The organism is Serratia sp. 22264, assembly GCF_052045345.1.
GTDB classification, from domain to species: domain Bacteria; phylum Pseudomonadota; class Gammaproteobacteria; order Enterobacterales; family Enterobacteriaceae; genus Serratia; species Serratia plymuthica.
The window spans coordinates 57672-108723 of record NZ_JBQEOY010000011.1; the positions used below are offsets into that span (position 1 = coordinate 57672).

General features: G+C 56.8%; 45 protein-coding genes, 1 tRNA gene and 2 pseudogenes (1 of these 48 running past the window's edge). 24 read left to right on the forward strand and 24 right to left on the reverse strand.

Going from position 1 to position 51052, the window contains the following annotated elements; translation table 11 throughout:
• The 3 genes from aceF to pdhR form a co-directional block, all read right to left on the reverse strand.
• On the reverse strand, positions 1 to 1201 hold the 5' portion of the coding sequence (gene aceF / locus ACTJJ1_RS24495) for a pyruvate dehydrogenase complex dihydrolipoyllysine-residue acetyltransferase (protein WP_110605913.1). 689 nt of this gene lie to the left of the window's left edge; only the first 1201 of its 1890 coding nucleotides appear in the window; its start codon is at positions 1199 to 1201; its stop codon lies off the left edge, out of view.
• A 13-nt stretch (positions 1202 to 1214) separates the two neighbouring features.
• On the reverse strand, positions 1215 to 3878 hold the full coding sequence (aceE, locus tag ACTJJ1_RS24500) for a pyruvate dehydrogenase (acetyl-transferring), homodimeric type (RefSeq protein WP_004947944.1): 2664 nt from the start codon (positions 3876 to 3878) through the stop codon (positions 1215 to 1217).
• 165 nt (positions 3879 to 4043) lie between these two features.
• Positions 4044 to 4808, reverse strand: coding sequence for a pyruvate dehydrogenase complex transcriptional repressor PdhR (gene pdhR, locus ACTJJ1_RS24505; RefSeq protein ID WP_004947949.1), 765 nt, complete (start codon positions 4806 to 4808; stop codon positions 4044 to 4046).
• Positions 4809 to 5463: 655 nt separating this feature from the next.
• Between pdhR and ACTJJ1_RS24510 the strand changes: the two genes are divergently transcribed.
• From ACTJJ1_RS24510 to ACTJJ1_RS24520, 3 genes are all read left to right on the forward strand, one after another.
• Entirely contained in the window at positions 5464 to 6840 is a 1377-nt protein-coding gene (locus ACTJJ1_RS24510; protein ID WP_004947952.1) for an amino acid permease, read from the forward strand.
• A gap of 196 nt (positions 6841 to 7036) precedes the next feature.
• Positions 7037 to 8437, forward strand: coding sequence for a glycoside-pentoside-hexuronide (GPH):cation symporter (locus ACTJJ1_RS24515; RefSeq protein ID WP_004947956.1), 1401 nt, complete (start codon positions 7037 to 7039; stop codon positions 8435 to 8437).
• Positions 8438 to 8447: 10 nt separating this feature from the next.
• Positions 8448 to 9398 carry a glycoside hydrolase family 43 protein gene (locus tag ACTJJ1_RS24520; RefSeq protein WP_440835676.1) on the forward strand — a complete coding sequence of 317 codons (951 nt, stop codon included), beginning with the start codon at positions 8448 to 8450 and terminating at the stop codon, positions 9396 to 9398.
• A 39-nt stretch (positions 9399 to 9437) separates the two neighbouring features.
• On the opposite strand, the gene ACTJJ1_RS24525 is transcribed toward ACTJJ1_RS24520, so the two are convergent.
• From ACTJJ1_RS24525 to ACTJJ1_RS24535, 3 genes are read right to left on the reverse strand one after another with little or no spacing between them, the layout of a single operon-like run.
• The gene (locus ACTJJ1_RS24525) at positions 9438 to 10679 is read right to left on the reverse strand and encodes a c-type cytochrome (protein WP_440835678.1); all 1242 of its coding nucleotides are present in this window, start codon (positions 10677 to 10679) and stop codon (positions 9438 to 9440) included.
• Entirely contained in the window at positions 10676 to 11230 is a 555-nt protein-coding gene (locus ACTJJ1_RS24530) for a (2Fe-2S)-binding protein (RefSeq protein ID WP_440835680.1), read from the reverse strand. Before ACTJJ1_RS24530 ends, ACTJJ1_RS24525 begins: the two co-directional genes overlap by 4 nt.
• Positions 11227 to 14016, reverse strand: coding sequence for a xanthine dehydrogenase family protein molybdopterin-binding subunit (locus ACTJJ1_RS24535; RefSeq protein ID WP_122289069.1), 2790 nt, complete (start codon positions 14014 to 14016; stop codon positions 11227 to 11229). The genes ACTJJ1_RS24530 and ACTJJ1_RS24535 overlap by 4 nt, the downstream gene beginning before the upstream one ends.
• A gap of 205 nt (positions 14017 to 14221) precedes the next feature.
• Between ACTJJ1_RS24535 and ACTJJ1_RS24540 the strand changes: the two genes are divergently transcribed.
• Positions 14222 to 14806: a nucleotidyltransferase family protein gene (locus ACTJJ1_RS24540; protein WP_440835682.1), complete on the forward strand. Its 585-nt coding sequence runs from the start codon at positions 14222 to 14224 to the stop codon at positions 14804 to 14806.
• A gap of 8 nt (positions 14807 to 14814) precedes the next feature.
• Positions 14815 to 15852, forward strand: coding sequence for an XdhC family protein (locus ACTJJ1_RS24545; protein ID WP_440835684.1), 1038 nt, complete (start codon positions 14815 to 14817; stop codon positions 15850 to 15852).
• Here the strand turns inward: ACTJJ1_RS24545 and ACTJJ1_RS24550 are convergent.
• Positions 15788 to 16654: a helix-turn-helix domain-containing protein gene (locus tag ACTJJ1_RS24550; RefSeq protein WP_440835686.1), complete on the reverse strand. Its 867-nt coding sequence runs from the start codon at positions 16652 to 16654 to the stop codon at positions 15788 to 15790. The genes ACTJJ1_RS24545 and ACTJJ1_RS24550 overlap by 65 nt on opposite strands.
• 169 nt (positions 16655 to 16823) lie before the next feature.
• Positions 16824 to 18470, reverse strand: coding sequence for a class I fumarate hydratase FumA (fumA, locus tag ACTJJ1_RS24555; RefSeq protein ID WP_004947983.1), 1647 nt, complete (start codon positions 18468 to 18470; stop codon positions 16824 to 16826).
• A 363-nt stretch (positions 18471 to 18833) separates the two neighbouring features.
• Here fumA and ACTJJ1_RS24560 point away from each other — a divergent pair, with 363 nt between their 5' ends.
• The 6 genes from ACTJJ1_RS24560 to ruvX all read left to right on the forward strand — a co-directional run bounded on the left by ACTJJ1_RS24560 (position 18834) and on the right by ruvX (position 23277).
• Complete coding sequence (locus ACTJJ1_RS24560; RefSeq protein ID WP_004947987.1) at positions 18834 to 19346, forward strand: SprT family zinc-dependent metalloprotease; 513 nt, start codon at positions 18834 to 18836, stop codon at positions 19344 to 19346.
• Positions 19347 to 19447: 101 nt separating this feature from the next.
• Complete coding sequence (gene endA / locus ACTJJ1_RS24565) at positions 19448 to 20143, forward strand: deoxyribonuclease I (protein ID WP_004947990.1); 696 nt, start codon at positions 19448 to 19450, stop codon at positions 20141 to 20143.
• Positions 20144 to 20327: 184 nt separating this feature from the next.
• Positions 20328 to 21059, forward strand: a complete 732-nt coding sequence (rsmE, locus tag ACTJJ1_RS24570) for a 16S rRNA (uracil(1498)-N(3))-methyltransferase (RefSeq protein WP_020453960.1) — start codon at positions 20328 to 20330, stop codon at positions 21057 to 21059.
• A 10-nt stretch (positions 21060 to 21069) separates the two neighbouring features.
• Positions 21070 to 22020 carry a glutathione synthase gene (gene gshB, locus ACTJJ1_RS24575; protein ID WP_004947997.1) on the forward strand — a complete coding sequence of 317 codons (951 nt, stop codon included), beginning with the start codon at positions 21070 to 21072 and terminating at the stop codon, positions 22018 to 22020.
• 271 nt (positions 22021 to 22291) lie between these two features.
• Positions 22292 to 22855, forward strand: coding sequence for a YqgE/AlgH family protein (locus ACTJJ1_RS24580; protein WP_004948000.1), 564 nt, complete (start codon positions 22292 to 22294; stop codon positions 22853 to 22855).
• Positions 22855 to 23277, forward strand: coding sequence for a Holliday junction resolvase RuvX (gene ruvX, locus ACTJJ1_RS24585; protein ID WP_004948002.1), 423 nt, complete (start codon positions 22855 to 22857; stop codon positions 23275 to 23277). Before ACTJJ1_RS24580 ends, ruvX begins: the two co-directional genes overlap by 1 nt.
• Before the next feature lie 141 nt (positions 23278 to 23418).
• Here ruvX and ACTJJ1_RS24590 read toward each other — a convergent pair whose 3' ends face one another.
• The gene (locus ACTJJ1_RS24590; protein ID WP_440835690.1) at positions 23419 to 24423 is read right to left on the reverse strand and encodes a type IV pilus twitching motility protein PilT; all 1005 of its coding nucleotides are present in this window, start codon (positions 24421 to 24423) and stop codon (positions 23419 to 23421) included.
• Between the two features lie 20 nt (positions 24424 to 24443).
• Between ACTJJ1_RS24590 and ACTJJ1_RS24595 the strand changes: the two genes are divergently transcribed.
• The 6 genes from ACTJJ1_RS24595 to hemW are packed head-to-tail and all read left to right on the forward strand — an operon-like array spanning position 24444 to position 28605.
• Positions 24444 to 25151 carry a YggS family pyridoxal phosphate-dependent enzyme gene (locus ACTJJ1_RS24595; RefSeq protein WP_004948006.1) on the forward strand — a complete coding sequence of 236 codons (708 nt, stop codon included), beginning with the start codon at positions 24444 to 24446 and terminating at the stop codon, positions 25149 to 25151.
• Positions 25152 to 25170: 19 nt separating this feature from the next.
• Positions 25171 to 25989 carry a pyrroline-5-carboxylate reductase gene (proC, locus tag ACTJJ1_RS24600; protein ID WP_440835692.1) on the forward strand — a complete coding sequence of 273 codons (819 nt, stop codon included), beginning with the start codon at positions 25171 to 25173 and terminating at the stop codon, positions 25987 to 25989.
• A gap of 31 nt (positions 25990 to 26020) precedes the next feature.
• Positions 26021 to 26575 carry a YggT family protein gene (locus ACTJJ1_RS24605; protein ID WP_004948012.1) on the forward strand — a complete coding sequence of 185 codons (555 nt, stop codon included), beginning with the start codon at positions 26021 to 26023 and terminating at the stop codon, positions 26573 to 26575.
• On the forward strand, positions 26572 to 26862 hold the full coding sequence (yggU, locus tag ACTJJ1_RS24610; protein WP_440835694.1) for a DUF167 family protein YggU: 291 nt from the start codon (positions 26572 to 26574) through the stop codon (positions 26860 to 26862). Before ACTJJ1_RS24605 ends, yggU begins: the two co-directional genes overlap by 4 nt.
• 17 nt (positions 26863 to 26879) lie before the next feature.
• Entirely contained in the window at positions 26880 to 27473 is a 594-nt protein-coding gene (locus tag ACTJJ1_RS24615; RefSeq protein ID WP_004948017.1) for an XTP/dITP diphosphatase, read from the forward strand.
• Positions 27466 to 28605: a radical SAM family heme chaperone HemW gene (gene hemW / locus ACTJJ1_RS24620; protein WP_004948019.1), complete on the forward strand. Its 1140-nt coding sequence runs from the start codon at positions 27466 to 27468 to the stop codon at positions 28603 to 28605. The genes ACTJJ1_RS24615 and hemW overlap by 8 nt, the downstream gene beginning before the upstream one ends.
• A gap of 53 nt (positions 28606 to 28658) precedes the next feature.
• On the opposite strand, the gene ACTJJ1_RS24625 is transcribed toward hemW, so the two are convergent.
• The 6 genes from ACTJJ1_RS24625 to trmB all read right to left on the reverse strand — a co-directional run bounded on the left by ACTJJ1_RS24625 (position 28659) and on the right by trmB (position 32189).
• Complete coding sequence (locus tag ACTJJ1_RS24625) at positions 28659 to 28907, reverse strand: DUF2442 domain-containing protein (protein ID WP_004948022.1); 249 nt, start codon at positions 28905 to 28907, stop codon at positions 28659 to 28661.
• The gene (locus tag ACTJJ1_RS24630) at positions 28891 to 29133 is read right to left on the reverse strand and encodes a DUF4160 domain-containing protein (protein ID WP_006327907.1); all 243 of its coding nucleotides are present in this window, start codon (positions 29131 to 29133) and stop codon (positions 28891 to 28893) included. The genes ACTJJ1_RS24625 and ACTJJ1_RS24630 overlap by 17 nt, the downstream gene beginning before the upstream one ends.
• Positions 29134 to 29230: 97 nt before the next feature.
• Entirely contained in the window at positions 29231 to 29947 is a 717-nt protein-coding gene (locus ACTJJ1_RS24635; RefSeq protein ID WP_004948025.1) for a DUF2884 domain-containing protein, read from the reverse strand.
• 30 nt (positions 29948 to 29977) lie between these two features.
• The gene (glsB, locus tag ACTJJ1_RS24640; RefSeq protein WP_004948028.1) at positions 29978 to 30901 is read right to left on the reverse strand and encodes a glutaminase B; all 924 of its coding nucleotides are present in this window, start codon (positions 30899 to 30901) and stop codon (positions 29978 to 29980) included.
• 242 nt (positions 30902 to 31143) lie between these two features.
• Positions 31144 to 31470 (reverse strand): YggL family protein, encoded by a 327-nt coding sequence (locus ACTJJ1_RS24645; RefSeq protein WP_004948032.1) that lies wholly within the window; start codon positions 31468 to 31470, stop codon positions 31144 to 31146.
• Complete coding sequence (gene trmB / locus ACTJJ1_RS24650) at positions 31470 to 32189, reverse strand: tRNA (guanosine(46)-N7)-methyltransferase TrmB (RefSeq protein WP_004948035.1); 720 nt, start codon at positions 32187 to 32189, stop codon at positions 31470 to 31472. The genes ACTJJ1_RS24645 and trmB overlap by 1 nt, the downstream gene beginning before the upstream one ends.
• Before the next feature lie 176 nt (positions 32190 to 32365).
• Here trmB and mutY point away from each other — a divergent pair, with 176 nt between their 5' ends.
• Genes mutY through mltC form a run of 3 tightly spaced genes read left to right on the forward strand, consistent with a single transcriptional unit; the run spans position 32366 to position 34866 of the window.
• Positions 32366 to 33466, forward strand: coding sequence for an A/G-specific adenine glycosylase (gene mutY, locus ACTJJ1_RS24655; protein WP_375232558.1), 1101 nt, complete (start codon positions 32366 to 32368; stop codon positions 33464 to 33466).
• Positions 33463 to 33735, forward strand: a complete 273-nt coding sequence (locus ACTJJ1_RS24660; RefSeq protein ID WP_004948040.1) for an oxidative damage protection protein — start codon at positions 33463 to 33465, stop codon at positions 33733 to 33735. The genes mutY and ACTJJ1_RS24660 overlap by 4 nt, the downstream gene beginning before the upstream one ends.
• Positions 33736 to 33789: 54 nt before the next feature.
• Positions 33790 to 34866, forward strand: a complete 1077-nt coding sequence (gene mltC, locus ACTJJ1_RS24665; protein WP_440835699.1) for a membrane-bound lytic murein transglycosylase MltC — start codon at positions 33790 to 33792, stop codon at positions 34864 to 34866.
• A 55-nt stretch (positions 34867 to 34921) separates the two neighbouring features.
• Here the strand turns inward: mltC and speF are convergent, their stop codons facing one another.
• Complete coding sequence (gene speF, locus ACTJJ1_RS24670) at positions 34922 to 37084, reverse strand: ornithine decarboxylase SpeF (protein WP_440835701.1); 2163 nt, start codon at positions 37082 to 37084, stop codon at positions 34922 to 34924.
• A gap of 706 nt (positions 37085 to 37790) precedes the next feature.
• On the opposite strand from speF, the gene ACTJJ1_RS24675 reads away from it, so the two are divergent.
• Together ACTJJ1_RS24675 and ACTJJ1_RS24680 are read left to right on the forward strand one after the other, a co-directional pair.
• Positions 37791 to 37866: transfer RNA gene (locus ACTJJ1_RS24675), tRNA-Phe, on the forward strand.
• A 19-nt stretch (positions 37867 to 37885) separates the two neighbouring features.
• On the forward strand, positions 37886 to 38245 hold the full coding sequence (locus ACTJJ1_RS24680; RefSeq protein WP_440835703.1) for a hypothetical protein: 360 nt from the start codon (positions 37886 to 37888) through the stop codon (positions 38243 to 38245).
• Between the two features lie 6 nt (positions 38246 to 38251).
• Here the strand turns inward: ACTJJ1_RS24680 and ACTJJ1_RS24685 are convergent, their stop codons facing one another.
• The 6 genes and pseudogenes from ACTJJ1_RS24685 to ACTJJ1_RS24710 all read right to left on the reverse strand — a co-directional run.
• Complete coding sequence (locus tag ACTJJ1_RS24685; protein ID WP_440835704.1) at positions 38252 to 39496, reverse strand: cation:proton antiporter; 1245 nt, start codon at positions 39494 to 39496, stop codon at positions 38252 to 38254.
• A gap of 166 nt (positions 39497 to 39662) precedes the next feature.
• The gene (locus ACTJJ1_RS24690) at positions 39663 to 40757 is read right to left on the reverse strand and encodes a Rieske 2Fe-2S domain-containing protein (RefSeq protein WP_440835706.1); all 1095 of its coding nucleotides are present in this window, start codon (positions 40755 to 40757) and stop codon (positions 39663 to 39665) included.
• Positions 40758 to 40778: 21 nt separating this feature from the next.
• On the reverse strand, positions 40779 to 42482 hold the full coding sequence (locus ACTJJ1_RS24695) for an NAD(P)/FAD-dependent oxidoreductase (protein ID WP_440835708.1): 1704 nt from the start codon (positions 42480 to 42482) through the stop codon (positions 40779 to 40781).
• A gap of 44 nt (positions 42483 to 42526) precedes the next feature.
• Positions 42527 to 43612 carry a monodechloroaminopyrrolnitrin synthase PrnB family protein gene (locus ACTJJ1_RS24700; RefSeq protein WP_440835710.1) on the reverse strand — a complete coding sequence of 362 codons (1086 nt, stop codon included), beginning with the start codon at positions 43610 to 43612 and terminating at the stop codon, positions 42527 to 42529.
• Positions 43612 to 45213, reverse strand: a complete 1602-nt coding sequence (locus ACTJJ1_RS24705) for a tryptophan halogenase family protein (protein WP_421413990.1) — start codon at positions 45211 to 45213, stop codon at positions 43612 to 43614. Before ACTJJ1_RS24705 ends, ACTJJ1_RS24700 begins: the two co-directional genes overlap by 1 nt.
• A 669-nt stretch (positions 45214 to 45882) precedes the next feature.
• Positions 45883 to 46089 (reverse strand): annotated as a pseudogene (locus ACTJJ1_RS24710) (sigma 54-interacting transcriptional regulator); the annotation flags it as partial.
• Between the two features lie 1214 nt (positions 46090 to 47303).
• Here ACTJJ1_RS24710 and ACTJJ1_RS24715 point away from each other — a divergent pair.
• Complete coding sequence (locus tag ACTJJ1_RS24715; protein ID WP_230554807.1) at positions 47304 to 48239, forward strand: alpha/beta hydrolase family protein; 936 nt, start codon at positions 47304 to 47306, stop codon at positions 48237 to 48239.
• A 630-nt stretch (positions 48240 to 48869) separates the two neighbouring features.
• The gene (locus tag ACTJJ1_RS24720; RefSeq protein ID WP_440835713.1) at positions 48870 to 49406 is read left to right on the forward strand and encodes a hypothetical protein; all 537 of its coding nucleotides are present in this window, start codon (positions 48870 to 48872) and stop codon (positions 49404 to 49406) included.
• Positions 49407 to 49466: 60 nt separating this feature from the next.
• Here ACTJJ1_RS24720 and ACTJJ1_RS24725 read toward each other — a convergent pair whose 3' ends face one another.
• Together ACTJJ1_RS24725 and ACTJJ1_RS24730 are read right to left on the reverse strand one after the other, a co-directional pair.
• The gene (locus ACTJJ1_RS24725; RefSeq protein WP_004948083.1) at positions 49467 to 50831 is read right to left on the reverse strand and encodes a TolC family outer membrane protein; all 1365 of its coding nucleotides are present in this window, start codon (positions 50829 to 50831) and stop codon (positions 49467 to 49469) included.
• Positions 50832 to 50836: 5 nt separating this feature from the next.
• A pseudogene (locus ACTJJ1_RS24730) lies at positions 50837 to 51052 on the reverse strand (hemolysin D); the annotation flags it as partial.

Below are 51052 nucleotides of genomic sequence, written 5' to 3' on the forward strand. Positions count from 1 at the left end.
CTTCGATCTCACCGAACTTGCTGAAGTCCACTTTCGGCCATGGCAGCATGCCTGGCAGACCGCCACCGGCAGCAGCGGTTGGAGCCGCTTCCGCACGTTTGACCGCGTCTTTCACGTAAGTCTGGACGTCTTCGCGCAGGATGCGGCCTTTACGACCGGTGCCTTTCACTTTCGCCAGGTTTACGCCGAATTCACGCGCCAGACGACGGATGACCGGGGTTGCATGCACGTAAGCGTCGTTCTCTGCAAACTCGCCTTTGCTTTCCGCTTTGGCAGTTGGAGCGGCCGCAGCGGCTTCCTGCTTGGCCGGAGCCGGTGCAGCTTCTGCTTTCTGGGCCGGAGCGGCGGCGGGTGCCGCGCCTTCAACTTCGAACACCATGATCAGAGAGCCGGTTTTCACTTTGTCGCCGGCGCTGATTTTGATTTCTTTCACGGTACCTGCGAACGGTGCCGGCACTTCCATAGAAGCCTTGTCACCTTCAACGGTGATCAGCGACTGCTCAGCGGCAACTTTGTCGCCCACTTTCACCATCACTTCGGTCACTTCTACTTCGTCGCCGCCGATGTCCGGCACGGCAACGTCTTTGGCAGCGGCGGCAGCCGGTGCGGCTGGGGCCGCAGGGGCTTCAACCGCAGCCGGAGCGGCAGCAGAAGCTGCGCCGGCCACTTCGAAGACCATGATCAGGGAACCGGTTTTCACTTTGTCGCCGGCGCCGATTTTGATCTCTTTCACGATGCCCGCAAAGGGTGCAGGGACTTCCATGGAAGCCTTGTCGCCTTCCACGGTGATCAGGGACTGCTCGGCTTCCACCTTGTCGCCCACTTTCACCAGGATCTCGGTCACTTCAACTTCGTCGGCACCGATGTCCGGTACCGCAACGTCTTTGGCAGCAGCGGCAGCCGGTGCAGCAGCAGGTGCTGCAGCCGGTTTTTCTTCCGCTTTGGCGGCTGGTGCGGCAGTTGCCGCACCTTCTGCTTCAAAGATCATCAGCAGTTTGCCGGTTTCGGTTTTATCGCCGACGGAAACCTTGATCTCTTTCACCACGCCCGCTTGCGGGGACGGGACTTCCATGGAAGCTTTATCACCTTCAACGGTGATCAGCGATTGTTCAGCTTCGACTTTATCGCCCACTTTCACCAGAATTTCGGTGATTTCCACTTCGTCTGCACCGATGTCCGGTACCTTGATTTCGATAGACATTCTTCTGTACCTCTTATGCCAGACGCGGGTTAACTTTTTCTGGGTTGATGTCGAATTTCTTAATCGCATCAGCTACCACAGAAGCTTCGATTTCACCGCGTTTAGCCAGTTCACCCAGAGCAGCAACCACAACGTAAGAAGCATCGACTTCAAAGTGGTGACGCAGATTTTCGCGGCTGTCTGAACGACCGAAGCCGTCAGTACCCAGAACGCGATAATCGCTGGCTGGAACGTAAGTACGAACCTGTTCTGCGAACAGCTTCATGTAGTCGGTAGACGCAACCGCAGGCGCATCGTTCATCACCTGAGCGATGTAAGGCACACGTGGGGTTTCGGTTGGGTGCAGCATGTTCCAACGCTCACAGTCCTGGCCATCGCGCGCCAGTTCGGTGAAGGAAGTCACGCTGTAGATGTCAGAGCCAACACCGTAGTCTTTCGCCAGGATCTGCGCAGCTTCACGCACGTGACGCAGAATGGAACCTGAACCCAGCAACTGCACTTTACCTTTGCTGCCTGCCAGAGTTTCCAGCTTGTAGATACCTTTACGGATACCTTCTTCTGCACCCTGCGGCATGGCCGGCATGTGGTAGTTTTCGTTCAGCGTGGTGATGTAGTAGTAGACGTTTTCTTGCGCGTCGCCGTACATGCGGACCAGGCCGTCGTGCATGATTACAGCCACTTCGTATGCGTAAGCCGGATCGTAAGAGATACAGTTAGGGATAGTCAGAGACTGAATGTGGCTGTGGCCGTCTTCGTGCTGCAGACCTTCACCGTTCAGGGTGGTACGGCCTGAAGTCCCGCCGATCAGGAAGCCGCGCGCCTGTTGGTCGCCCGCTGCCCAGCACAGGTCACCGATACGCTGGAAACCGAACATCGAATAGTAGATGTAGAACGGAATCATCGGCAGATCGTTGGTACTGTAGGAGGTCGCTGCGGCCAGCCATGAAGAAGCTGCGCCCAGTTCGTTGATGCCTTCCTGCAGAATCTGACCTTTCTCGTCTTCTTTGTAGTAAGCAACCTGCTCACGGTCTTGCGGGGTATATTGCTGACCGTTCGGGCTGTAGATACCGATCTGACGGAACAGACCTTCCATACCGAAGGTACGGGCTTCGTCGGCGATGATTGGCACCAGGCGATCTTTGATCGACTTGTTCTTCAGCATCACGTTCAGGGCACGTACGAAAGCGATAGTGGTGGAGATTTCTTTGTTCTGCTCTTCCAGCAGCGAGCTGAAGTCTTCCAGAGCCGGCATTTCCAGCTTCTGGGTGAAGGCCGGCAGACGAGTCGGCACATAACCTTTCAGCGCCTGACGGCGTTCGTGCAGGTATTTGTACTCTTCAGACTCTTTCTCGAAGGTGATGTACGGCAGTTTTTCGATGTCAGCATCGGCAACCGGCACGTTGAAACGATCGCGGAAGTGGTGAACCCCTTCCATGTTCATTTTCTTCACCTGGTGAGCAATGTTTTTACCTTCCGCGGTTTCACCCATGCCGTAACCTTTGATGGTATGGGCCAGGATAACGGTTGGTTTGCCTTGGGTGTCCTGCGCTTTTTTCAGTGCAGCAAAGACTTTCTTCGGATCGTGACCACCACGGTTCAGCGCCCAGATTTCGTCGTCGGTCATGTCTTTGACCAGAGCGGCAGTTTCCGGGAAGCGGCCGAAGAAGTGCTCGCGTACGTAAGCGCCGTCTTTGGATTTGAAGGTCTGGTAGTCGCCGTCCAGGGTTTCGTTCATCAGTTGGATCAGTTTGCCGCTGGTGTCTTTACGCAGCAGTTCATCCCAACGTCCGCCCCAAATCACTTTCAGAACCTGCCAGCCTGCACCGGCGAAGATGCCTTCCAGCTCGTTGATGATCTTGCCGTTACCGGTTACCGGGCCGTCCAGACGCTGCAGGTTACAGTTGATGACGAAGACCAGGTTGTCCAGTTTTTCGCGGGTAGCGATGGTGATCGCGCCCTTGGATTCAGGTTCGTCCATCTCGCCGTCGCCCAGGAAGGCGTAAACGGTTTGAGCGGAGGTGTTCTTCAGGCCACGGTGCTCCAGATACTTCAGGAACTTCGCTTGGTAAATGGCGCTGATTGGGCCCAGGCCCATGGAAACGGTCGGGAACTGCCAGAATTCCGGCATCAGTTTCGGATGCGGGTAAGAAGACAGGCCTTTGCCGTGAACTTCCTGACGGAAGTTGTTCATTTGGTCTTCGGTCAGGCGGCCTTCAAGGAAGGCTCGTGCGTAAACGCCTGGAGAGATGTGGCCCTGGAAATAAACCAGATCGCCGCCGTCTTGCTCGTTGCGCGCACGGAAGAAGTGGTTGAAGCAGACTTCATAGAAGGTCGCGGAAGACTGGAAGGAAGCCATGTGGCCGCCCAGGTCCAGATCTTTCTTGGATGCACGCAGAACGGTCATTACCGCGTTCCAGCGGATGGCTGAACGGATACGACGTTCCAGATCCAGGTTGCCTGGGTAAGCAGGTTCGTCTTCCACCGCGATGGTGTTGACGTAGTTGTTGGCGGCAGCACCGGCTGCAACGCTAACACCGCCTTTACGGGCTTCACCCAATACCTGATCAATCAGAAACTGAGCTCGCTCAACACCCTCTTCACGGATGACCGATTCGATCGCCTGCAGCCAGTCGCGGGTTTCGATCGGATCCACGTCATTGTTTAAACGTTCTGACATGGTGGTATTCCTTATCTGTCTAATGGTTTGTTTGGAGCCTGTCTTCCTGTGTTCTGAAGCAAAACACACGAAGACAGGCCCATCAGTTTAGTTGCCGCGTAAATGCTTAAATAAGCATTCCGAACGTAAACCCCGCAGGCTGGTGTACCCTGAAGAGAAACGTTCTTAATCCTTGCGTTGCTGGAGACGCCGCAGCGATCTCTCGCGCCGGGTATGTTCCCGACTGAGATCCAGCAATATTTCCTCGATAAACGCCAAATGGCGGTGCGAAGCTTCGCGGGCCCTTTCCGGCTCGCGTGCCACAATCGCCTCAAAAATCCCGGCGCGGTGGCTGCTCACTTTTGCCAACATCTCACGGCGCGAGTAGAGCAATTCAAAGTTCTGACGCACGTTCTGTTCCAGCATCGGCCCCATACAGCGTAACAGGTGCAGTAACACAACGTTGTGGGCAGCTTCGGTCACGGCGATTTGGTATTGCATGACCGCGTCGGCTTCTGCATCGAGATCGCCGCTGTCCTGGGCCTGCTGAATCACAATATGGCAATCGCGGATGCGCGCCAGATCTTCGTCGGTACCGCGCAGCGCCGCATAATAGGCAGCGATACCTTCGAGGGCATGACGAGTTTCCAACAGATCGAATTGTGATTCAGGATGGTCGGCCAGCAGTTCAGCCAGCGGATCGCTGAAGCTCTGCCACAGATTAGTTTGTACAAAGGTGCCGCCGCCCTGACGGCGCAGGAGCAGCCCTTTAGCTTCCAGGCGCTGGATGGCCTCTCTCAGAGAAGGACGGGAAACATCAAATTGTTTCGCCAGTTCGCGCTCCGGTGGCAACTTTTCGCCTGGACGCAACGTTCCCTCGAGGATCAGGTGTTCGAGCTGCTGCTCGATAACGTCTGACAACTTGGGTTGGCGGATTTTGCTGTAGGCCATGGGTGAATTCTTCTCTGCGAATGGCGCGGAGTCAATTGGTAATACCAATTTCAAAAACGTGACCGTAAAGTAACAAAGTATTCACCTCCTGTCCATATGAGCCTCGTTCGAAATCATGATTCCCCGCACATTTTAACACCTCGATATCCGGTTAACACTTCGCTATCCGGCCTGCTGCAAACCGGTAACTCACCGTTGGTAATACCATTTACGAGGTAGGTTTCTGATTTAACGTTTTAGAGGCTGCGCCTCGTCAGGAAGACTGAAGCATCAAAAGCAGAATTTTATTGCATGTTTATTAAGCTTTAACGAATAGCTATTTGCGGCGTATATCCGGCATATAATTGATTGCTATTTCACCACCGCCAAGGATTCATATCTAAGTTATTTCTGCGCATTATGTGATTTGCTGCTTATTTCGTGCATCGGATCCCCTCTGTCGTCACACAACCCGCATTTTGTTTCCTAAACTGCTGAAATCTTAATCACTCACAGAATAAAGCAGGTGCAAACTGACGCGCATAACATTATTCTTTGCCAAACGGTAGCGGCGCCGTGGAATTAATAGCTATAACGCCGTAAATAAAACAAAACACACATCGTAACCACTGCTTTACAGCATGTGAGTATTCTGCAACGACAGAGGGTTTCATTGATGGATGGTCAACAGCAAGGCGACCAGCTGAAACGCGGCCTGAAAAACCGCCATATTCAGCTTATAGCCCTAGGTGGCGCAATTGGTACCGGGCTGTTTCTCGGTATCGCTCAAACAATAAAAATGGCCGGCCCGTCGGTCATTCTCGGCTATGCCATTGGCGGCTTCATCGCGTTTCTGATTATGCGCCAACTGGGTGAAATGGTGGTGGAAGAGCCGGTTGCCGGTTCCTTCAGCCACTTCGCCTATAAATACTGGGGCAACTTCGCCGGCTTCGCTTCCGGCTGGAACTACTGGGTGCTGTACGTGCTGGTGGCGATGGCGGAACTGACCGCGGTCGGCATCTATGTTCAGTACTGGTGGCCGGAAATCCCGACCTGGGTGTCCGCCGCGGTGTTCTTCCTGGCGATCAACGCCATCAACCTGGCCAACGTGAAAGTGTATGGCGAGATGGAGTTCTGGTTCGCCATTATCAAAGTGGTGGCGATTATCGGCATGATCGTGTTCGGCGCCTACCTGCTGTTCAGCGGCATGGGCGGCCCGGAAGCCACCGTAACCAATCTGTGGGCGCAGGGCGGGTTCTTCCCGAACGGCATCATGGGGCTGGTGATGGCGATGGCGGTAATCATGTTCTCGTTCGGCGGTCTGGAACTGGTGGGCATCACCGCCGCCGAAGCCGATAACCCGCAGAAAAGCATCCCTAAAGCCACCAATCAGGTGATCTACCGCATTCTGATTTTCTATATCGGTTCATTGACCATTCTGCTGTCGCTGTACCCGTGGGGCAAAGTGGTTGAAGGCGGCAGCCCGTTCGTGCTGATCTTCCACGCGCTGAACAGCGACGTGGTGGCAACGGTGCTGAATATCGTGGTGTTGACCGCAGCGCTGTCGGTCTATAACAGCTGCGTATACTGCAACAGCCGCATGCTGTACGGCCTGGCGCAACAGGGCAACGGCCCGAAAAGCCTGCTGAAAGTCGACGGCCGCGGCGTGCCGGTGATCGCCATCGGCGTGTCCGCCATTGCCACCGCCTTCTGCGTGCTGATCAACTACCTGATCCCGGGGCGTGCCTTCGAGCTGCTGATGGCGCTGGTGGTATCGGCGCTGGTGATCAACTGGGCGATGATCAGCCTGGCGCACCTGAAGTTCCGCGCGGCCAAGAACCGTGAAGGTGTAGAACCGAAGTTCAAGGCATTCTGGTATCCGTTCAGCAACTACCTGTGCCTGGCGTTTATGGCCGGTATTCTGGTGATCATGTACCTGACGCCAGGTATCCAAATCTCGGTGCTGCTGATCCCGGTATGGGTGGCGATTCTGGCCATCGGCTACGTCATCAAACAGCGCAGCCAGCGTACGGCGAGCACCGCCAGCCGCTGATAAACCGCGTTAAAATCAACATGGCCCGCAAATGCGGGCCATTTTATTGCCCTGCAATTTTGCAAACTGGCTCACAGTTTCTTCGCCACGCCCGGTTTGTCCATCTCTACAACCAATAGTTTCTGATAACTCGCCGCCTGCCGGGACAATAATCGTTGCCACTCAGTCAGATCCTGCCGCCACGGAGAAAATGTCCATGAAGAGCAATGCCCTATCGATAAAAGAAAAGATTGGCTATGGCATGGGAGATGCCGGCTGCAACATGATCGGTGGCGCGATTATGTTGTTTCTCAATTATTTCTATACCGACATCTTTGGATTGACTCCGGCGCTGGTCGGCATTCTACTGCTCTCGGTTCGGGTGCTGGATGCGGTTACCGATCCTATTATGGGTGCCATCGCCGATCGCACCCAAAGCCGCTGGGGGCGCTTTCGTCCCTGGTTGCTGTGGGTATCCCTGCCCTATGTATTATTCAGCGTGTTGATGTTCACCACGCCGGAATGGAGCTACAACAGCAAAGTCGTCTATGCCTTCGCCACTTACTTCTTGATGTCGCTGACCTACACCGCCATTAACATTCCCTACTGTTCATTAGGCGGCGTAATCACCTCAGATCCGCAAGAGCGGGTATCTTGCCAGTCATACCGTTTTATTCTGGTCGGCATTGCGACGCTCATCCTCTCGCTAACCCTGCTGCCGATGGCCGACTGGTTTGGCGGCGCCGACAAGGCGCGCGGCTATCAGATGGCGATGGGCGTACTGGCGCTGATCGCCCTGTTCATGTTTCTGTTCTGCTTTGCCACGGTCAAAGAGCGCATACGCCCGGCCGTGCCGACCCACGACGCGCTCAAGTCCGATCTGAAAGACGTGTGGAAAAATGACCAATGGGTACGCATTCTGCTGCTGACCTTTTGCAACGTCTGCCCCGGGTTTATCCGCATGGCGGCCACCATGTATTACGTGACCTACGTCATGCAGCAGTCAACCTCATTCGCCAGCCTGTTTATCGCGCTGGGCGTAGTCGGCATGATGATCGGCAGCGCATTGGCGAAGCCGCTGACCGACCGCTTCTGCAAACTGAAAGTGTTCTTTTGGACCAATATCGTGCTGGCGGCGTTTTCCTGCGGTTTTTATTTCCTCAATCCTCAGTTGACCTCATTAATCGTGGTCGCCTATTTCCTGCTGAATATCTTGCACCAAATCCCTTCACCGCTGCACTGGTCGTTAATGGCCGACGTGGACGACTATGGCGAGTGGAAAACCGGCAAGCGCATCACCGGCATCAGCTTTTCCGGCAATCTGTTCTTCCTGAAGGTCGGGCTGGCGGTAGCCGGCGCCATGGTCGGCTTCCTGATGTCGTATTCCGGTTATCAGGCAGATGCGGCCAGCCAAAGCGCCAGTGCACTGAATAGCATCGTATTGTTGTTCACCGTGATCCCGGGCATTGGCTATCTGATCACCGCCGGCGTAGTACGCCTGTTGAAGGTCGATCGCCAGCTGATGCAGCAGATTCAGATCGATCTGGAAAAGCGCCGGGTCAATTACCAGGAACTGGCCGACTATCGTGAACAGCAGCTAGAAACCAAACACCCGTAAGGAGCCCGTAATGCGAGACTACCCTAATCCCTTTATCGAACAGCGGGCCGATCCCTTTATTTTGCGCCACAGCGATGGCTATTACTATTTCACCGCCTCGGTGCCGGAATACGATCGCCTGGAGCTTCGCCGGGCGCGCAGCCTCGACGAACTGCCGCAGGCCACAGCAAGGGTCGTATGGCGAAAGCCGCAGCAAGGGCCAATGAGCGCGCTGATCTGGGCGCCGGAACTGCACTTTATCGACGGCAAGTGGTATTTGTATTTTGCCGCCGCCCACAGCCCCGACATTGCAGATGGCCTGTTCCAGCATCGCATGTTTGCGCTGGAATGCAGCGCAGCCAACCCGTTAACCGGGGAATGGGTAGAAAAAGGCAGGGTATACAGCCACATCGACAGCTTCTCCCTCGACGCCACCCATTTTGAGCATCGCGGCAAACATTATTACTTATGGGCGCAAAAGGATCCGGCCATCAGCGGCAACTCCAATCTTTACCTGGCGGAGATGGAAAACCCGTGGACGCTAAAGGGCAAACCGGTGCTGCTCAGCAAGCCGGAGCTCCCCTGGGAAGTCGTGGGTTTCGAGGTGAATGAAGGACCTGCGGTGATTACTCATGGCCAACGGATATTTATCAGCTACTCCGCCAGCGCCACCGATGAAAATTACTGCATCGGGCTGCTCTGGGCCGATATCGATAGCGACATCACCGACGCAGCCCAATGGCACAAGGCCAGCCAACCGATATTCCGCACCAGCGCCAAAAACCGCCAATTCGGCCCCGGACACAACAGCTTTACCCTCGACGAGCAGGGCCGGGATCTGTTGGTTTACCATGCACGCAATTACACGGAAATCGAGGGCGATCCGCTCTATGACCCCAATCGTCATGCGCGGATTAAGCCGATAACGTGGGATGAAGAAGGCATGCCGGTATTGGGTGAACCCCCGGCGGACAATCGCTAGTAACGTAAAAGGGGCTCAGCACGCTGAGCCCCTTCTTGATCAAGGCTGATTTCGCAGTTTCTTCACCTGCTCGGCTGTCACATCCGCCGGCAACCCACCCCAGGTGACCCGCAGATAATTCACTAATTCCGCCACTTGCGCATCGTCCAGACGTTCGCCAAAGGCCGGCATGCTCTGCATGCTTTCGCCGTTGGGGAACTGCTGCGCCGGCAAACCGTCCAGCACCGAGACAATCAGGTTTTTAGCGTCCGGCTGGCGCAGCGTAGCGTTATCGCGCATCGCGACCGCCACATGCGGTTTACCCTCGCCTTCACGTGCATGGCAACCGGAACACTGATCCAGATAGCTGATGTGCCCGGCATCGCTGCCCTGCCCCACTTTTACCGGCAGCGCGGCCGGCGGTTGCTCACCCATCAGATAGGTAGCCAACGCCTGATGGTCTTCCGGCGTCAAATGACGCGTGCTGAGATCCACCACCATATGCATTTCGCTGAAGGCGCTGCCCTGCGGCGCAATGCCGGTTGCCAGGAAGCGGTTCAGGTCGTCCGGCGTCCAGCCGCGTTGCGCCAACCCGTGCGGAGTGATGTCCGGCGCCATAAAGCGCCCCAGTTCGCCGCCCTGCATCGGTTTCCCGAGATCCATCTGGCCCAGCATGCCGCGTGGCGTATGACACTCCCCGCAGTGGCCCAGCGTATCCGCCAGATAGCGGCCACGTTGCCACTGCGCCGAAGTCCCCTGCGAGCTGGCCGGCAGCGGATCCTGGTTGCGGAACAACAGGTTCCAGCCAATCAGCGCCATGCGCTGGTTGAACGGGAACGGCATGGCATTTTCCGGGATGGCGACATCCACCGCCGGGCGCGTCATCAAATAGGCATAAATGTCATCGGCATCCTGGCGCGAAATCCCTTTATACGAGGTATAAGGCATCGCCGGGTAGAGATGGCGCCCGCCCGGTGCCACGCCCTGGGTCAGCGCCAGGAAGAAGTCGTCTTTGGTCCAGCGGCCAATGCCGTGGTCGGCCGAAGGCGTCAGGTTACTGCCATAAATAGTGCCGAACGGCGTATCCAACGGATAGCCGCCCGCCAAAGGCGCGCCGCCGCTGGCGGTATGGCAGGCTGCGCAGTCGGCGGCCTGGGCCAGATAGCGCCCCCGGACGATTTGTTCGGCGCTGGCGGTCACCTGCTGCACCGGACCGTCGTAGCGGCGGTTTTCCCGCCACCACAGCAGGGCGATAACGATAATCGCCACCAGCAGAATCAACAGTGCGAGACGTTTTTTCATCGCGCCGTCTCCTTCACCAGACCCGGCGTATTCAGCACCACGTCGCGCACCGCTTCGTAGTAGCGCACATAACCGGTACAGCGGCAGATATGGTTGTCCAGCGCTTGCTCGATGGCGCTTTCCAGTTGATCGCGCGCAATGGGCTCACGCTTGAGCTTTTCCACAAAAAGGGTGGCGGCGTTGACGAAGCCCGGCGTGCAGTAGCCGCACTGGAAGCTGTAATGTTCGAGAAAGGCCTGCTGAATCGGTGAAAGCTCGACCACCTCGCCGTGTTCATCCACCCTGGCGTGCCCTTCGACGGTGCGCACTTTCTTGCCGCTGAAAAAATGCGCGCCGGTGATGCAGGTGCGCACTTCCTCACTGGTGCCGCTCGGATGATCGACAATCGCCACGCAGGCGTGACAAATGCCCTGCCCGCAGCCCAGGCGCGAACCGGTCAGATCGAGATATTCATGCAGGAAGTCGATCATCATCAGCCCTTCCGGCACCTCGATCGGGCCATACTGTTTATCGTTGACGGTCAGGGAGATCGGCTGGGTTTTAATGCTCATTGTAATACCTCACGAATATTTTCTGCACGAACGGGCAAATCACGGAAACGGTGGCCAGTGGCATGGGCAATAGCGTTAACCAACGCGGCGACCACCGGGATCATCACCACTTCGGCCATGCCTTTTGGCGGATCGGTTTCCGACAGCGCGGGCAGGATGTCGCCGGTCTGCTTCCAGACCGCCACATCGCTGGCTCGCGGCAGGTGGTAACGGTTAAAGTTCCAGGTGCCGTTACCCGGCCCGTCTTCGTACAAGGGTAAATATTCGTGCAACGCATGGCCGATGCCCATCGCCAGCCCGCCCTGCAGCTGGCCGGAAACCAGCTCAGGCACAATCAGGTTGCCGCACTCCATGATCGAATGATGGTTAAGCAGCTCCACCTGGCCGGTGGCGATATCCACCGCCACTTCCGCCAAGGTGCCGACGGCGCTGTAATAGGTCACCGCCGCGTTATTGCGCTGGGTCGGTGGATAATAGACCTGGGTGCGCGACAGCGTTTTGAACTCGCCATTGGCATTGCGTACCGCCAACCCGTCGATCGGCAGGCGCTCACCGTTACCGCTCAGCGTGAAATCCGCCTCCGCCCACTGCCAGCGGTTAAACACGTGCACCGCCGCACCGGTGATACCGCCCATCTGGTAGGCTTTTTTCGCCAACATCTCCAGGCTCAACACCGCCATGCCGGCGGCGGTCAGCCCGCCTTCTACCCAACGCGCGTCTTCTCTGCGCACCACCAGCGGCGCCGCCTGGCCACCGCCGATACCCGCCTGCCACAGCGCCATCGCCGCCGGCCACAAACCGTGATTGAAGATCAGCCGGGCCGCTTCGCGCGTGCTGTGGGAAAAGTAATATGCCGAGTTGCTGGCGCTGGACGGCGAACAGTAGCTCGGCGTCCAGGCTGGGTTGGTTTGCAACTGATCCTGCTCGGCCTGCGACATGATGTAAGGATCGCCGCTGGCGATCATCGGCAGCACTGACCAGTCGGTCACCGAAAAGTGCGCCTCATCCGCCGGTTTGCCCAGCCACTGCGCGCACAGCACCGACTGTGAAGTCGACATGCCGGTCCCCATCTCTGCGCCACTGTGATACAGCATGATGCGCCCGTCTTCCCCCAGCTCGACGCGAGCAAAGGAGGTTTCCGCCCCGGTACCGAAGTCTTTTTGCACGCAACCGAAGCCGACGCCATAACGTTTGCCCGGATGCCGGCTCTCAAACTCGGCCTTACGCTGGGCGCGTTGCAGCCACATCTCGTGCTTCGCCGCCTTCTCCAGCACTTCATCGGCACGAATAGCGCCGGCAGGAATAGCGCCCTGGGTGTTTTTCATCCCGGACTTCAATACGTTGCGCAAACGGAATTCGATCGGGTCAATCTTGAGTTCGGCAGCCAGTTCGTCCACCATCATCTCGGTGGCGGCCATGCTTTGCAGCGTGCCGTAGCCGCGTGCCGAACCGGCGTCGATAGCACGCGAAGCCAATCCCACCGCCGACAAATCGCTTTTCGGGAAGTAGTAAATCGATTGTGCCGCCGTCGCCGCCACCATCACCACCGACGGCGTAAAGTTGCTGCGGCCACCACCGTCTGCCGTCATCTCAGCGTGGAATGATTGCAGTACGCCGGTTTGGCGATTGACCGCAATACGGTAGTTCATGTCGAAAGCGTGGCGTTTCAGCGCCGTCTGGAACTGCTCGAAGCGGTCATTGGCCAGGCGAACCGGGTGTCCGTCGCCATACATCGCCGCCACCGCGCCGTAGTACGGGAAGTTAAAGTGATCTTTCGAACCGTAACCGACGGTATAGCACGGGTGCAAAATCAGCTGCTTCACCGGCGGGTTGCGTTTGGCCAGCATCCGCGGCATTTCGTCGGCCACTTCCTGCGGGGACTGGGTCGGCACCACCAGATGCAGAGTCTGCGTCGCCTCATCGAACCAGCCATTGGCGTTGTCCGGCTCCAGCGCCGAAGTATCGACAGACTGCGTGGTATAACGGCGCGACAGTACCAGCCAATCATCCGGCGGCGTTTGCAGCTCAGCGGCAATCAGCCCGGCATAATGCATGCCTTCCTGATCCAGCTTGCCGCCTTCACGGCCTTCCGGCCAGACCGGCAGGTGTTTCCTCATCGACACCGGGAAAATCGGCGTGTCTTTCAGGCTGGAGAAACGATCGTCATCGAACGGCTGGTCGCCGCCCACCCGCACATAGCGGAAGGTGCCCCAGGGATCGCGTTCCAGCGGGCCGGTCTCGGCACCGTATTTAAGAGTATCTTCGCGGAATTTCAGCTTGTCCTTGGCAAAGCGGAAACGGGCGAAATCGTGATAAATCAGGATCGCCACTGCCTGCCCCAGATAGGCCGGCGTCTTGCCTGCGGGCAGCAGCATGTCGTCGCCATAAAACGCCGGGAAAGCCAGACCGTCGCGCGCCAAATCTTCCGCCGTCACCAGACGATCCGGCTGCAGGTCGTCTCCCAACAACGAGAGGTCGAGACCCGCAAACAGCCTGTCGGCCTTGGTTACGCGCAGAATAAAGGCGTGCGCCTGCTTTTGTGGCCAGTGCGGCATATCGACTGCGCGGATATCGCGGGCGAACACCTTCTGCCCCATAACCTTGGCACGGCCGTCAATACGGAAACGCACGCGTTTCTCATGGGGGTCCCAGTTAGGCGACTGAAGAATCTTTTGTTCAAACAGCGCGGCGTAGGCGCGGCTGTAGAGGGGGGCGAGGTAGACGGACACCCCCGCTATCACGGCGCTTTTGATAAAGCGACGCCGTGACGAGTTGAAATTGCTCATAAAAAGTCCTTCACTTCTTTATTGTTGTTTTTTGTGTTCGCGGTGTTGTTGCGCAAACGCTGACGACCTTGCCGTAGACGTCATAAGCATATGCTTATACCCAAAATTATGTGATGATTAACATCCTGTTTTCAACAAAAACACATATTAAAAACACACATTGGCGGTAAGGTAATCAACAGTTGCGCAAATTCGGGCAGAGCAGATGACAACAGGCATAGTGATCGCCGCCGCCGGGCGTGGGGAACGCTTCTCGCAGGCCGGTGGCGCAGGCAACAAATTAGACGCTGAGTTTGCGGATGAGACGGGTCGCCGGCGCCCGTTGTTCGAACATACCTTGCGCCAGGCGCTGGCCTCCGGCCTGCCGGTGTGGGTCGTCACCCGGCCCGATAACCGGTGGATACAGCAGATTTGCAGCGCGTATCAGGTACCGGTCACGCTGCTCGCCAGCGCAGGTCTCGGGGATTCCATCGCCGCCGGCGTTGACGCCACGCCGCACTGGCAAGGCTGGTTGATCCATCTGGCGGATATGCCGTTCGTCACGCCGGACATCTTCCGGTTGGTCGCCGACGCGCTGCAGCATCATACGATAGCTCGCCCCTGCTTCGACCAACGGCCTGGCCACCCGGTCGGCTTTGCCGCGCCATTGCGCAAAAGGCTGTGCCAGTTGCGCGGTGATAATGGCGCACGTGAACTGCTGCAAGGGGAAGCGGTTTATCTGTTGCCTCTTGATCGGGCAAACGTCGTGCAGGATATTGATCTTCCGTCACAGCTACCGGCCAGCGAGTAAAATCATCTATGCAGCATCTTGATATCACCGTGGTCAGCCAGGCGATAAGCTGGCTGAAACAGCAGCCGGTGTGGCTGTGTACAGTACTGAATACTTACGGCTCCTCGCCGCGATCGCCAGGCGCGCTGCTGGCGGCAACCCAGAGCGGGCATTACTGCGGCTCGCTGTCCGGCGGCTGCGTGGAAGAGGATTTTCTGCGGCGCGTGGCGGCCGGGGAGTATCTGGCGGCCAGCCAGGTGATCCGCTACGGTGAAGGCGGCCTGGAGCCGAACGTGGCGTTGCCCTGCGGCGGTGTGCTGGACGTGCTGATTGAATACCTGCCGGCCGGTGACGACAGCATCGGCTACCTGACAAAAATCGCCGGCGCGCTGGACGGACACCACGCGTTGATCAAACGCCTGACCCTGCCCAATGCCTGCCGCAACCTGGAACTGACCGACTTCGCCAGCGCCACCCAGGTGGAGCGCAATGGGCAGCAAATCACGCTGAATATCGCCGCGGCACCGCGCCTGCTGATTGCCGGGTTATCGAGCGTGGCACTCTATTGCGCCGATTTCGCCGGTTCATTGGGGTTCGAAGTGCTGGTGTGTGAAAACCGCCCGGAGGCACTGGATAACTTCGCCCCCCAGCTCCGGCCCGGCGTGACGCTGCTGCGCCAGTTCCCGGCCAAATTTATTGAGGACGGCGGGTGCCACGCCAATACCGCCATCGTGGCGCTGACTCACGACCCGCGGATGGACGACCTGACGCTGATGGAGGCCATACACACCCCGGCGTTTTATATCGGCGCCATGGGCTCGCTGCGCAACAGCGCGCGCCGCCGCCAGCGCCTGCAGCAGATTGCCGAGTTCAGCCCACAAGAGCTGGAACGTATTCACGCGCCGATCGGGCTGCCGCTCGGCAGTAAAACCCCGGCGGAAATCGCCCTGGCGGTGATGGCCGATATCGTGCAACAGAAAAATCGCGCGGCGGCCCGGCTTTTCAGTCCAGAGGAATTACGGGCACCAGGTGCTGAAGCTCCAGATGCAGCTCCTCCCGCTCATTGAGCGAATAGCTGAACATCGTCAGGTCAGGCCCTTCCCGGCGGGCCAGGCCTAGCTCCGGCAATATCTGAGTGTATATCTGCACCACGTGGTCGTTCAGCGCCACCGGCTTGCCGGAATAACAAAAGCGGCAAAAATCGCCGTGGATGTCCGGCAACGCTTCCAGCTCGGGAGCGTCGTTAACCGAAGCGTCCGCCTCGACACCGAGAGAATAATCCACCCTGACCCGTTCCCCATCCGGCCTAAAATGAGTCAGCGCGTAGATCAACGGCGGACGGTCGCCGAGCAGCTTGTAGAAATTCTCTTTGATCCCGCTGCGCAGGTGCAGATGCGACTTATCCAGATGCTCAATGTCCAGGTGATAGGCGTAATTTTTCCCTCGAAGGAGATACTGGCCTTTATCAACGGTGACGCGATCGACCTTAATATCGCCAGGCTGACCGGCGGACAGCGAACGCACCAGATGGCTGAAATCCTGCTTGCGGGCATGGCGGTAGACGCTGGGGGATTCGGCAAAGTGCTTTTTGAAACAGCGGGAAAAGGTTTGTTGGTTATCAAATTGATATTCTACGGAAATATCAAGAATGCTCTTTCGCGTGAAACGCAATGCGAAAGCAGCCAGATACAAACGTCGTGCGCGAATATACGATGCCAGCGACAGCCCGGTCTGCTTCTTGAACAGGCGCTGCAGATACCATTTCGAGTAGCCTGATTTGGCGGACACAATATCCAACGACAGCGGATTGGTCAGATTGTCTTCAATCCAGACCAGCAGATCCTTGATGTGATTTTCCTGCGTTCCCATTTTCTTGCCGAACCTTCCGTTACAAATATGCCTTTGTGCACGTTTTACTGCTTTGTGCGTAGGGTATACAGGTTAAAACGAGGCGTCCAGCGGGCAACAGGACTTTACACAGGAGGGAATTCAGTGTGAAAGTTGCCGCCCCTATCAGGCGGCAACTGTTTTTGAAGGGTTATTTCACGCAGCGCGAGCACTGGCCGGCCTGGATCTTCTGGAAGAAGTCATTGCCTTTGTCGTCCACCAGAATAAACGCCGGGAAATCTTCCACTTCGATTTTCCAGATCGCTTCCATCCCCAGTTCAGGATATTCCACACAGGTCAGGCTCTTGATGCTTTGCTGCGCCAGAACCGCAGCCGGGCCGCCGATGCTGCCAAGGTAGAAACCGCCGTGTTTGTTGCAGGCATCCGTCACCTGCTGGCTGCGGTTGCCCTTCGCCAGCATGATCATGCTGCCACCGTGAGATTGCAGCAGATCGACGTAAGAGTCCATGCGCCCGGCGGTGGTCGGCCCCAACGAACCCGAGGCGTAACCGTCCGGCGTTTTGGCCGGGCCGGCGTAGTAAATCGGGTGATCCTTAATGTATTGCGGCAAACCTTCACCGCGATCCAGACGCTCTTTCAGCTTGGCGTGCGCGATGTCGCGCCCCACGATGATAGTGCCGCTCAGCGACAGGCGGGTCGATACCGGATACTGCGACAGCTGCTTGAGGATATCGGCCATCGGGCGGTTGAGGTCGACCTTGATCGCCTCGCCCTCTCCGGCCTGGCGCAGTTCCTGCGGGATAAATTTGCCCGGATTGTGCTCCAGCTTCTCCAGCCAAATGCCGTCGCGGTTGATTTTTCCCTTGATGTTGCGGTCAGCGGAACAGGAAACGCCCATGCCGACCGGGCAGGATGCGCCGTGGCGCGGCAAACGCACCACGCGGATATCGTGCGCAAAGTATTTACCGCCAAATTGCGCGCCCAGCCCCAGGTTCTGCGCTTCTTTCAGCAACTCTTCTTCCAGCGCCACATCACGGAACGCCTGGCCGTGTTCGTTGCCTTCGGTCGGCAGGCCGTCGTAGTACTTGGTCGACGCCAGCTTGACGGTTTTCAGCGTAGCTTCAGCCGAAGTGCCCCCGATGACAAACGCCACGTGGTACGGCGGACAGGCCGCAGTGCCCAGCGTGCGCATTTTATCGACCAGGTAATCTCTCAGCTTGCCCGGCGACAGCAGCGCCTTGGTTTCCTGATACAGATAAGTTTTGTTGGCCGAGCCGCCGCCTTTGGCGACGCACAGGAACTTGTACTCTTCACCGTCCACACTGTAGAGATCGATCTGCGCCGGCAGGTTGCTGCCGGTGTTGACCTCTTTGTACATGTCCAGCGCGGCGTTTTGCGAATAACGCAGGTTGTCTTCTATAAAGGTGTTGTACACCCCACGCGACAGCGCTTCTTCATCGCCGCCGCCGGTCCAGACGCGCTGGCCCTTTTTCCCCATGATGATCGCGGTGCCGGTGTCCTGGCAGGTTGGCAAAATACCCTTGGCGGCGATTTCTGAGTTACGCAGAAATTGCAGCGCAACGTACTTATCGTTTTCGCTGGCGTCCGGATCCTCAAGGATATCGGCAACCTGCTGTTGGTGCGCCGGGCGCAGCATAAACGAAGCGTCATGGAAAGCATGCTGGGCGAGCAGGGTTAACGCTTCGGGGGCAACTTTCAGGATTTCCTGGCCTTCAAACTCACTCACAGAAACGTGATCGCGGCTCAGCAGATAGTATTCGGTATCGTCTTTCTTCAGCGGGAACGGATCTTGATAATGGAACGGTTTATTCGACATTGATCTCTCACTTGCAACATCAGCTGCGTTAAATTCACACTTACTCAGCATGCCCGGGGCAGGCTGCGGCAAAAAACTTCCCACACCTTACGTATTTTTAATCAGTCGGTTATTGCGCTAAATCGCATAATAACCCCTATATTAGCAAGGTATTACTTCAGGGAGTTTTTTCCAACCTCATACGGCGAGCGCTGCGGGTACAGACTCAGCATGCACGCTTTATTATCCCGCAGTTAACACATTGATTACAATCCATCAGAGACGATCGGGTTATCAATGCGGTGAAAAACCTGCCGGGAGTGAGCAAAGAATTAGTTTTCCGTCTTGTTGCCAGCCGGGGCGCCTTTGCTTAAGCTAGCGGCAATGAACAAAGTAAGAATCCCCATTGCGCTGCAACAGGCGGTAATGCGCTGTCTGCGGGAAAAGCTTCAGCTGGCCCGCCAGCATTTTTCCGTCGAGTTTCCTGAACCCAAAGTCGTTTACCAGCAGCGCGGCACCACTGCGGGCACCGCCTGGCTGCAAGCCTGGGAAATCAGGCTGAATCCGGTGTTGCTAATGGAAAATCAGCAGCCGTTTATCGATGAAGTGGTGCCGCATGAGCTGGCGCACCTGTTGGTGTTTCGCCAGTTTGGCCGTGTGCCGCCGCATGGCCGCGAATGGCGCCAGATGATGGAGAGCGTCTTGCGGGTACCCGCCAGCCGCACCCACCAGTTCGAAATCGCCTCGGTGCAGAGCAAAACCTTCCCCTACCTGTGCCGCTGTCAGCAGCACCAGCTCACCGTGCGCCGTCACAATCGGGTGCTGCGCGGTGAAAGCGAATACCGCTGTCGCCAATGCGGCGAAAAGCTGAGATTTATCGCTATCGAAAACCTTTAATGAAACGATTTATACGTTAAAACAAGTAAATATCACCATTTGCCACTGCCATAAACTTCCGTTACCCTGCCTGCTTTTCCAATTTCGAGCTGTTTTGGAATATGCTTCGCAAAATTCTGTTTATGGTGGTTTTCATTGCAGGTGCCGCGCACGCCCACGGCATCAATAATTTCTCTCAGGCCAAGACAGCGGCGGCCAAAATCAATCAGGATGCGCCCGGCTCTTTTTACTGCGGATGCCGGATCGACTGGCAGGGTAAAAAAGGCATTCCTGACCTCAAGAGCTGCGGCTATCAGGTGCGTAAAAACGCCCAGCGTGCGCAGCGTATTGAATGGGAACACGTGGTGCCGGCCTGGCAGTTCGGCCATCAGTTGCAATGCTGGCAGCAAGGCGGCCGCAAAAACTGCAATAAAGACGCGACCTACCGCCAGATCGAAACCGATCTGCACAACCTGCAGCCGGCGATCGGGGAAGTGAACGGCGATCGCAATAACTTTATGTACAGCCAGTGGAAAGGGGGCGAAGGCCAGTACGGCCAATGCCCGATGAAAGTGGACTTCAAAAATAAGCAGGCAGAGCCGCCGGCGCGGGCCCGTGGCGCTATAGCACGCACCTATTTCTATATGCGCGACCGTTATCAACTGCGGCTTTCACGCCAGCAAACCCAATTGTTCGAAGTGTGGAACCGCCAATATCCGGTCAGCCAATGGGAATGTCTGCGTGAAGCACGCATCGCTAAGGTTCAGGGCAATCATAACGCCTATATTCAACAGGCTTGCCAGCAACGAAAAGGCTAACCTACTATATACCCGTCGCCTTTCAAGCCGCAGCGTTGTTACCTGCACTCGCTCACCCCAGTCACTTACTTAAGTAAGCTCCTGGGGATGAACGAGCTGGGCGCCTAGCTGCAACTCGAAATTCATAGGGTATAGCCTCTATCTATCAAGCTGCCTACCCCTTTAGTCAGGATCGAATATTCACATGCGTATACCCCGCATTTATCACCCGCAACCCTTGATCGACAATGCGGAAATCGCGCTGAGCGAAGACGCCGCCAACCACGTCGGACGCGTGCTGCGCATGAGCGCCGGCCAGACGTTGCAGCTATTCGACGGCAGCAACCGGGTGTTTAACGCCGAGATAGTTCGGGTCGATAAGAAAAGCGTGCAGGTGCAACTCGGCGCCGGCCAGTTGGAAGACCGTGAATCACCGCTCAATCTGCACTTGGGCCAGGTGATTTCCCGTGGGGAGAAGATGGAGTTCACCATTCAGAAATCCATCGAGCTGGGCGTTAACGTCATTACACCGTTGTTTTCCGAACGCTGCGGCGTCAAGTTGGACGGCGAACGTCTGGCGAAAAAAATTCAGCAATGGCAGAAAATCGCCGTCGCCGCCTGCGAACAATGCGGCCGCAACCGCATTCCGGAAATTCGCGAGGCCATGCAGTTGGAAGCCTGGTGCGCCGAGCAGGACGGCAGTCTGAAGCTTAACCTGCACCCGCGCGCCAGCCACAGCATCAATACCCTGCCGCTGCCGGTGGACCATGTCCGCCTGCTGATTGGGCCGGAAGGCGGGTTATCCGCCGACGAAATTGCGATGACCACCGGCTACGGATTTACTGATATCCTGCTGGGGCCACGCGTTCTGCGTACAGAAACTACAGCGCTCACCGCAATTACCGCTTTGCAGGTACGTTTCGGCGATCTGGGTTAAAGGAGAGAAAATGATTAAGCTCGGCATCGTGATGGACCCTATCGCCTCCATCAATATCAAGAAAGACACCAGCTTCGCCATGCTGCTCGAAGCGCAGCGCCGTGGCTGGGAACTGCATTACATGGAGATGAACGATCTCTATCTGCACGCCGGCGATGGGCGCGCACGCACCCGCTTGCTGAGCGTGAAAGAAGATAAAGAGAGCTGGTTCAGCTTCGGAGCCGAGCAGGATCTGGCGCTGCAGGATCTGGACGTGATCCTGATGCGCAAGGATCCGCCATTCGATACCGAATACATCTACGCGACCTACATTCTGGAGCGCGCAGAGGTGAAAGGCACGCTGGTGGTCAACAAGCCTCAGAGCCTGCGTGACTGCAACGAGAAGCTGTTCACCGCCTGGTTCCCGGAACTGACGCCGGACACCCTGGTCAGCCGTAGCGCAGCCCACATCCGCAAATTCCACCAGCAGCACGGCGATATCATCCTCAAACCGCTGGACGGCATGGGCGGTGCGTCCATCTTCCGCGTGAAGCAAGACGATCCTAACCTGTCGGTGATTATCGAAACCCTGACCGAACATGGTAGCCGTTTCTGCATGGCGCAGAACTTCCTGCCGGCGATCAAGGAAGGCGATAAGCGCATTCTGGTGGTTGACGGCGAACCGGTGCCCTACTGCCTGGCGCGCATCCCGGCGCAGGGTGAAACCCGTGGTAATCTGGCCGCCGGTGGCCGTGGCGAACCGCGCCCTCTGAGCGAAAGCGACTGGAAAATTGCCCGCGCAGTGGCTCCGACGCTGAAAGAGAAAGGCCTGATCTTCGTCGGCCTGGACGTGATCGGCGATCGTCTGACCGAGATCAACGTCACCAGCCCAACCTGTGCGCGCGAAATCGAAGCGGCCTTCCCGGTCTCCATCACCGGCATGCTGATGGACGCGATCGAAAAGCGTCTGGCAGCGAAGTAATCCGCCATGCGGGCGGCGCTGTCGCCCGCAATCCTGACCTTCCAAAGCGCGTGCAGCCAACAACGCTGCGGCTTGAAAGGCTACGGGTATATACCCTATGGATTTCGAGTTGCAGCTAGGCGGCCAGCTCGCTCATCCTCAGGCGCTTACTCAAGTAAGTAACTGAGGTGAGCGCGTGCAGCCAACAACGCTGCGGCTTGAAAGCCGACGGGTATAGCCGCATACTGGCGGCTGTTTAACTTCTCACCACTCAATTACCTTAAATAACGCCATGAATTTACAGCACCATTTTCTTATCGCCATGCCATCTCTTCAGGATCCTCGCTTCAAACGCTCGGTGATTTACGTCTGCGAGCACAATGAAGAGGGGGCCATGGGCCTGGTGATCAACAAGCCGGTGGAACAGTTCACGGTGGAAACGGTGCTGAGCAAGCTGAAGATCATGCCGCCCGCTCGCAATCCGGCCATCAGCCTGGATAGGCCGGTATTCGCCGGTGGCCCATTGGCGGACGATCGCGGTTTTATCCTGCATACGCCGCGCAGTGGCTTCGGCTCCAGCATCCAGATCTCGCCGGATACCATGATCACCACGTCAAAAGACGTGTTGGAAACGCTGGGTACTCCGGAGCAACCGGATGACGTGCTGGTGGCGCTTGGCTATGCCGGCTGGGAAAAAGGCCAGTTGGAACAGGAAGTGCTGGAAAACGCCTGGCTGACCATCGAAGCCGATACCGACATTCTGTTCCATACGCCGATCGCCAGCCGCTGGCGCGAGGCCGCCAACCTTCTTGGTATTGATATCCGCAGCATTGCCAACCACGCAGGACACGCCTGATGACCAACCGCACCATTATCGCCTTCGACTTCGGCACCAAAAGCATCGGCGCGGCCATAGGTCAGGAACTCACCGGCAGCGCCCGCGCGTTGGCGGCGTTCAAAGCGCAGGACGGCTCACCGGACTGGCAAAAGATCGAAAAGCTGCTGAAAGAGTGGCAGCCGGATCTGGTGGTGGTCGGCCTGCCGTTGAATATGGATGGCACCGAGCAGTTGGTGACCGACCAGGCACGCAAATTCGCCAACCGCCTGCATGGCCGCTTTGGCGTGCAGATCGCGCTGCATGACGAACGCCTCAGCACCGTCGAAGCGCGCGCCAATCTGTTCGATCGCGGAGGTTTCCGCGCTCTGGACAAAGGCAGCGTAGACTCCGCCTCCGCAGTCGTGATTCTGGAAAGCTGGTTCGAACGGCAACGGGGCTAACCCGTCATACTTGAAGCTGCATCTGTGTTGGCTGCGTGCGCTCCCCCCAGTCACTTACTTGAGTAAGCTCCTGGGGATTCACGCTCTTGCCGCCTTGATACAACTCCAATTATTTAAGGTATAAACGCTCTCTCTCTATCTTCACACGCTATCACCCAGCAAACCGGCGTCGATCCGCTGCTGCAACCCCTGTTCAAAAGTCTGCATGCCGGACTGCGCGCCGGTTTGCAGCACGCTGGCGAGCTGATGGGTTTTGCCTTCGCGGATCATGCTGCTGACCGCCGCCGTCGCCGTCAGCACCTCAAAGATTGCCACCCGCCCGCCACCAGGCCTGCTTAGCAGCTTTTGCGCAATCACCGCCTGCAGGCTGGCAGCCAGCTGTGCGCGCACATAAGGCTTTTCTTCTGCCGGGAAAACGTCTACCAAACGATCCACCGCCTGCGGCGCGCTGCGGGTATGCAGCGTCGCCAGCACCAAATGGCCGGTTTCCGCCGCGGTGAGCGCCAGACGGATGGTGGTGGTGTCACGCAGTTCTCCCAACAGGATCACATCCGGATCTTCACGCAGCGCGGCGCGTAGCGCTTCGTCAAAACTGTGGCTATCGCGGCCCAGTTCGCGCTGTTGAATCAACGACTTCCGGCTATAGTGCATAAATTCGATCGGGTCTTCCAGCGTGATGACATGCCGGCGTTGATGCTGATTGATGTCGTCAATCATCGCCGCCAGCGTGGTGGATTTACCGCTGCCGGTCGCGCCGGTGACCAATATCAGACCATCCTCACGCCGCAGCAGCGCGGGGACAATGGCCGGTGCCGCTAACGCCGCCAGCGTCGGGCAGTGGCCGGCGATCAACCGCAGCGCGATGGATATCCCCAGGCTTTGCAAAAAGAAATTGGCGCGCAGCCGGATATCGCCCGCCAGCGTCAACGCCAGATCGAGCTGCCCATGCTGCTGTAAAAGCTGTCGCTGCGGCGGTTGCAGCAGCGTGCCGCACAGCTGGTGCATTCGCTCCTGAGTCAGTATTTCCGCCCCTTCCAGCGGTTGCAGTTCACCATCAATGCGCAACATGGGTTGATGGCCCGCACAAAGGTGCAGATCGGAAGCATTATGCTTTACACTAAGGGCCACGAATTCGTCGATATCCATATCAATCTCCTGGGTCAATAATGAGCACTATCCAACAGAATCTGCAGGATGTCAGAAGCCGCATCGCGACAGCCGCTCAAGGTTGCGCACGCGCTCCAGAAGAAATCACTCTGCTTGCAGTCAGCAAAACCAAACCTGTGGCGGCGATCGCAGAAGCCATCGCGGCCGGCCAGCGCGCCTTTGGCGAGAATTACGTGCAGGAAGGCGTGGATAAAGTTCAGCATTTCGCCACGCAGCCGGAAGGCGCAACGCTGGATTGGCACTTTATCGGCCCGTTGCAATCCAATAAAAGCCGGCTGGTGGCGGAGCACTTCGCCTGGTGCCACACGGTGGATCGGCTGCGCATCGCCCAACGCCTCAGCGATCAACGCCCGGCTGGCATGCCGCCGCTTAACGTTCTGATCCAAATTAATATCAGCGATGAACAGAGTAAATCTGGCATTGTACTGGCTGAATTACCGGCGCTGGCGGAGGCGGTAGCCGCGCTGCCGAACCTTAGGTTGCGCGGGCTGATGGCGATTCCCGCTCCGGAAGAAGACTACCAACGCCAGTTGGCGGTCTTCGGCCAGATGAGCGACGCCTTCCTGGCCCTGCAACAGCATTATCCGCAGGTGGATACCCTGTCGATGGGCATGACGGATGATATGGCGGCGGCGATTGCCGCAGGCAGCACCCTGGTGCGTATCGGCACCGCAATTTTTGGCGCTCGTGATTATTCACCGGCCTGACATATAACGAGGGATTTTGATGCAACATCGTAAGATTACCTTTATTGGCGCCGGCAACATGGCGCGCGCGATCATCGCCGGCCTGGTGGCGGGCGGATACCCGGCTAAACTCATCAGCGTCTGTGCGCCTTCGGCTAAAAACCGCGATGCGTTGGCGGCGGACTACGGCATCGTCAGCAGCGGCGACAACCTGGCCTGCGCACGAGAGGCCGAGGTCGTGGTGCTGGCGGTAAAACCGCAGATGATGGCCGACGTCTGTCAGCCGCTGCAACAGGTCGATTTCTCCGGCAAGCTGGTGCTGTCGATCGCCGCCGGCATTCAGGTCAGCCGTTTTTACCAACTGTTGAGCAACAAGCTGAGCATCGTGCGCATTATGCCCAATACCCCGTCTCTGGTTGGCAAAGGCATGAGCGGCCTGTACGCGCCGCAACAGGTCAGCCAGCAGGATCGCGACTACACCGGCGATTTGATGGCCTCCGTCGGCAAGGTTTGCTGGGTGGATGACGAAAACGGCATCAACGGCGTCATCGCCGCCGCAGGCAGCGCACCGGCCTACTTCTTCCTGTTTATGGAAGCCATGCAGCAAGAAGCCGAGCGCATGGGCTTCGACAGCCAAACCGCGCGCGAGCTGGTGCAACAGGCCGCTTCCGGCGCAGCCGCGTTGGTGGAAGCCAATCCGGACACGCCATTATCGACTCTGCGCGAGCAGGTCACCTCCAAAGGCGGCACCACCGCCGAAGCGCTGCGGGTATTCAACGAGCAGCAACTGCCGGAGACCGTGGCCAAAGCCATGCGCGCGGCGGTTTCCCGTGCGCAGGAAATGGAAAAATCATTTTAAATAACCGAGAGTTAAGGAGAAGGACCCTTTCATGCTAACGCTGACTTTTTTGGTCAAAACCGTTATTGATCTTTACGTTATGGTGCTGCTGCTACGCATTTGGATGCAGTGGACGCGTACCGACTTTTATAACCCGTTCGCCCAGTTCGTGGTGAAAATCACCCAACCGGTGGTCGGCCCGCTGCGTCGCATCATTCCGTCACTGGGGCCTGTCGACAGCGCTTCGCTGTTGCTGGCGTTCCTGCTGATGACCATCAAGTACCCGCTGTTGCTGCTGATCCAGGGCGGCGCGATGTCGCTCAGCCCGTATAACCTGCTGTTTGGCCTGATTTCGCTGGTCAAGTCGGCGGGTTATCTGATCTTCTGGGTGATGATTATCCGCGCCCTGATGAGCTGGATCAGCCAGGGCCGCAGCCCGATTGACTATGTGATGTATCAGCTGACCGAACCCCTGATGGCCCCGATCCGCCGCATTCTTCCCGCCATGGGCGGCATCGATTTTTCAGCGATGGTGGTGATCCTGATTCTGTATCTGATCAACTACCTGGGTATGGATTTGTTCGGTGAGATCTGGTTCCTGCTGTGAGTGCAGTTACCCCCGTGCTGGACGGGCTGGCGATCAGGCTATATATTCAGCCGAAAGCCAGCCGCGACCAGATTATCGGTTTGCATGGCGACGAACTTAAAGTCGCCATTACCGCCCCGCCGGTTGACGGCCAGGCCAACGCCCATCTGATCAAGTTTATCGCCAAGCAGTTTAAAGTGGCGAAAAGCAACGTCACTATCGAGAAAGGCGAATTGGGGCGGCATAAACAGTTACGCATCGTCAATCCGCAACAAATCCCCGCCGTGGTCACGGCGCTTATCGAATAATGTTCAAGGTAGTCATCATGCAAAAAGTCGTTCTTGCCACCGGTAACCCGGGAAAAGTGCGTGAACTCGCCGACCTGCTGGCCGATTTCGGTCTGAACGTGGTCGCACAAACCGAGCTGGGCGTGGATTCCGCCGATGAAACCGGCCTGACGTTTATCGAAAACGCCATCCTGAAAGCCCGTCACGCGGCGCAAATCACCGGCCTGCCGGCGATCGCCGATGATTCCGGCCTGGCAGTGGACGCCCTGGGCGGCGCGCCTGGCATCTACTCTGCGCGCTACGCCGGCGTAGACGCTTCTGACCAGCAAAACCTCGACAAGCTGCTGGTGGCGCTGAAAGACGTGCCGCAAGGCAGCCGCGGCGCGCAGTTCCACTGCGTGCTGGTGTACATGCGCCATGCAGAAGACCCTACGCCGCTGGTGTTCCACGGTAGCTGGGCGGGTGAAATCACCTTCGAATCCGCCGGTGCCGGTGGTTTCGGTTACGATCCTGTCTTCTACGTCCCGGAGTTGGGCCGCACCGCCGCCGAACTGAGCCGCGACGAGAAGAGCGCGGTATCACACCGCGGTAAGGCGCTGAAGCTGATGCTGGAAGCCATGCGCAATGCTTAAGTTGCCCCCGCTGAGTTTGTACATTCACATCCCGTGGTGCGTGCAGAAGTGTCCGTACTGCGACTTCAACTCGCATGCGTTGAAGGGTGAAGTGCCGCATCAGGAATACGTCGATCACCTGCTGGCCGATCTGGATGCCGATCTGCCGCTGGCAGGCGGCCGGGAAATCAGCACCATTTTTATCGGCGGCGGTACCCCCAGCCTGCTGAGCGCCGAGGCGATGCAATCGCTGCTCGACGGCGTGCGGGCGCGTATTCGCGTCGCCGATGACGCAGAGATCACCATGGAGGCCAACCCCGGCACAGTGGAAGCCGATCGCTTCAGCGGCTACCAGCGCGCCGGTGTGAACCGCATTTCGATCGGCGTGCAGAGCTTCAGCGCGGAGAAATTAACCCGTCTGGGGCGCATTCACGGCCCGGAAGAGGCCAAGCGTGCGGCACACCTGGCCACCGGTCTCGGCTTGCGCAGTTTTAACCTCGATCTGATGCACGGTTTACCGGACCAGTCGCTGGAAGAGGCGCTGGACGATCTGCGCCAGGCGATCGCTCTGAACCCGCCGCACCTGTCGTGGTATCAGCTGACCATCGAGCCAAACACCCTGTTCAGCTCGCGGCCGCCGGTGCTGCCGGACGACGATGCGCTGTGGGACATCTTCGAACGCGGCCACCAGTTGCTGAGCGCCGCCGGCTACCGGCAGTATGAAACCTCGGCCTACGCCAAGCCGGGCTACCAGTGCCAGCACAACCTCAACTATTGGCGCTTCGGCGACTATCTTGGGATTGGCTGCGGCGCGCACGGCAAGCTGACCTTCAGCGACGGCCGCATTCTACGCACCGCGAAAACCAAGCATCCGCGCGGTTTTATGCAGGGCAAGTACATGGACAAGCAGCATGAGGTGACGACGGCAGATCGGCCGTTCGAGTTCTTTATGAACCGCTTCCGCCTGCTGGAAGCCGCACCGCGTGCCGATTTCGCCCACTACACCGGGCTGGACGAAAGCGTGATTCGCCCACAGCTGGATGAAGCGCTGGAGAAAGGTTATCTGGAAGAAACCGCGGAATACTGGCAGATCACCGAAAAAGGCAAGCTGTTCCTTAACTCGCTGCTGGAGCTGTTCCTGGCGGATGAATAAACAAAAAGCGCTGAATTATCAGCGCTTTTTTATTAAATCAACGGACCTGTGTCTCAGGCCGCCTGATGGGGGCGATGCGTCACATCGCCACGCCCCTTTAGCAAACCTTCAACGGAAATATCTTCATCCAACGCATCCCAATGGATCCCACAAGCACTCAGCTCATAGCAAGCACGTTGTTCATCCGTTGCATTCAGCAGCCGGGGGAACCAGGTTAATGGCACACCAATAATTCTGGCATCGCTCAGTTCCACCCACATTGTCACCTCATCAAAGCGAACAGCTTTAGCTGAAATACTCATTCCAGGCCTCCAAAAACAGCGACTGGTGATCTTCAATAATTCCAGTTAACTCTTTTAATACTCTGGAATTAAACCCATCATTGCGTGCCAGTTGCACAACCGGCGTCAACCAGAACTTGGCTTCCGTCCCCGCGTCTCTGACATGAATATGAGCTGGCTCTAACGGATCGCCTTCATTTGAGTAAAAGAAAAACTTATACCCTTTAAAACGAAATATCACTGGCATCAATGCAAAATCCTTTTGGCAATTGATTATAGTTTAGCCAGTTTGTCAGATAGTCGTCAGCAGGTCAAAAAACGCTCCGATAGTGATAAAGCTAATGTTACTTCAACGCGTTAAGCAGGTCTTTACGCTGGGTTTCCAGGCCGGTAACGCGGTTGCAGACGTCGTGACCAAAGTTCTGGAAATCCTGCTCCTGGTTGTTCCATTCGTTCTGAATCGCCTTCTGCAGGCCACCCAGGTTGCCCATAATCGCCTGCAACGGGTTACCGCCGCTGCTGGCGGCCTGCTTGACGCCCATCTCGTTCAGGCTGTCTTGCAACACGCCGCCCATGCTTTGCTGCACGAGGTTGCGGCCATCCTGCTCAACCTGGTCGATCGCCTTGTGGTGGAAGGCCAGGCCGTCGCTGCGGTGTTCGATAATGCGGTTCATCTGCTGCTTAAGCTGGTCGTTCAGCGTGGTCAGGCGATTGCGCACATTGCTGTCGCTACCCAGTTCCTTCACGATCACCTTGTCCAGCGCCACCCGCGCTTTTTCCAGATGCTGCTGCGCGCCCTTGTCGATCCACGGCAGTTCTTTGCGTAGCGCACTCTGGTAACTGAACGCTTTCTGACGCTGGCTGTCGTTGAGGCTCAGCGCCTGGCCGTTACGGGTGACATCGCCATCCGCCGAAATCTGCAGATTGCCGCTGGCGCCAGTCACCTGCACGTTTTGCGGGCTGATAACCACATCGTCCTGAGGTTTAACGCTGCACTGATATTCGGCATGCGCCTGTGAAGCGGTCAACAGCAGTAAGGCTAACCCGGTTTTCTTTAACATATTTTCTCCTGACTCCCTTCCGTGGTGGGATTAAAAAATCGAACGGCTAATCCGTTGAGACAACAGTTCCAGCGCCGCAGTTCCCGCCAGAGAGTTACCGGATGCATCCAGCTCCGGCGACCAGACGGCGATCGACAGTTCATCGGGCACGATAGCGACAATGCCGCCGCCTACGCCGGATTTGCCCGGCATGCCTACCCGATAAGCGAACTCCCCCGCGCCGTCGTACATGCCGCAGGTCATCATCAGCGCGTTGATCTGGCGGGCTTGCAGCGGGCTTATCACTTCGCGCCCACTGAGGTCACGCCCGTGATTGGCCAGATAGGCAAAGCTGCGCGCCAGCTCCACGCAGCTCATGCGCAGCGCACAGTAGTGGAAATAGGTTTGCAAAACGGTGAGCACGTCGTTTTCGAAGTTGCCGAACGACTTCATCAAATAGGCTATCGCCGCGTTGCGATCGGAGTGTTCGAACTCGGAGCGCGCCACGCGGGAATCATAGGCCAGATCGTCTTCGCCGGTCAGTTGCCGCACCACTTCCAGCATCCGCTGTTTAGGGGCGCTGAGCCGGGTTTGCAGCATGTCGCACACCACCAGCGCGCCGGGGTTGATAAACGGATTGCGCGGCTTGCCCTGTTCCATTTCCAGCTGCAACAGCGAGTTGAACGGCAGGCCGGAAGGCTCTTTGCCGACCCGTTGCCAGATCTCGTGTTCCTGGTAGCGCGTCAGCGCCAGCGTCAGGCTCAGCACTTTGGAAATGGACTGAATAGAGAAACGTTCCGTGGCGTCCCCGGCCTGGAACATCTCGCCGTCGACGGTGCAAACGGCGATCGCCAGACGGTCGGCGGCCACTTCCGCCAGCGCCGGTATATAGTCCGCCACTTTCCCTTTGCCAATCAGCGGGCGCACCTGTTGCAGGATGTCATCCAGCAACGCGTTATCCAATGTCGTTACCACCTCGGTCACACTCCGGACAAAACAAAGGTGCCGTTAAGGCACCTGAGAATGCTGAAAAAGTTCTCTGTAGTTAAAAGCAGCGCTATGAGTGCCAATAAAAACAAAGAATCAGATTTTCTGTTTTACCCCAACCCAGCGAAAACCACGTTTTTCGGCGGGTTGTCCACAGTCTAAGGTGCCGTTAAGGCACCTTAAATCAATAAATGGCACGGCGCGATGCCGCACTCATCGGGCCAGTAAAATCAATCCCACCAGATATCGAACAGATCGCTGACCTTAACGTCGGACAGCTTGCGCGCTTCCAGCCATTTTTTGACCAGTTCGCGCTGTTCGTCGGTGCAATGACCGATGGTTTGCAGACAGATTAACCCTTCCCACTGCAGATAGCCGCTGCCGTCAAACGCCAGGCCATTCGGCTCAATCACTTCGTCGATGAAAGCGTCCAGCGTGCTGTCGATATCCTCAACCGCGGTACCTTCGGCAAAGCGCCATGCTACGGAGAAACCCAGCTCCTGAAACTCTTCAATGTGTAACTTTTTACGTAAACGACGACTGCGGTTCTTAGCCATTATTCTTTCCTCTCAAACATCAAATCCCAAACGCCATGTCCCAGACGCTGGCCGCGTAATTCAAATTTTGTCAGCGGGCGTGAATCCGGACGCGGCACGTAATCATTATCGCTGGAAAGATTACGGTAGCCTGAGATCCCGTTCATAACCTCTAACATATGTTCTGCATAAGGTTGCCAGTCGGTGGCCATATGGAATACGCCCCCGACTTTCAGTTTGCGTCGCACCAGTTCAACGAACGGCGTCTGTACGATGCGGCGTTTGTTGTGGCGCGCTTTGTGCCACGGATCGGGGAAAAACAGCTGCACCATGTCCAGCGATCCGTCCGGGATCATATTCTCCAGCACCTCAACCGCATCGTGACACATCACGCGCAGGTTGCTCAATTCCGCTTCGGTGGCGTCCGCCAGGCAAGCGCCCACGCCCGGCGAATGCACCTCAATCCCCAGGAAGTTCTGCTGCGGATTGTTGCTCGCCATGGTCACCAGCGAGGCGCCCATGCCAAAACCGATCTCCAGCACGGTCGGCGCTTCGCGCCCGAACAGTGCGGCGATATCGACAGGTTCAGCCTGATACTCCACGCCCATCACCGGCCAATAGTTGTCCAGCGCGTGCTGCTGGCCTTTGGTCAACCGCCCCTGGCGGCGGACAAAACTGCGGATACGGCGCATCGCGCGGCCGTTCTCATCAAATTCCGGGGAGATGACGTCATTAATCATAGTGCTTTCTGTCTGTTTGGCTGCCAATTAGGGAAACGCGCATTATGCAAAGATACCTTGGTTTAGCAAGTGTTCATCTTGATACCTGCCGTGCGACGTCGGAAAGTTCCGGTTTACAGCAACATGACTCTATGCTGCAATCTCGCTTCATTTTCTGCCGGATATCGAATCTGCTTATGATGCAAGCACAACAGTTCGCACAGGTAGTGCTTGACTGGTACCAGCGTTACGGTCGTAAAACCCTGCCGTGGCAGCTTGATAAGACCGCCTATCAAGTATGGCTCTCCGAGGTCATGTTGCAACAAACTCAGGTTGCCACCGTTATTCCTTATTTTCAGCGTTTTATGGCACGCTTTCCCAACGTACGCGCCTTGGCAGACGCGCCGCTGGACGAAGTGCTGCACCTGTGGACCGGCCTGGGCTACTATGCCCGCGCGCGCAACCTGCATAAGGCGGCGCAGACCATTGTCGCACAGCACGGCGGCGAGTTCCCGACAACCTTTGAAGAAATCGCCGCTTTGCCCGGCATCGGCCGCTCAACCGCCGGTGCGGTGCTGTCGCTGGCGCTCGGTCAACACTATCCGATCCTCGACGGCAACGTGAAGCGCGTGCTGGCCCGCTGCTATGCGGTTGAGGGCTGGCCGGGCAAGAAAGACGTAGAGAACCGCCTGTGGCGGATCAGTGAAGACGTTACCCCGGCCAAAGGCGTCGGCCAGTTCAATCAGGCGATGATGGATCTGGGGGCGATGGTCTGCACCCGCTCCAAACCCAAATGCGAGCTGTGCCCCCTTAACACCGGCTGCATCGCTTACGCTAACCACAGTTGGGCAAAATACCCCGGCAAAAAACCGAAGCAGACGCTGCCGGAAAAAACCGCCTACTTCTTATTGCTGCAAAGCGGCGAGCGGGCGTGGCTGGAACAGCGCCCGGCCGTAGGGCTGTGGGGCGGGCTGTTTTGCTTCCCGCAGTTCAGCGAACGCGAAGAGATGGAACTCTGGCTGCAACAGCGCGGTCTGAAAGGCAATCGCCTGGAGCAGTTGACCGCATTTCGCCATACTTTCAGCCATTTCCATCTCGATATCGTGCCAATGTGGCTGGAAATGAACGATGCCGGCGGCAGTATGGATGAAGGGGTCGGTCTCTGGTATAACCTGGCGCAACCGCCCGCCGTCGGGCTGGCAGCGCCGGTTGACCGCCTGTTGCAACAGTTGGCAAAACACTCCCCGCTCCAACAGGGTTTATTTGGCGCTAGCGCCATTGATGAGGAATTAGCATGAGCAGAACCATTTTTTGTACCTTCTTGCAGCGCGATGCCGAAGGGCAGGACTTCCAACTTTATCCAGGGGACATCGGCAAACGCATCTATAACGAGATCTCGAAAGAGGCCTGGGCCGAATGGATGAAAAAGCAGACCATGCTGATCAACGAGAAAAAACTGAACATGATGAACGTGGATGACCGCAAACTGCTGGAAGCCGAAATGGTCAAATTCCTGTTCGAAGGGCACGACGTCCATATCGAAGGCTATACGCCACCGAGCGAATAATGCTGTTGGGGCCAGGCGCTGGCCCTTCCAAAACTTCTCGTATACGGCTTTAAGATGAAGAAAATTTTAGCTTTGCTAGTAATAGCGCCATTGCTGATTTCCTGTTCCGGCAAGAAAACCGACGAAGTCAACGAAGCCTGGGTCAAAGACACTAACGGCTTCGAGATCCTGATGGGCCAATTTGCCCACAACATCGAGAATATCTGGGGTCTGAACGAGGTTCTGATCGCCGGGCCAAAAGATTACGTTAAATATACCGACCAGTATGAAACCCGTAGCCACATCAACTTTGATTCTGGCGCGATTACCATTGAAACCATCGCCACCACCGATCCTGCCGCTCACCTGCGCCAGGCTATCATCAGCACCCTGCTGATGGGGGACGATCCGGGTTCAATCGATCTCTATTCCGACGTCAACGATATCCAGATCAGTAAAGAACCCTTCCTGTACGGCCAGGTGCTGGATAACAAAGGCGCGCCGATCCGTTGGGAATGGCGTGCGGCGCACTTTGCCGACTATCTGCTGCAAACCAAGCTGCAAAAACGCACCTCCGGCCTGCACGTGATTTACTCGGTCACCATTCAGTTGGTGCCAAACCACCTGGATCAGCGTGCGCACAAATACCTGCCGATGGTACGCAAGGCGTCGGAGAAATACGGTGTGGAAGAGTCGCTGATCCTGGCGATCATGCAAACCGAATCCAGCTTTAACCCGTATGCGGTCAGCGGTTCGGATGCGCTTGGCCTGATGCAGGTTGTGCAGCACACCGCCGGTAAAGACGTGTTTAAGATGCGCGGCAAATGGGGCACGCCAAGCCGCAGTTACCTGTTCGATCCGGAGAACAACATCGACACCGGCACCGCTTATCTGGCGATCCTGCAAAACAACTATCTGGGCGGCATTCAGAACCCGACATCGCGCCGCTATGCGGTGATCACCGCCTATAACGGCGGCGCAGGCAGCGTGTTGCGGGTGTTCTCCAGCGACAGAACCCGTGCGGTGAGTATCATCAACGGCATGCAGCCGGGTGACATTTACCAGACGCTGACCACCAAACACCCGGCCGGCGAGTCACGCCGTTATCTGGTGAAGGTGAACAACGCGCAGAAGAGTTATCGCAGGAAATAACGCGCGGTGAGGTTGTTATCAATGAAAAGGGCCGGTGCAAACCGGCCCTTGTTGTTTATTGCTTGATCATATAGCCGAAAATGCGTTTCCAGCCGTGATCTTTTTTCTCGATATACACGCCCTGCAGCTCCGGTGAGAAGCCCGGCAGACGGTTGATGCCGTCTTCCAGCGCCAGGAAGTAGCGCTGCACCGCTCCGCCCCACACTTCCCCCGGAACCACGCACAGCACGCCCGGCGGGTACGGCAACGCGCCTTCCGCCGCAATGCGCCCTTCGGCCTGGCCGATCGGCACCAGCTCGACGTTGTCGCGGATAAACTCCACGTTGGCGTCCTGCGGGTTCATCACCACCTGCGGGAAATGATTCTGGCGGAACATCTCTTTTTGCAGCTGCTTGACGTCGAAGCTGACGTACAGATCGTGCATTTCCTGGCACAGCTGGCGGAGGGTATAGCCGCGGTAGCGCTGCTCGTTCTTGCGGTACACCGTCGGCAACACTTCGCTCAGCGGCGCGTCTTCTTCCACATAGCGTTCGAACCGCACCAGCATATCGACCAGATGCTCCATCTTGGCCGGATTTTCCGCCGGGGTCAGCAGGAACAGGATCGAGTTAAGATCGCATTTCTCCGGCACTATGCCGTTCTCGCGCAGGAAGTTGGCCAGAATGGTGGCCGGCACGCCGAACTCGGTATATTGGCCGGTGGCCGCGTCGATGCCCGGCGTGGTCAGCAGCAGCTTGCACGGATCGACCAGATACTGGTCCTGCGCATAACCTTCGAAACCGTGCCATGTCTCGCCCGGCACAAAGTTGAAGAAACGGGCATCGTTGGCGATCAGGTCAGTATCGTAATCCTGCCAGGCCTTGCCCGCCACCTGCAACGGAATAAACGGCCGCAGCTGCGAACAACGTTCCAGCAGTTGCTTGCGCGTCTCGATACCGAGCTTTACGCAGTCCATCCACATGCGACGGCCGGCGGCCCCGGCATGCATCTTGGCGTTAACGTCCAGCGCGGCGAACAGCGGGTAGAACGGGCTGGTCGAGGCGTGCAACATGAAAGCGTTATTAAGGTGCTTGTGGTTACAGTGGCGCTTTTGGCCCTTGATGTGATCGTCTTTCTTGTGGATCTGCGAGGTCTGCGAGAAACCGGCCTGCTGCTTATGCACCGACTGGGTGACGAAAATACCCGGATCGAGTTCATCGAGCTCCAGCAGCAGCGGCGAGCACTCTTTCAGCATCGGGATAAAGCCTTCGTAACCCACCCAGGCGGAGTCAAACAGGATGTAATCGCACAGATGGCCGATGGTGTCGATCACCTGGCGCGCATTATAGATAGTGCCATCGTAAGTACCGAGCTGAATGATCGCCAGGCGGAACGGCCGCGCCGCATTGGCCTTCTCCGGCGCCACCTCACGGATTTGCTCACGCAGATAGCGCTCGTCAAAACAACGCGAATCGATGCCGCCGATAAAGCCAAACGGGTTGCGCGCGGTTTCCAGATACACCGGCGTCGCCCCGGCCTGGATCAGCGCGCCGTGGTGGTTGGATTTATGGTTGTTGCGATCGAACAGCACCAGATCGCCGCGGGTCAGCAGCGCATTGGTCACCACCTTGTTGGCCGCCGAAGTGCCGTTGAGCACGAAATAGGTTTTATCGGCGTTGAAGACCCGCGCCGCATGCTTTTGCGCATCCTTGGCCGAGCCTTCGTGGATCAGCAGGTCGCCCAACTTGACGTCGGCGTTGCACATGTCGGAACGGAAAAGCGTTTCGCCGTAGAACTCGAAAAACTTCCGGCCGGCCGGGTGCTTGCGGAAAAACTCCCCGCCCTGATGCCCCGGGCAGGCAAAGGTGGAATTTTCCATTTCCACATAGGTCTTCAGCGTTTTGAAAAACGGCGGCAGCAGCGCCTGCTCGTAGGCGTCCGCAGCGGCTTCCAGTTGCGCCATATAGAACGCCTTGCTGGCGCCGGCCAGGGCAAAAACGCCGGTAATAAACGGCAGGTAGTCCGGGGAAAGGTGTTCATCCCCTTCAACAGCAACAAACGTTGGGATCTCGAATCCGGTGGCTTTCAACTGCGCCAAAATACCGGCGTTAACGTCATCAACCGACACCACCACCGCGGCCACATCGGTATAGTCCGTCTGTTCAATGCGGACAATCTGGCGCAGCGTTTCAATCGTGGCGACCAGGCTGGCGCTTGTCGCTATTTTCAATTCTTTCATAATGCTAACTCTCAAACGGTTAAGGATGAGGTGGTGCCACGGGGCACGGCGATGAGATAACAAAGGTTATCCCGGCAAAGTGATGTCCGGCGTTGCAGCATAAAGCGCAACCGTGACCGGCTCATGATCGCGAGATCATCAGGCAGCTATCGGGGACTGGTATCGGCAGCGTCCGATAGACATCAGTAAAATCAGAGCCGCAGCTCTATTTTTAATAATGCCTAACAGCGAGCATCAGAAGATGCCTTACCGCATGGTCGGCAGGGCGTTCTTGGCGTACTGTGTTCGGGAAAGGTAACGGCGGCGTGATGGCATCTTCAGATGTCTGGTGCGCAGTGGCGCTTGAGTAACAAAACCAGTCATGCCAGTAATCCTCTGACTTAAATGAGCGGAAACACCGTTAGGGGACGTAGAGTGCCAAAATTTGCGCAATGATTGCATGTTTTTTTATGAGGTTCAAGTAACAATTATGTTACTACCCATCGAGGCAGACGTTATATAAGTCATTGTTATTTATCATATAAAAATAAAAACCTGTAAAATCAAAACGGTATAAATACACATCTTTTCTGCATATCTATTGCCGCAGGCCGACGCAGACGCCCGGAAGCGCCCCACCCCATTGCATGAAAAAAGAGCAACCGATCGGGTTTGTGACAGAAAGCGATTGACGATATCCAGCCAATAGGGTTAAATGCGCCCCGTTGCCCGGATAGCTCAGTCGGTAGAGCAGGGGATTGAAAATCCCCGTGTCCTTGGTTCGATTCCGAGTCCGGGCACCATATTTAGAAGAACCCGCCTATGGCGGGTTTTTTGCTTTCTGGAATATGGACTCTCCATCGAACAAGTTCGATTATTCGGCCTGAAGACCTCACCCTGCGGGCCAACGCTGAAGCGTTGTTCAACACGGCGCAAGCGCCGGTTGTCCGAGTCCGGGCACCCTATTTAGAAGAACCCGCCTATGGCGGGTTTTTTGCTTTCTGGAATATGGACTCTCCATCGAACAAGTTCGATTATTCGGCCAAAGGCCTCACCCTGCGGGCCAACGCTGAAGCGTTGTTCAACCTGGCGCAAGCGCCGGTTGTCCGAGTCCGGTCGCCCTATTTAGAAGAACCCGCCTTCCGCCAGAGGAACAATTTTCAATTGGCGCAACCTACCTGATGCGCGTCACTTTTCGGTGCCCTGGATTGCTGACGTCGCGCGCGATTGCGCGCGCAGCGTGAGGCGAACCAGCGGTACGGTCAGCGCCGTCGTCACCAGCGCGAACACCACGAGGATCGTGTAGACCTTTGGCGGAAGGATCTGCATCTGCAGACCGATTGACAGGACGATGAGCTCCATCAAGCCGCGCGTATTCATCAGCGAACCCACCAACATCGCATCGCGTGGCTCAAGCCCGGTGGCACGCGCGCCCAGATAACTGCCGCCGAACTTGCCGATGAATCCGCCCGCGAGGAATACGCCGAACCACATCCATGATGCCGCGTCGTCGATCGTACCGACCGACGCATGCAGCCCCGCATACGCGAAAAACACCGGCATCAGCACAAGCCTGACAAAACCTTCGACGTTGTCCCGCCACTCATTCGCGATGCCGGGCACACGCCGCACGAACAGCGCCGCCGCAAGTGCGCCAAATGCGCTATGAAATCCGATCAGCGACGTCGCAAGTGCCGACGCCATGACGAAGCATAACAACACGGCCAAGCGGTCGCGCGCCGCATGCGCAGTCGATGCGAGCCGCATAAGCGTCGGTCGAACCACGAAGCGCACCAGGAGCGCGCACAGCACCAGATACGCGAGCAGGCTGAGGAACATGCGCGCAAATGCCCAACCAGGCCCGCTCGATAGCGAAGCAATAGCGGCAAGCAGCATCCATCCGAGCGCATCCGTCAGCATCGCGGCAGACATTGCGTGCCGTGCACCCACCATGGCGTTGAGCGCCAGGTCGTCGACGATGCGCGCCATCACCGGTACCGCTGATATCGCAAGCGCGACACCGCAGAAGAGTATATAAGGCAGCGCCGGCGCGTCGCCGGCGAGCATGTCTTTCGAGACAGTGGCGACGATCATGCCGATCGCGGCCGGTAAGACGAGCCCGCCCGCGGCGATCGCGACGGGCATGCGCCAGCGCTTGCCGCGCAGCGTCTCGCCCAACTCCATATGCAGACCCACCTGAAACATCAGCAGTATCAGGCCGACTTCACCGACCTGCCCCATCGCCGACAGCGTACGGGGGCCGAACAATGCGTCGTAGAAATCCGGTGCGATCACGCCGAACAGCGAAGGCCCCAACAGCAAACCGGCCGCGATCTCGCCGACGACCGCGCACTGGCCGAGCCGTTCGGCAATGCGGCCGCAGACGTTGCAGAGCGCGATCACCAACACGAGTTGCAACAGCCAGACAGTCATGAATACCTCGGAAAGAGTGACACCGATACGAATCTGATGGCCGCGAGCCCGAGCGGGCCCGCCGCGCCATACGCCATGATGACAGTAACGCCGCTCGCCAGGTTCGCGAGCGCCTGGCGGAACGACGTGTCCGAAACCTGCTCGGTGAGGGCCGCCGACTCACGCATCACAGCTCACTCGCAACGCGGTCAACCCAACCCCGGTAGAACGCACGGTACTTGAGCACGAGCTTGTCGTACTTGCTGTACGCGCCGCCGCCGTCCGGCTTCATCCCGTTCCAGATTTTGACGTCGTACTTCGCGGCCTGTCTGGTCTGCAGCCCAAACAGCACGTAGTCGGTCGCGCGGCGCAGAACGCCACCCACCTTTTTGATCGAGATGAGCATGTGCATGACGTTCTTGCCGTCGCTCACCGGCGTCACACACTGGAGCAGTTTGTATTTGAAGTCTCCGTCCAGCGAGACGGTCATGACGCACCCGCCGGGGTAGCCATCGAAGTGCAGGTTCATCTGCGACATGTTCAGGCCGAGCACGCGTGCCAGCATGCCGGAGGCCCCGAAATACCGGTCCACGGTAAAGTCGATCCCGGCACCGAACCACGCGCCCGCCTGTGCCAGAGACTCAACCTCCGGCCACCGGCGCCAATCGTCGAAGAGCTTGAGCTCGAAGGCCGAGATCGGGAGCTCGTGCACGGGGGACGCGTGTTGCGCGTCGTAGAAGTTCTCTACGATCCGCAAGACCGCCGTCGTCGTCTCGAACGCGAAGTGCAGGTGCATAAAGTCGCCGTTGTCGACGTCGGCTGCGGCGATTTCGGGCAGTGGGTGCAGCGGCTCCGGGGAGCCGTACCAGACCCACACGTAGCCGTATCGCTCGGCGGTGACCAACGTCGGCTGGCGTACCGATCGCGGCACGGGCTCCAACCGGCGCACCGTCTGGTTGTGACCGGGGATGTGAACGCACTGGCCCTGCTCGTCGTACCGCCAGTGATGAAACGGGCACTGGATGCACCCGTCCTTGACCTGCCCGTCGGCCAGGTTCGCACCAAGGTGCGAGCAGTGGCGGTCCATCACCACCGCCTGCCCCGTCGCTCCGCGCCACGCCACGCAAGGACGGCCGAAGAGCGTCAACTCCGTCGGTTTGTCCTTGAGGTCATCCGAGCGCATCGCGACGTACCAGCTCGCGGCCACGCTCGTGGTCGCGTCGTACGCCCTCGAAGGATGCTCCTCGGCGTGCACTTGAACCAATTGAATGTCGTTCATCATTTTTGTGTCCTCGATGGCCGGCTACTTCTTCCGAGTCAGGCTGATGCGGGTCGTGATGTACGCCTTGAGCAGCGCGAACATCGGGTTGTAGTCGAAGTACTTTTTCACCTCCGCCGGCGCGCTGGTTTGTGTCCAGTGCATCAGCTTCATCGCCGGCAGCAGGCTGTACTTCGAGTTGTTGAGCTGCGGCTTATCCCCGTTGATGCAGTACCCGAAGCCGAACATCTGCTTGGCGAAGTCTCGCCCATCGATGAGGGCGTGGATCCGCGCCGCGGCCTCCCCGGTCGGCTTGCGCCCGGCGCTCACCGCCTCGATCTCGGCTTTGGCGTCGTTGAACAACTGGTAGTACCCCTCCATGTCCGCGCACAGGTACCCGAGGTACGGAGGGTCGTTATCGAGGTGATCGAGATCGCCCTCGTCGCGCGACGCGCGGAACCTCGCGTGGGCTTGCACGAGCCGGAACTGCCCGAGGATCGTGCCGACTGCCCATAGCCTGTGGAACGCGTCCCACAGGCGGAAGTCCGAGAACGCCGTGTAGCAACAGCTGACGAAGTCGTCGTTGTGGTCCAAAAGCTTTTGCTGCAGGCGCTCGATGTACTCGAAGCGCTCAGGGGAGAAGTCATCGTCGCGCAGCGCCTTGATGAGGCGGGCCGCGAGCGCGTGGATGGTCACCGCGGTGTTCTCGAGCCCCCGGGAGAAGAGCGGGTCGATGAACCCGTTCGCGTGCAGCATCAGGCAGTAGCGATCGCCGATGCAACTGGTCGACGAGAACTGCAGGCGGTCGGTCCTGACCCAGTCGCGCACCGGTATGGCGTCCCGGAACTGCGCCCCGATGCTCGGGAACCGCGCGAGGAACTCGTCGAACTCTTGCTGCGCGGAGATGTCCGTTTTCGGGTAGACACGCGGGTCGAGCTGCAGACCGACGCTCACCAGATTGTTGGTCGACCGCGGGTGGTTGTTGAACGGAATCACCCAGAGCCAGCCGCCCTCGAACATGTGGTGCAAGGTCCCCTCGTGCCAGCGCCAACGCTGCCCCTTGACCTTGAAGATGTCGTCGAACGGCTTGACCCCGAGCATGTGCGTGTAGAGGCTGCGTGAGTGCGTCTTGAAGCGACACGGCTCTTCGCGGAGATTGAACTTGGTCGCGAGCGGCGCACGGGGTCCTCCGCAATCGATCATGTACCGGCCGGTGAACCGTTCGTTCTCGGCGGTGGTCACCGCGACGCCGTCTTTATCGGCGTGGTATTCGGTCACTTTTGTCTTCTGGCGAACCGTGCAACCGTATTTAATGGCGGCTTGCAACAGGTAGGCGTCGACGTCTTGCCGGTAGTAATGGCTCTCCGGCCCCCAGGGCAGTTCGGGAATGACGCACTGCGTGAACTCCTTCGGGTCGTGCTCCTGGCCGGGCTTGTGGAACACGAAGCCGAAGTTGCGTTTGATGCCCGTGCTCGACGAGACGTAACGTTGCGTCGAGTAGAACGACGTGATGTGGTCGAGCTCCGGAATGCCGTAGCGATCGGCGATGATGCGGTTCATCAGAGACGTCTCGGGAATCGAAGATTCGCCGATCGTGAACCGCGGGTGCGACGACTCCTCGATGATCAGCACGCGAAACTGCTGTTTGGCCAGGATAGCCCCCATCTGGGTGCCGGACATGCCCGAGCCGAGGATGATCACGTCGAAGTGGTTGTTATCGCGCCCGTGCGCGGGGCTCTTCTGAGTCATGAGGGCAAATCTCCTTAATGAGATGGAACAGATGGCCGTGCGTGTCAGGACTCGTTGAGAGCGGTGCGGATGCGGGAGCGCGCGGCAAGCGTGAGCGTGGCCAGATCGCCGAGCATGCTGGGCGCGTACCCCCCACTGCCGATTGCCGGGCCGCTTCGCCCGACTTCGTACACCCGCTCCGCCAATTGAACATGAGGTGCCCGGAAGCGCAGCAGGACCACGAAGACCCGGTTGAGGGCCGCCAGCCCGGCCCGGACGGATTCGCCCTGCGCACCGGCCGCTCGCGCCTCGCCGATCGCACGGTCGATGAGCGCCGGCCTCCCGGCAAACCGAGCGTAGACCGCCCGGTACGCGGGAAGCACATAGGGCAGGTACGTCTCTTTGAATTCTCGATAAGCCTGGTGGTCCGATTGCGAGCCCCACAGGACGTGATCCAGCACGAAAAGGGGCATTTCTACGGCACCGGGGCCAAGGTAGCTCTGGCCCCCGACGCGAATCGGTTCGTAAAAGGGGCGGAGCTCATCGTAGAAGACCTGCGGCGAGATGAAGCGATATGCGTAAACGATCGATTCGACCATTTTTTGCAGATAGGCCGCCAGCTCGTCGCACCCTTGCGCGAACGCGGGCGACCTCAGGGGCACGTCGTGCAGCTCGACGGTCACCGCGATGGCCGCCTCGAGGGCCGCCATCGAGATGCGCACGCTCTCGAGCAGGTGCGCTTCGTCGCTGAGCCCAGTGTAGCTCCGCTGCGCGTCGGCTGCCGCGGGGTTCCATACCGTCACATGCAGGAGCGTCTCGCGCGGCGGCAGGTCGGTCATGCGCGCCAGGTCGAGCAACACCGGCTCTAGCCCGGGCACCACGTCCACGGGCTCGTGTCCGTGCCGCTTGAGCGACCCCAGGAAGAACCCAATGTCCCGCATCGCGGCGGCGGCTTCGACGAAGTCCCAGCCGGAAGGCACGCCGCGCACCGGGAGGAACTCGCGCAGCAGGCCCACGATGCCGGGCACGTCCTTGTTACGGTTCAGGTCCGGCAGTTGCAGAACGAACGAGCGCGCCTGCAGCGGATCGCAGGCCGCCACGGCAGCGTGCGTGGCCGCGAATTCACATACCCGGCCCAGAGCGCGCTCCACTACCGGAACTCCGGCGACGGGCCGGGTCGAGATAGCCCTGCGTTACCCTCGCGCAACGACCGCAGGTAGTCATAGTTCGTCGGCAGGCTCGCCCGCAGACGCTCGGCCTCACGCTGGATGCGGGCGAACATCGCCTCGGCCTTTTCGATCGACTCCGGTCGCAGCTGCAAGAGCGGCAGCGACCGGTCGGGCAGCATGCCCAAGCCGGCAAAAATGCAGTAGTAGTTCCCGTTCAACCAGAAGTTCTTGAATTCGAAGTCGAAGGTCTCATAGTACGTGGAATCGTCGAACGACGTGGTAGTCAGCGGCAGCCCTGCCTTGTAGCGCTCAACCTTCTCTTTGATGGAGTCAGAGAGCCGCAGGTCGTGCCGGTTCGCGAGCCAGAACGGCGTGTCTTCGCGCGACGAGGTGAAATAGTGCGCCTGAACAAAGTCTCGGCAGTCGTCGAACATGTAGGTGATCTCGGCGTTGAACGCGTCGGCCAACCGCGGGTCGAACGAGGTGTCGGGGAAGTGCTTCACGAGTTGGTAAAGCGCCGCGTAGATGAAGTAGATCCCCGTCGATTCCAGGGGCTCCAAAAAGCACGACGACAGCCCGATGGAGACGCAGTTGTTGACCCATGCCCGCTTGTTGCGCCCGACCCGGAACTTGATCTGGTTGAGCGGCTGATTGTCCGAGAGGCCCCAGAGGTTGAGGAAATCGGTGGTGGCCTGGTCGCGGGAGGTGAACTTGCTCGAGAAGACGTAGCCGCTGCCGAACCGGCCCAGCATCGGAATTTTCCAGGTCCACCCCGAGTTCATGGCGATCGCGGAGGTGTAGGGTTCGACCCCCGCTTGCGCGTCGTCGTTGGGTACGGCGCTGGCGACCGCGCTGTCGCACAGCAGGTAGTCGGACATGTCAATGAAGGGCTCTTTCAGGGCCTGATTGATCAAGAGCCCCCGCATGCCGGAGCAGTCGATGAACAGGTCCGCCTCCAACTTCCGGCCCTCTTTGGTGAGCAGGCTGGAGATGAAGCCGTGGTCGTTCAGGTTAACCTCAACGACCTCGTCGACCACGCGGTTCACTCCGCGTTCGACGGCCCAGCGCTGCAAGAAATCGGCCACCAGGTGCGCGTCGAAGTGCCACGCGTGGGACATCTGACGGGTGCCGTCGTGCAGGCAAGGCGCCAGATTGCCATCGAGCGCCCCGGGCTGCGGGTAGCAAGCGTATGCCATCGACTGCTGAAAGCCCTGTTCGCGCTTGCGCAACCAGTAATGGGTCAGCGGCACGCCGTCGCAGCTCGGCACATTGCCGAACAAATGGTAGAAGTAATCGTTGCGCGAGTGGTCGGGAGACTTTCTCCAATTCACGAACTTGATGCCGGCCTTGAACGCGCCGTTCACCTGGGGCATCCACTCCTGCTCCGGTATCCCGAGGAAGTCGAAGAACACCTTCTGCAAACTCGGGATGGTCGCCTCGCCCACGCCGATCCGGGGGATCGCCGCAGATTCGATGAGCGTAATGTTCGCCTGCTGCTGGAGCGCCCGGACGAGGTATGAGGCGGACATCCAGCCCGCAGTGCCGCCGCCCACGATGACGATATTCTTGATCGGTTTGCTCATGACACTCTCCCATAGGAGGATAGTGGAGATGTTAGATTAGGTTCTAATCAGGCTAGACTCTCGTCTGAAAATTACCACATTCCGTTTTCGAATTAACTCAGCGATATATCCTCACGCGAAGTGCCCCCTCAAAACCCTAATTATGCACCACCCTCCACCCGGTTAAATATATTACTTTCAACCGGTTAAAATTTCGGGAAAAGCCGGAAAAACAAGACCACCTCATTATTTACCATAATGAAATAAAGCCTTGTAACATCCCTACTCCACCCCAAAGTGAATTCGCATAACATGCTGTTTTTACTGAGCCATCATAATGAAAAGAGGCAACGAAACTTATCAAAAAAGGTCATATCAGACGCTTTCAATCACTACCGACACCGCTTTGACCTCATCCTTTAAATAAACAAATTACCTATTGGATATTAATGCATTTGGAATTGATAGCATGCTCACAATTCTATAAATCAAACACCCAGATAGTTATAGGTGATGCATTATAAACTTGCCAGTCAACAAGAATAATCGATTCAAATTCATTCGTTAATTACGTATAAAAACATCCATAAAATAATATCTTTTTCACGATCAAACATTCAGTCTAAAAACAATTATCCGTCTGGTTTTCATACAAATACTCAACAACATTCGGAAATTGTTTTCTGCCGAAATGAGTATCGGGAAGACATTGAGCCGGTAATAGAGGCCGCTGCGGAATTCGCGGTCGGCGACCATCTGCTGCAGGTCGCGGTGGGTGGCGGCGACTCGATCGAGATGTCTGCCGGCTCGTAAAAACAGCGTGCCTTGACCCACCAGCTCGAAACGCCCCATACGCCGGATGCCGGCACCGGTAAACGCCCCCTTTTCACTTTTAAAAGACCGGAACCGATCGATAAGATGAAGGACATTGCAGCAAAGCATTTTCCTGCAGCATTACCTCCAGAGGCTTGAATTTTGTTGTTTGACCGGCAAGAGACAGTGGCAGATTTGCGTGAATGATGCGACGCATGTACAACGTTGTTCTGGTGTTTCTGGCGTGTTTTTCGGGGGCGTTCACCTGTACATTGAACAGGCCAGAGACGCCGTTCAAAGCCCTTATCAACATGACTCTCACTGGGTGTGTTTACATTTTTGACCAAGGGCTTGTCTCAATCTCGTGCTCGATTCTATTCCGTATTCTTATCATTAAGGGCTGAGGGTATAAATGAGGGTACAAAAAACAAAAATATCCATTAAATTATAATGCGACCCACACCTTTCTGCGAACGGGGTTATTTTCCGTTTAAAATCCACTGCACAGTTTGCATGCGCTGCCCGATATAGCCGACAGGCTTGGTAAAGGAGAGTCGGGAACATTATCGCCAACATTTATCAGGGTGCGGGTCACAACATTATTCCCAAGCTGGCCAGCCATTTTCGTCAACCATTACCCCTGGGCTGAACGGGTTTTAAAAGAGGCTTGGCTGGATAATGGCAACCAGAGTTAACCCATGGCAAACTCTGCCCACGATATGTAATTAATTTACCGCTAATTATTCCCCCGCAAAAACCTGTACCGTCATTATATAAACGAGTGCTGAAGTACTACGCCGATAACTGCGCGAAACCCAATATCAATCACTGCGATCAATGAATGCCTTATGCAAACCTTCCAATGGGTGATATTGAACTTTTTCTTTTCCGCAAAATGGCTTAGGTATCGTCAGACGTTGCCTGATTTGCGCCGGATAACAACCAAAATTCGACGTATTTAACCCAGCCGACTTCCTGCCGACTTCCTGCCGACTTCCTGCCGACTGCCCGCTGCGCCGTTATTCTTTCGCGTTAACTTTTCTCATAAGCAGTGAATTACTTTCCTGGAAAATAATTCAACGCTGTTATCAAGATATCCCGCTTGCCACTCATTTTACGGCGACAGAGCTTTAAGCTTGACCTGCCAAAACAGTTTCATTATTGTACAATAAATAACATTTTTAAAAATATACGTAATGAAATTAATCAGGCGTTTTCTTTTAAAAAGAAAAATAGTTGTCACACTTGCCGTCACATCCTCCATTCTGGCATTTATTCTTTATCAGAATAATTATCAGTTGGTTGAAAGTACGGTAACGATCCCTCACAAGCCGAATAATCTTGATGCCGTCCTGGCGATGCCGCGCCATCTTCCTCCTGGCGAGAAACCCGGCATAGTGATATTTGTTCACGGCGACGGAGATATTAACGCCACTCACGGCGGTTTTTACCGCCCCATCTGGGAAGCGCTGTCCAAAGCCGGTTTCAGTTCGCTCTCCTGGAATAAACCTGGCGTTGGCGGCGCGCCGGGCAACTGGCTGCAACAGAGCATGGACGATCGCACCAGCGAAGTGATCTCCGCCATCGATTGGATAAAACATCAGCCCCAGTTGGACGGCCAGCGTATCGCACTCTGGGGTGCCAGCCAAGGTGGGTGGGTATTACCGAAAGTCGCAACGCGATATCCCGATATCTGTTTCATGATTGCCGTTTCGCCCGCCGTTAACTGGCTGGAGCAGGGTCGCTATAATACTATCGCCAGCATGAAGCAAAAAGGCCGTTCGGAAAGTGAGATAGCGGCGGAGTTAAAGCGCGAGCAGCAGGTCCTGGCATTGCTCGACGCCAACGCCAGCTTCGAACAATATCAACAAAAAGAGGGGAATGCCGCCGACTTCACCCCCGACCGCTGGACCTTCGTGATGAAAAATTACCGTTCGGACGCTACGCAAGACCTTGCCCAGGTTCACTCGCCGGTCTTTTTGGCCTTGGGCGGAAAAGACATTAACGTCGATATTAAAAATACCGAAAATGAATACCGCAAGCGCTTAAGCAAAGCAGGCCAGCTGGATATCAAATTTTATCCGCAGGCGACGCACTCCATGCTGGAAAAAAGCACCGAGGACTCATTAATAGAGACCTGGTACAAAGGTTTATTTTTCCCACGCGCCATTTTCTATCCCGGTTTTTTACAAGATCAGCAGGATTTCGCTTGGCAGCACCGTCATTGCCAGTAAAAAACCTCTGCGGGGAGTCTTCCTCCCCGCCCTCTTCCTTATCTAGTGCCAGCGGAAAATCCGCATCCCCAGAACAAAGGCAAATACGCCAAACCCCATTAGCATCAGCGTAGCCGGCATGATCAACCTGATATCTCCGCACTATTAGCTCGGCTATTTCGACGCCGGCGCTTTGCGCAAATGCCAGTAATTAACGGAACAAAAATTACCGAACGACTTGGGGTTAACGAAGTTACATATTTTTGTAAGTTTTTCAAACATGAAACAAAGCTGAGTCCTGTGGCTTTCAGAAATCATAACGGGCGATGATTAAAAATCAGTTTGACACCCAACCCTAACAGAATTCGTTTTGGATCATTGTTGCAACCCGCACGACAGAACAAACTCGCCTTCAGGTTGCAACAGCATTGTATTTTATAACGCATTGAATTTAATAAAGAAAAACAAAATACAGTTAGAAACGCTGCTTTATCTTATTTTTAAGATATTTTTTTATAAAAAGAACAATAATTAAAAAACATTCCATTGCGCAAAGTGATGATGAATAGCTAAAATTAAGTAAATCACGACTAAATTATGACAATACTCGTACTTGGTTGTTTGCCATTTTTTATTCTGCCGAGGTATATCATGAGTGGAGTATTGGACGTCATGAAACATGAGAATATTAACGAGCCATCAAAAATGCCAAATAAATCAGGCAGCGAAGGGATTGTCTTTGGCTACCTGATTGCTGAGAATGTTTTATTTGACATAAAAAAATACAACCTAATCAACATCAACTGCAAGAAAATAAAAAGTGTTTCGACCTTTTCTGGCATGCGAGAAACCATGTCAAGGTTGTTAATTTATCTTCTGGAAAATTGCGCTCGTGAAAATATCAGCATAGAAGATATTTTATTCAACGTATGGGATAAATATGGTCTGCAATCGTCAACATCCAGACTTTGGCAGGTAATGCAAACACTTAAAATGAATTTAAGTGAAATCGGTGTGCCACAAGACTTTATCACGCAGACTACCAGTAACTCTTACACGGTAAAAACCGATCTCGTTAGAGTTTTATATTGTTACGAACCGAGGATAAACAATGCCACCTCAGTTCGCGGTGCAAATGTTCAGTCGAATAAGAGCCATGTTTCAGAACACAAAAACAGTCACCGATAGATTGTCCGTTGTCAGCGACTGCCCCTGCATCATTTTGATCTGTTGTACCTGACCATCCTGCTAACGAAAATAACGGGCGATCTGTGAAATATCCTGTTCATTGAGCATCCCCGATAAACTTTGCAGGGCCACCCATGCCTTCAGATAGCCATATTTAGCTTCCGCATACTCTTTCTGCGTCATATAGCGTTGTTGCTCAGCGTTCAACACGTCCACGTTTACCCGCATGCCGGCCTTTACGCTCTCGCGTGTCGCTACCACCTGTTTGTCTGCGGCCTGCAACGCCAGTTCGTACGCCTTAAGCTTGGTCTCGCTGCTGCGACAGAGATTGTATTGTTCCTGCAGATCAGTGAGCGTTTTGTCTGACTGCGCCGCCATTTCGTACTTCGCTTGCATATAACGTGCCGCCGCCTGCTCCGTCGAGGCCGATACGCCGCCACCCGCATATATCGGCACGCTCACCTGCACGCCGATTGAGTTGGTGCGGTACTGTTGGCCGACGGTGTTGTCGCTGTTTGAATCGTTCTCAGAGTGTGATGCATACAGCGCTACCCGCGGGAAATGGCCGGCCCGGTTTTTCTCCACTTCATAATGCGCAACCTCGATGCCTTGTCGTGCGGCACGCAATTCCGGGTTGCTGCTGCTGGCCTGGCGTTGCCACGCATCCAGCGTAGGAAACTTCAACGCCAGCGGAGTAAAGGGGCCTTTTTGCGCCTCGATGGCATCGATATTGGCCGCCGGCACGCCGATAATGTTGCTGAGTTTGCCCTGAGCGGCGTTCAGCGCATCCTGCGCTTCGATCACCTGCGCTTGAGACAGGCTGTAACGGGCCTGAGTCTCCGCTTCGTCGGTGACCGTCCCTTCACCCTGGTTGGCCAACCGTTGGTTAAGCGACAGCTGTTCACGGTAAGCAAGCGTTTGTGCCTGCGCCACGGCAATGTTCTCACGCCGATAGGCCACATCAATGTAAGCCTCCAACAGACGCGTCGTCATGTCTTGCAGTTGGCCGCGATAGCGTTCGTCCGCCATCAGCGCCCGCGCTATCCCACTCTGGTAACGCGCCCAGGCTTCATAATCGAACAACGGTTGGGTGACCGTCACAGAGAGCGCGTGACTGCGATAACGGGTGTTAACGTTTTGCTCCTGAGTGTCGCCCAGGATATCAGTAGCCTGATACTTCTGGTTCTGCCAGTTGCGAGGAGCATTCTGGTAGTTGGCGGAAACCTGCGGCAACAGGCCCGCTCGTCCAATAGCTTTGTCTTGCTCGCCGGCCAGCTTCTCCTGCACCGCCGCCTGCAGGGTCGGATCGTTGTGCAGTGCCAGCATAAAGGCCTCTTTCAACGTCAAGGCATTTGCTGGCGTAGCATAAAACCAACAGGCGGCAAACAAGGCTGCGATTATCCCAATAGTAATACGATGGATCATGTTATTTATTCCTCCGTAAGGGACATATGCGCGCGATCGACCACCGGTTTAAACAGGTAGTTGAGCAAAGAACGTTCGCCGGTGCGCACGAAAACCGATACCGGCATGCCGGGAACAATGGTTTTCTCTCCCAGTCGCTTAATCTGCGCCTGCGGCACCGTCACTTTCATGTTGTAGTAAGGTTCGCCGCTGCGTTGATCGGTCAGTCGATCGGCAGAAAT

Excerpts from the sequence above, each read along its gene's own strand:
- ACTJJ1_RS24630 (WP_006327907.1), bottom strand. The coding sequence starts at position 29,133 with ATGCCAGTGATATTTCGTTTTAAAGGGTATAAGTTTTTCTTTTACTCA.
- ACTJJ1_RS24625 (WP_004948022.1), bottom strand. The coding sequence starts at position 28,907 with ATGAGTATTTCAGCTAAAGCTGTTCGCTTTGATGAGGTGACAATGTGG.
- endA (WP_004947990.1), top strand. The coding sequence starts at position 19,448 with ATGCTTCGCAAAATTCTGTTTATGGTGGTTTTCATTGCAGGTGCCGCG.
- ACTJJ1_RS24680 (WP_440835703.1), top strand. The coding sequence starts at position 37,886 with ATGGCGGGTTTTTTGCTTTCTGGAATATGGACTCTCCATCGAACAAGT.
- ACTJJ1_RS24695 (WP_440835708.1), bottom strand. The coding sequence starts at position 42,482 with ATGACTCAGAAGAGCCCCGCGCACGGGCGCGATAACAACCACTTCGAC.
- ACTJJ1_RS24535 (WP_122289069.1), bottom strand. The coding sequence starts at position 14,016 with ATGAGCAATTTCAACTCGTCACGGCGTCGCTTTATCAAAAGCGCCGTG.
- ACTJJ1_RS24645 (WP_004948032.1), bottom strand. The coding sequence starts at position 31,470 with ATGGCTAAGAACCGCAGTCGTCGTTTACGTAAAAAGTTACACATTGAA.
- ACTJJ1_RS24690 (WP_440835706.1), bottom strand. The coding sequence starts at position 40,757 with ATGATGAACGACATTCAATTGGTTCAAGTGCACGCCGAGGAGCATCCT.
- mutY (WP_375232558.1), top strand. The coding sequence starts at position 32,366 with ATGATGCAAGCACAACAGTTCGCACAGGTAGTGCTTGACTGGTACCAG.
- ACTJJ1_RS24590 (WP_440835690.1), bottom strand. The coding sequence starts at position 24,423 with ATGGATATCGACGAATTCGTGGCCCTTAGTGTAAAGCATAATGCTTCC.
- ACTJJ1_RS24660 (WP_004948040.1), top strand. The coding sequence starts at position 33,463 with ATGAGCAGAACCATTTTTTGTACCTTCTTGCAGCGCGATGCCGAAGGG.
- gshB (WP_004947997.1), top strand. The coding sequence starts at position 21,070 with ATGATTAAGCTCGGCATCGTGATGGACCCTATCGCCTCCATCAATATC.
- ACTJJ1_RS24550 (WP_440835686.1), bottom strand. The coding sequence starts at position 16,654 with ATGGGAACGCAGGAAAATCACATCAAGGATCTGCTGGTCTGGATTGAA.
- ACTJJ1_RS24530 (WP_440835680.1), bottom strand. The coding sequence starts at position 11,230 with ATGAGCATTAAAACCCAGCCGATCTCCCTGACCGTCAACGATAAACAG.
- ACTJJ1_RS24510 (WP_004947952.1), top strand. The coding sequence starts at position 5,464 with ATGGATGGTCAACAGCAAGGCGACCAGCTGAAACGCGGCCTGAAAAAC.
- hemW (WP_004948019.1), top strand. The coding sequence starts at position 27,466 with ATGCTTAAGTTGCCCCCGCTGAGTTTGTACATTCACATCCCGTGGTGC.
- ACTJJ1_RS24605 (WP_004948012.1), top strand. The coding sequence starts at position 26,021 with ATGCTAACGCTGACTTTTTTGGTCAAAACCGTTATTGATCTTTACGTT.
- ACTJJ1_RS24725 (WP_004948083.1), bottom strand. The coding sequence starts at position 50,831 with ATGATCCATCGTATTACTATTGGGATAATCGCAGCCTTGTTTGCCGCC.
- ACTJJ1_RS24685 (WP_440835704.1), bottom strand. The coding sequence starts at position 39,496 with ATGACTGTCTGGCTGTTGCAACTCGTGTTGGTGATCGCGCTCTGCAAC.
- ACTJJ1_RS24705 (WP_421413990.1), bottom strand. The coding sequence starts at position 45,213 with ATGAGCAAACCGATCAAGAATATCGTCATCGTGGGCGGCGGCACTGCG.
- ACTJJ1_RS24560 (WP_004947987.1), top strand. The coding sequence starts at position 18,834 with ATGAACAAAGTAAGAATCCCCATTGCGCTGCAACAGGCGGTAATGCGC.
- ACTJJ1_RS24545 (WP_440835684.1), top strand. The coding sequence starts at position 14,815 with ATGCAGCATCTTGATATCACCGTGGTCAGCCAGGCGATAAGCTGGCTG.
- ruvX (WP_004948002.1), top strand. The coding sequence starts at position 22,855 with ATGACCAACCGCACCATTATCGCCTTCGACTTCGGCACCAAAAGCATC.
- aceE (WP_004947944.1), bottom strand. The coding sequence starts at position 3,878 with ATGTCAGAACGTTTAAACAATGACGTGGATCCGATCGAAACCCGCGAC.
- pdhR (WP_004947949.1), bottom strand. The coding sequence starts at position 4,808 with ATGGCCTACAGCAAAATCCGCCAACCCAAGTTGTCAGACGTTATCGAG.
- ACTJJ1_RS24515 (WP_004947956.1), top strand. The coding sequence starts at position 7,037 with ATGAAGAGCAATGCCCTATCGATAAAAGAAAAGATTGGCTATGGCATG.
- ACTJJ1_RS24520 (WP_440835676.1), top strand. The coding sequence starts at position 8,448 with ATGCGAGACTACCCTAATCCCTTTATCGAACAGCGGGCCGATCCCTTT.
- ACTJJ1_RS24615 (WP_004948017.1), top strand. The coding sequence starts at position 26,880 with ATGCAAAAAGTCGTTCTTGCCACCGGTAACCCGGGAAAAGTGCGTGAA.
- proC (WP_440835692.1), top strand. The coding sequence starts at position 25,171 with ATGCAACATCGTAAGATTACCTTTATTGGCGCCGGCAACATGGCGCGC.
- ACTJJ1_RS24580 (WP_004948000.1), top strand. The coding sequence starts at position 22,292 with ATGAATTTACAGCACCATTTTCTTATCGCCATGCCATCTCTTCAGGAT.
- ACTJJ1_RS24540 (WP_440835682.1), top strand. The coding sequence starts at position 14,222 with ATGACAACAGGCATAGTGATCGCCGCCGCCGGGCGTGGGGAACGCTTC.
- ACTJJ1_RS24635 (WP_004948025.1), bottom strand. The coding sequence starts at position 29,947 with ATGTTAAAGAAAACCGGGTTAGCCTTACTGCTGTTGACCGCTTCACAG.
- ACTJJ1_RS24595 (WP_004948006.1), top strand. The coding sequence starts at position 24,444 with ATGAGCACTATCCAACAGAATCTGCAGGATGTCAGAAGCCGCATCGCG.
- mltC (WP_440835699.1), top strand. The coding sequence starts at position 33,790 with ATGAAGAAAATTTTAGCTTTGCTAGTAATAGCGCCATTGCTGATTTCC.
- ACTJJ1_RS24720 (WP_440835713.1), top strand. The coding sequence starts at position 48,870 with ATGAGTGGAGTATTGGACGTCATGAAACATGAGAATATTAACGAGCCA.
- speF (WP_440835701.1), bottom strand. The coding sequence starts at position 37,084 with ATGAAAGAATTGAAAATAGCGACAAGCGCCAGCCTGGTCGCCACGATT.
- rsmE (WP_020453960.1), top strand. The coding sequence starts at position 20,328 with ATGCGTATACCCCGCATTTATCACCCGCAACCCTTGATCGACAATGCG.
- trmB (WP_004948035.1), bottom strand. The coding sequence starts at position 32,189 with ATGATTAATGACGTCATCTCCCCGGAATTTGATGAGAACGGCCGCGCG.
- fumA (WP_004947983.1), bottom strand. The coding sequence starts at position 18,470 with ATGTCGAATAAACCGTTCCATTATCAAGATCCGTTCCCGCTGAAGAAA.
- ACTJJ1_RS24525 (WP_440835678.1), bottom strand. The coding sequence starts at position 10,679 with ATGAAAAAACGTCTCGCACTGTTGATTCTGCTGGTGGCGATTATCGTT.